This is a genomic window from Mesorhizobium sp. M0276, from assembly GCF_040321755.1.
In the GTDB taxonomy this organism is placed as follows: domain Bacteria; phylum Pseudomonadota; class Alphaproteobacteria; order Rhizobiales; family Rhizobiaceae; genus Mesorhizobium.
Map to the genome: position 1 here is coordinate 1 of NZ_JAMYSC010000046.1, position 46,476 is coordinate 46,476.

At 59.6% G+C, this 46,476-nt stretch carries 48 protein-coding genes and 12 pseudogenes; 31 read left to right on the forward strand and 29 right to left on the reverse strand.

Annotated features, from left to right (window positions below):
- Positions 1–174: 174 nt before the first annotated feature.
- From NKJ01_RS27720 to NKJ01_RS27730, 3 genes are all read left to right on the forward strand, one after another.
- Positions 175–411, forward strand: coding sequence for a DUF6894 family protein (locus NKJ01_RS27720; RefSeq protein ID WP_031260977.1), 237 nt, complete (start codon positions 175–177; stop codon positions 409–411).
- Between the two features lie 506 nt (positions 412–917).
- Positions 918–1,094 (forward strand): hypothetical protein, encoded by a 177-nt coding sequence (locus NKJ01_RS27725; protein WP_023761985.1) that lies wholly within the window; start codon positions 918–920, stop codon positions 1,092–1,094.
- A gap of 33 nt (positions 1,095–1,127) precedes the next feature.
- Positions 1,128–1,625 (forward strand): metallophosphoesterase family protein, encoded by a 498-nt coding sequence (locus NKJ01_RS27730; RefSeq protein ID WP_023761986.1) that lies wholly within the window; start codon positions 1,128–1,130, stop codon positions 1,623–1,625.
- Between the two features lie 1,146 nt (positions 1,626–2,771).
- Here the strand turns inward: NKJ01_RS27730 and NKJ01_RS27735 are convergent.
- The 4 genes and pseudogenes from NKJ01_RS27735 to NKJ01_RS27750 all read right to left on the reverse strand — a co-directional run.
- On the reverse strand, positions 2,772–4,940 hold the full coding sequence (locus NKJ01_RS27735; RefSeq protein ID WP_352732916.1) for an amylo-alpha-1,6-glucosidase: 2,169 nt from the start codon (positions 4,938–4,940) through the stop codon (positions 2,772–2,774).
- 235 nt (positions 4,941–5,175) lie between these two features.
- Positions 5,176–6,237, reverse strand: coding sequence for a glycosyltransferase family 4 protein (locus NKJ01_RS27740; RefSeq protein ID WP_352732919.1), 1,062 nt, complete (start codon positions 6,235–6,237; stop codon positions 5,176–5,178).
- A gap of 159 nt (positions 6,238–6,396) precedes the next feature.
- Positions 6,397–7,104: a hypothetical protein gene (locus NKJ01_RS36530; protein ID WP_502905921.1), complete on the reverse strand. Its 708-nt coding sequence runs from the start codon at positions 7,102–7,104 to the stop codon at positions 6,397–6,399.
- Between the two features lie 171 nt (positions 7,105–7,275).
- Positions 7,276–7,406 (reverse strand): annotated as a pseudogene (locus tag NKJ01_RS27750) (ABC transporter permease); the annotation flags it as partial.
- A 278-nt stretch (positions 7,407–7,684) separates the two neighbouring features.
- Here NKJ01_RS27750 and NKJ01_RS27755 point away from each other — a divergent pair.
- The gene (locus NKJ01_RS27755; protein WP_023761993.1) at positions 7,685–7,954 is read left to right on the forward strand and encodes a hypothetical protein; all 270 of its coding nucleotides are present in this window, start codon (positions 7,685–7,687) and stop codon (positions 7,952–7,954) included.
- A gap of 167 nt (positions 7,955–8,121) precedes the next feature.
- The gene (locus NKJ01_RS27760; RefSeq protein WP_352732924.1) at positions 8,122–8,664 is read left to right on the forward strand and encodes a DNA-3-methyladenine glycosylase; all 543 of its coding nucleotides are present in this window, start codon (positions 8,122–8,124) and stop codon (positions 8,662–8,664) included.
- Between the two features lie 19 nt (positions 8,665–8,683).
- Here NKJ01_RS27760 and NKJ01_RS27765 read toward each other — a convergent pair.
- Positions 8,684–9,130: pseudogene (locus NKJ01_RS27765) on the reverse strand (Csu type fimbrial protein); the annotation flags it as partial.
- Between the two features lie 1,681 nt (positions 9,131–10,811).
- Here NKJ01_RS27765 and NKJ01_RS27770 point away from each other — a divergent pair.
- Positions 10,812–11,321, forward strand: coding sequence for a ferritin-like domain-containing protein (locus tag NKJ01_RS27770; protein ID WP_352486297.1), 510 nt, complete (start codon positions 10,812–10,814; stop codon positions 11,319–11,321).
- 106 nt (positions 11,322–11,427) lie between these two features.
- Here NKJ01_RS27770 and NKJ01_RS27775 read toward each other — a convergent pair whose 3' ends face one another.
- The 4 genes from NKJ01_RS27775 to NKJ01_RS27790 are packed head-to-tail and all read right to left on the reverse strand — an operon-like array spanning position 11,428 to position 13,997.
- Positions 11,428–12,174 carry a hypothetical protein gene (locus NKJ01_RS27775; protein WP_023761996.1) on the reverse strand — a complete coding sequence of 249 codons (747 nt, stop codon included), beginning with the start codon at positions 12,172–12,174 and terminating at the stop codon, positions 11,428–11,430.
- Positions 12,174–13,070 carry a hypothetical protein gene (locus NKJ01_RS27780; RefSeq protein ID WP_023761997.1) on the reverse strand — a complete coding sequence of 299 codons (897 nt, stop codon included), beginning with the start codon at positions 13,068–13,070 and terminating at the stop codon, positions 12,174–12,176. The genes NKJ01_RS27775 and NKJ01_RS27780 overlap by 1 nt, the downstream gene beginning before the upstream one ends.
- Positions 13,067–13,462: a phage holin family protein gene (locus tag NKJ01_RS27785; protein WP_352486197.1), complete on the reverse strand. Its 396-nt coding sequence runs from the start codon at positions 13,460–13,462 to the stop codon at positions 13,067–13,069. The genes NKJ01_RS27780 and NKJ01_RS27785 overlap by 4 nt, the downstream gene beginning before the upstream one ends.
- Positions 13,452–13,997 carry a hypothetical protein gene (locus NKJ01_RS27790; RefSeq protein ID WP_352732929.1) on the reverse strand — a complete coding sequence of 182 codons (546 nt, stop codon included), beginning with the start codon at positions 13,995–13,997 and terminating at the stop codon, positions 13,452–13,454. Before NKJ01_RS27790 ends, NKJ01_RS27785 begins: the two co-directional genes overlap by 11 nt.
- Positions 13,998–14,782: 785 nt before the next feature.
- Between NKJ01_RS27790 and NKJ01_RS27795 the strand changes: the two genes are divergently transcribed.
- On the forward strand, positions 14,783–15,286 hold the full coding sequence (locus NKJ01_RS27795) for a hypothetical protein (protein WP_352732932.1): 504 nt from the start codon (positions 14,783–14,785) through the stop codon (positions 15,284–15,286).
- Here NKJ01_RS27795 and NKJ01_RS27800 read toward each other — a convergent pair.
- Complete coding sequence (locus NKJ01_RS27800; RefSeq protein ID WP_352732976.1) at positions 15,190–15,675, reverse strand: hypothetical protein; 486 nt, start codon at positions 15,673–15,675, stop codon at positions 15,190–15,192. The two genes, NKJ01_RS27795 and NKJ01_RS27800, sit on opposite strands and share 97 nt — an antisense overlap.
- A 21-nt stretch (positions 15,676–15,696) precedes the next feature.
- Here NKJ01_RS27800 and NKJ01_RS27805 point away from each other — a divergent pair, with 21 nt between their 5' ends.
- Positions 15,697–16,182: a site-specific integrase gene (locus tag NKJ01_RS27805; protein WP_352732968.1), complete on the forward strand. Its 486-nt coding sequence runs from the start codon at positions 15,697–15,699 to the stop codon at positions 16,180–16,182.
- Positions 16,183–16,596: 414 nt separating this feature from the next.
- Here NKJ01_RS27805 and NKJ01_RS27810 read toward each other — a convergent pair whose 3' ends face one another.
- Positions 16,597–17,037 carry an Lrp/AsnC family transcriptional regulator gene (locus NKJ01_RS27810; RefSeq protein ID WP_031261243.1) on the reverse strand — a complete coding sequence of 147 codons (441 nt, stop codon included), beginning with the start codon at positions 17,035–17,037 and terminating at the stop codon, positions 16,597–16,599.
- Positions 17,038–17,177: 140 nt separating this feature from the next.
- Between NKJ01_RS27810 and rocF the strand changes: the two genes are divergently transcribed.
- Both rocF and ocd read left to right on the forward strand, forming a co-directional pair.
- A complete protein-coding gene (rocF, locus tag NKJ01_RS27815) occupies positions 17,178–18,110 on the forward strand; it encodes an arginase (protein WP_031261242.1) in 933 nt (310 codons plus the stop codon).
- A gap of 2 nt (positions 18,111–18,112) precedes the next feature.
- On the forward strand, positions 18,113–19,168 hold the full coding sequence (ocd, locus tag NKJ01_RS27820; RefSeq protein WP_352732934.1) for an ornithine cyclodeaminase: 1,056 nt from the start codon (positions 18,113–18,115) through the stop codon (positions 19,166–19,168).
- 45 nt (positions 19,169–19,213) lie between these two features.
- On the opposite strand, the gene NKJ01_RS27825 is transcribed toward ocd, so the two are convergent.
- Positions 19,214–19,402: a hypothetical protein gene (locus tag NKJ01_RS27825; RefSeq protein WP_023762580.1), complete on the reverse strand. Its 189-nt coding sequence runs from the start codon at positions 19,400–19,402 to the stop codon at positions 19,214–19,216.
- Positions 19,403–20,627: 1,225 nt separating this feature from the next.
- Between NKJ01_RS27825 and NKJ01_RS27830 the strand changes: the two genes are divergently transcribed.
- Positions 20,628–21,104: a Ros/MucR family transcriptional regulator gene (locus NKJ01_RS27830; protein WP_023762579.1), complete on the forward strand. Its 477-nt coding sequence runs from the start codon at positions 20,628–20,630 to the stop codon at positions 21,102–21,104.
- Positions 21,105–21,215: 111 nt separating this feature from the next.
- Here the strand turns inward: NKJ01_RS27830 and NKJ01_RS27835 are convergent, their stop codons facing one another.
- The 6 genes and pseudogenes from NKJ01_RS27835 to NKJ01_RS27865 form a co-directional block, all read right to left on the reverse strand.
- A complete protein-coding gene (locus NKJ01_RS27835) occupies positions 21,216–21,878 on the reverse strand; it encodes a LysR family transcriptional regulator substrate-binding protein (RefSeq protein WP_352732938.1) in 663 nt (220 codons plus the stop codon).
- A gap of 66 nt (positions 21,879–21,944) precedes the next feature.
- Positions 21,945–22,767: pseudogene (locus tag NKJ01_RS27845) on the reverse strand (LysR family transcriptional regulator).
- A gap of 174 nt (positions 22,768–22,941) precedes the next feature.
- Positions 22,942–23,309: pseudogene (locus NKJ01_RS27850) on the reverse strand (DUF2958 domain-containing protein).
- Positions 23,306–24,277, reverse strand: coding sequence for an ArdC family protein (locus NKJ01_RS27855; protein WP_352732941.1), 972 nt, complete (start codon positions 24,275–24,277; stop codon positions 23,306–23,308). The pseudogene NKJ01_RS27850 and the gene NKJ01_RS27855 overlap by 4 nt, the downstream one beginning before the upstream one ends.
- A 183-nt stretch (positions 24,278–24,460) precedes the next feature.
- Positions 24,461–26,248 carry a DNA ligase D gene (gene ligD / locus NKJ01_RS27860; protein ID WP_352732944.1) on the reverse strand — a complete coding sequence of 596 codons (1,788 nt, stop codon included), beginning with the start codon at positions 26,246–26,248 and terminating at the stop codon, positions 24,461–24,463.
- Positions 26,249–26,813: 565 nt separating this feature from the next.
- On the reverse strand, positions 26,814–27,179 hold the full coding sequence (locus tag NKJ01_RS27865) for a hypothetical protein (protein ID WP_352732946.1): 366 nt from the start codon (positions 27,177–27,179) through the stop codon (positions 26,814–26,816).
- Positions 27,180–27,429: 250 nt separating this feature from the next.
- Between NKJ01_RS27865 and NKJ01_RS27870 the strand changes: the two genes are divergently transcribed.
- From NKJ01_RS27870 to NKJ01_RS27890, 5 genes and pseudogenes are all read left to right on the forward strand, one after another.
- Positions 27,430–28,014 (forward strand): hypothetical protein, encoded by a 585-nt coding sequence (locus NKJ01_RS27870; protein ID WP_352732949.1) that lies wholly within the window; start codon positions 27,430–27,432, stop codon positions 28,012–28,014.
- Positions 28,014–28,172, forward strand: coding sequence for a hypothetical protein (locus NKJ01_RS27875; RefSeq protein ID WP_352732952.1), 159 nt, complete (start codon positions 28,014–28,016; stop codon positions 28,170–28,172). The genes NKJ01_RS27870 and NKJ01_RS27875 overlap by 1 nt, the downstream gene beginning before the upstream one ends.
- 346 nt (positions 28,173–28,518) lie before the next feature.
- Positions 28,519–28,686: pseudogene (locus NKJ01_RS27880) on the forward strand (IS91 family transposase); the annotation flags it as partial.
- Positions 28,629–29,467, forward strand: a pseudogene (locus NKJ01_RS27885) (IS630 family transposase); the annotation flags it as partial. The pseudogenes NKJ01_RS27880 and NKJ01_RS27885, both read left to right, overlap by 58 nt.
- Before the next feature lie 856 nt (positions 29,468–30,323).
- Entirely contained in the window at positions 30,324–30,623 is a 300-nt protein-coding gene (locus tag NKJ01_RS27890; protein ID WP_031261239.1) for a DUF1236 domain-containing protein, read from the forward strand.
- Here the strand turns inward: NKJ01_RS27890 and NKJ01_RS27895 are convergent, their stop codons facing one another.
- The gene (locus tag NKJ01_RS27895) at positions 30,624–30,977 is read right to left on the reverse strand and encodes an ATP-dependent DNA ligase (protein WP_352607191.1); all 354 of its coding nucleotides are present in this window, start codon (positions 30,975–30,977) and stop codon (positions 30,624–30,626) included. It lies immediately after the preceding gene.
- Positions 30,978–31,004: 27 nt separating this feature from the next.
- Positions 31,005–31,187, reverse strand: a complete 183-nt coding sequence (locus NKJ01_RS27900) for a hypothetical protein (RefSeq protein WP_023762564.1) — start codon at positions 31,185–31,187, stop codon at positions 31,005–31,007.
- 87 nt (positions 31,188–31,274) lie between these two features.
- On the opposite strand from NKJ01_RS27900, the gene NKJ01_RS27905 reads away from it, so the two are divergent.
- Complete coding sequence (locus NKJ01_RS27905; protein ID WP_023762563.1) at positions 31,275–31,502, forward strand: hypothetical protein; 228 nt, start codon at positions 31,275–31,277, stop codon at positions 31,500–31,502.
- 159 nt (positions 31,503–31,661) lie between these two features.
- On the forward strand, positions 31,662–31,889 hold the full coding sequence (locus tag NKJ01_RS27910; RefSeq protein WP_023762562.1) for a hypothetical protein: 228 nt from the start codon (positions 31,662–31,664) through the stop codon (positions 31,887–31,889).
- Positions 31,890–31,939: 50 nt separating this feature from the next.
- Here NKJ01_RS27910 and NKJ01_RS27915 read toward each other — a convergent pair whose 3' ends face one another.
- The 4 genes from NKJ01_RS27915 to NKJ01_RS27930 all read right to left on the reverse strand — a co-directional run bounded on the left by NKJ01_RS27915 (position 31,940) and on the right by NKJ01_RS27930 (position 33,270).
- Positions 31,940–32,545, reverse strand: a complete 606-nt coding sequence (locus NKJ01_RS27915) for a hypothetical protein (RefSeq protein ID WP_352607178.1) — start codon at positions 32,543–32,545, stop codon at positions 31,940–31,942.
- 98 nt (positions 32,546–32,643) lie between these two features.
- Positions 32,644–32,883, reverse strand: a complete 240-nt coding sequence (locus NKJ01_RS27920; RefSeq protein ID WP_352607193.1) for a hypothetical protein — start codon at positions 32,881–32,883, stop codon at positions 32,644–32,646.
- Positions 32,829–33,026 (reverse strand): hypothetical protein, encoded by a 198-nt coding sequence (locus NKJ01_RS27925; protein WP_352607180.1) that lies wholly within the window; start codon positions 33,024–33,026, stop codon positions 32,829–32,831. Before NKJ01_RS27925 ends, NKJ01_RS27920 begins: the two co-directional genes overlap by 55 nt.
- A gap of 118 nt (positions 33,027–33,144) precedes the next feature.
- Positions 33,145–33,270, reverse strand: a complete 126-nt coding sequence (locus NKJ01_RS27930; protein WP_023762557.1) for a hypothetical protein — start codon at positions 33,268–33,270, stop codon at positions 33,145–33,147.
- Positions 33,271–33,533: 263 nt separating this feature from the next.
- On the opposite strand from NKJ01_RS27930, the gene NKJ01_RS27935 reads away from it, so the two are divergent.
- The 6 genes and pseudogenes from NKJ01_RS27935 to NKJ01_RS27955 all read left to right on the forward strand — a co-directional run bounded on the left by NKJ01_RS27935 (position 33,534) and on the right by NKJ01_RS27955 (position 38,191).
- Positions 33,534–33,848 carry a hypothetical protein gene (locus NKJ01_RS27935; RefSeq protein WP_031261238.1) on the forward strand — a complete coding sequence of 105 codons (315 nt, stop codon included), beginning with the start codon at positions 33,534–33,536 and terminating at the stop codon, positions 33,846–33,848.
- An 84-nt stretch (positions 33,849–33,932) separates the two neighbouring features.
- Positions 33,933–34,160: a hypothetical protein gene (locus tag NKJ01_RS27940; protein WP_352732957.1), complete on the forward strand. Its 228-nt coding sequence runs from the start codon at positions 33,933–33,935 to the stop codon at positions 34,158–34,160.
- Positions 34,161–34,667: 507 nt separating this feature from the next.
- A pseudogene (locus tag NKJ01_RS36535) lies at positions 34,668–34,922 on the forward strand (transposase); the annotation flags it as partial.
- 9 nt (positions 34,923–34,931) lie between these two features.
- On the forward strand, positions 34,932–35,093 hold the full coding sequence (locus NKJ01_RS36540) for a transposase (RefSeq protein WP_502904166.1): 162 nt from the start codon (positions 34,932–34,934) through the stop codon (positions 35,091–35,093).
- An 829-nt stretch (positions 35,094–35,922) separates the two neighbouring features.
- Positions 35,923–36,123 carry a DUF2905 domain-containing protein gene (locus NKJ01_RS27950; protein WP_023762553.1) on the forward strand — a complete coding sequence of 67 codons (201 nt, stop codon included), beginning with the start codon at positions 35,923–35,925 and terminating at the stop codon, positions 36,121–36,123.
- Between the two features lie 862 nt (positions 36,124–36,985).
- Positions 36,986–38,191: an NRAMP family divalent metal transporter gene (locus NKJ01_RS27955; RefSeq protein ID WP_502904167.1), complete on the forward strand. Its 1,206-nt coding sequence runs from the start codon at positions 36,986–36,988 to the stop codon at positions 38,189–38,191.
- Between the two features lie 41 nt (positions 38,192–38,232).
- Here the strand turns inward: NKJ01_RS27955 and NKJ01_RS27960 are convergent.
- Positions 38,233–38,571, reverse strand: a pseudogene (locus NKJ01_RS27960) (hypothetical protein); the annotation flags it as partial.
- 28 nt (positions 38,572–38,599) lie between these two features.
- Positions 38,600–38,986, reverse strand: a pseudogene (locus NKJ01_RS27965) (helicase HerA-like domain-containing protein); the annotation flags it as partial.
- Positions 38,987–39,112: 126 nt separating this feature from the next.
- Here NKJ01_RS27965 and NKJ01_RS27970 point away from each other — a divergent pair.
- A complete protein-coding gene (locus NKJ01_RS27970) occupies positions 39,113–39,625 on the forward strand; it encodes a YciE/YciF ferroxidase family protein (protein WP_023762550.1) in 513 nt (170 codons plus the stop codon).
- A gap of 86 nt (positions 39,626–39,711) precedes the next feature.
- Here NKJ01_RS27970 and NKJ01_RS27975 read toward each other — a convergent pair whose 3' ends face one another.
- Entirely contained in the window at positions 39,712–41,697 is a 1,986-nt protein-coding gene (locus NKJ01_RS27975) for an HWE histidine kinase domain-containing protein (protein WP_352607184.1), read from the reverse strand.
- A 325-nt stretch (positions 41,698–42,022) separates the two neighbouring features.
- Between NKJ01_RS27975 and NKJ01_RS27980 the strand changes: the two are divergent.
- The 4 genes and pseudogenes from NKJ01_RS27980 to NKJ01_RS27995 form a co-directional block, all read left to right on the forward strand.
- A pseudogene (locus NKJ01_RS27980) lies at positions 42,023–42,214 on the forward strand (transposase); the annotation flags it as partial.
- Positions 42,201–42,689: a plasmid partitioning protein RepB C-terminal domain-containing protein gene (locus NKJ01_RS27985; RefSeq protein WP_023762546.1), complete on the forward strand. Its 489-nt coding sequence runs from the start codon at positions 42,201–42,203 to the stop codon at positions 42,687–42,689. The pseudogene NKJ01_RS27980 and the gene NKJ01_RS27985, both read left to right, overlap by 14 nt.
- Positions 42,690–42,865: 176 nt before the next feature.
- Positions 42,866–43,182, forward strand: a pseudogene (locus NKJ01_RS27990) (NADH-quinone oxidoreductase subunit B family protein); the annotation flags it as partial.
- Between the two features lie 419 nt (positions 43,183–43,601).
- A pseudogene (locus NKJ01_RS27995) lies at positions 43,602–43,798 on the forward strand (helix-turn-helix domain-containing protein); the annotation flags it as partial.
- A 35-nt stretch (positions 43,799–43,833) separates the two neighbouring features.
- Here NKJ01_RS27995 and NKJ01_RS28000 read toward each other — a convergent pair.
- The gene (locus tag NKJ01_RS28000; protein WP_023762542.1) at positions 43,834–43,974 is read right to left on the reverse strand and encodes a YqaA family protein; all 141 of its coding nucleotides are present in this window, start codon (positions 43,972–43,974) and stop codon (positions 43,834–43,836) included.
- A gap of 390 nt (positions 43,975–44,364) precedes the next feature.
- Positions 44,365–45,171 carry a GGDEF domain-containing protein gene (locus NKJ01_RS28005; RefSeq protein ID WP_352732962.1) on the reverse strand — a complete coding sequence of 269 codons (807 nt, stop codon included), beginning with the start codon at positions 45,169–45,171 and terminating at the stop codon, positions 44,365–44,367.
- Between the two features lie 386 nt (positions 45,172–45,557).
- Here NKJ01_RS28005 and NKJ01_RS28010 point away from each other — a divergent pair, with 386 nt between their 5' ends.
- Entirely contained in the window at positions 45,558–45,824 is a 267-nt protein-coding gene (locus NKJ01_RS28010; RefSeq protein WP_352732965.1) for a hypothetical protein, read from the forward strand.
- Between the two features lie 123 nt (positions 45,825–45,947).
- Positions 45,948–46,148, forward strand: coding sequence for a hypothetical protein (locus NKJ01_RS28015; RefSeq protein ID WP_031261225.1), 201 nt, complete (start codon positions 45,948–45,950; stop codon positions 46,146–46,148).
- The last annotated feature ends 328 nt before the right edge of the window (positions 46,149–46,476 follow it).

The window sequence follows — 46,476 nt, forward strand, 5'->3', positions numbered from 1 at the left end:
CCACGGTCCACGTGAACAGAATGCTTCAGGAACTGCGACGGAAGGGCCTCATCGCCACCTCAGGCCCAACGGTACATGCTCTGGATTGGCCAAATCTTGTTCGCGCAGGAGACTTCGATCCGACCTATCTGCACCAAAGGAACCCCGAAGCTTTATAGTGACGGCAGCTCTCTTATGGCAAAATACTTCTTTGACAGTGGCGACAGCAACTCTGTCTTCGAGGACGAGATAGGCGTTGAATGCACGGGAATAGAAGGAGCGCGCCGCGCGGGCATTGAGGGCCTGAAAGACCTGGCGAAAGACGAATTGCGGGATATCGACGGACAGCAACTGTTCGTCGAGGTTCGGGACGAAAATGGTGAAAAGCTTCTGCGGCTCAGCATCTGTCTCCAGGTCAAATCGATGGAATGAGACTTTCCTGGTGTCCCGCTCGCATTGGGAGGACAACTGCGACAACCCCTTCTCCCGAAGAATGAGTAACGATGTAGGTATTCACAAGAACGGTCGGCTGCTGGCCAGCAGGACAACGCGTGTGGAGGCGTGATGAGCACGCGAACAGCATCACTTTGCGTTGGATGAATTCTCCCAAAAGCCATCCTTTCGGGTACCAATGTGTTGACGGGCGAACAAACATGCCCGGAACAAAATGCCCGGCCCATAGTTGGAGCAAGGCAGCGATCCTCCCAGCTGCAGATCGGAAATCCCGATCGCCCGCGCCGCACACTCCAACGGCGCGGGCTTGGATCGCTATCTGTACGGCAGGGTGCCAAGCTGTGGACTTGTTAGCTGGCTTTACGAGGATACTCAGCCCGCTGAATGCTATCCTTGCGCCACCGCGTTTTTCGGCGCGAGAGCGCGTGCGGAAACAACACGGGAACCCGATCCGTCCATCTTGTCGGCGGACGATAGAGAGATCGATGGGCAAGAAGATCAAGCAACGCACCGCGTCCCAGGCAGATCGTGAAAGGGCGATTGAAGCGAGCTTTTTCGCGCGCAGGTGCGGCCTCACCAAACACGAGGCACTCAAGATGCTCAGGGATGCTCGCATCAGGATGAACGGGGAAATCAAAGGGCGCTTCGGCGGTCGCAGATAGAGGTGCAATCGCTATTCGAAACGATCGTCGAGCATGATCTTCTTCACCTCCGACACACATTTTGGCGATCCGCGCATTCTGCGGCTCGACCGCCGTCCCTTCAGTTCGTTAGCAGCGCATGACCTGGCGTTGGCTGCTCTTTGGAACGAAACCGTTGGCCCGCATGATGAGGTCTGGCACCTCGGCGACTTTGCAAAGCATTCGCCCGCGACCGTGTCTTCCCTACTGTCTTCCCTCAACGGCCGCAAGCACCTGATCGTAGGCAACAACGATGGCGCAGCCACCATTGCTGCCGCAGCTTGGGCAAGTGTGAGCCACTATAAAGAGCTCACTGTTGACGGCTGCCTTTTTGTGCTTTGCCACTATCCCTTTCGCACCTGGAACCAGATCGGCAAGCGATCTATAAATCTGCACGGCCATTCGCACGGCCGCTTGAAGCCGATGACGCGCCAGTACGACGTCGGCGTCGACAGCTGGAATTTTCGTCCGGTCAATCTTGCTGCCATCAAAGCCAAGCGTCGTCGACCCTAGCGAAACTCACCGTTTGCGCCGGCAATATCTTCAGCAACCGGCTACCAATCGTCCGCGACTCCATCAAGGCAACCCCGATGGGGCCCTGAAAGGCGCTTCCGTACGCGAGATAAAAATTCGGCCGTCCTTTTCGGGGCACAGGGCTCATGGAGGGTCACCCGTTGGGCCAAGGTTTTCGGTCGAAACAGGGCGAGGCTTTGGTCATGCGTTACTCCTTCCGTGCTCCGACTGGCAGGCCGCGGTGGGGTTCTTCCTCCGAACCCGCATCAATCCTTGCGTGGTTGAGTGCTGGGTCGGAGATGGAGTGCTTTCCGATCCGCGCCGAACAATTAGCATCGCCTTAACTAATGTAAATGCACCCGATCCGCCGCCGGGTTATGGACCTCCATCCGACCCGGAGGATTTCCTTCATGCCACTCGAATCGTTGATTGACCAATACATCTGTACTCGCAAACGGCAGGGTCTTTTGTCGACGCAGCTTGCCCTTAGAGCCCTGAAGGAGGTTGTTCCGTCACCTTCGGTTTGTGATGGCCATCTCGTGAACATGATCGCCGAGCGCGCTGTTGCCGCCGGCCTAGTGATACACTTCGACCATTCAGGAGAGAACGTCGGCTAAGCGCTTTCTGCGGGCTTGGCGGTGGTCATCCGGTGGCCAGCCACGGACGCCTGTCGGCCGGCTCGCGCTCTCCATCAGGTCGAAGGTGAGGGCGGGAAAAGCCAAATGCAGTTCTCGTAGCGACATCTCCTTGAGCAACATAGAACGGCCGCCAGATATCGGGCCCGTGGCCGTCCAGCCCGCGGTAGGCCACGAGAAGCTGGGTCGCTAATGTTGCGTTCGCAAACAACAAAAGAGCGATGGCCGACGCGCCGTTACGCACCTGTGTGGTTCCAATTTTCCGGCCAATTGAAACCCCAGATCGCACAGCAGTTGGGAAGCGATAGGTGACTGAACCTTCAGCGGACCAAGCCTGGCGGACCGCGATCGCTAGACTGACCGAACACCCGCAGAGGTACAGCTTTCCGCCCTTGCGTGCGCATACCACGGGTGGAAGCAAGGTCACGAAGCCGATCAATGTCAGTCCGAACTCGAGCAGGCGGATATCGACCGCACGGTGCTGAAATTTGCTGGCGGCGTCGTTCAGCTGCTAGGAACGCACCAGCAATGGAACGAGCCCTTCATGGTTCTGGTCGAGATAGCAGACGATGCGGTCGCCGATGCGCTGGAACGTCAGGTCGACTCTCGCTTGGCCGACCGCCAGATGTCGGATCACGATATTGTCGATGCCTATTGGCAGGCGCGGAAATTCTACGCTGATTTCGCGCTTCCAGCCGTCAATACGAATGCCTAGACAGGCCTGTAGGATCATAAAGGCAGAGCCGGCCGACCACGCCTGCGGCAGGCAGGCAACCGGATAGGCCACCGGCGCATCGCTGGCGGCACGGGTGAAGCCGCAAAACAGCTCCGGCAGCCGCATATTGAAGCGGACAGCCGCCTCGAACATGCTGCTCATCAGCTTCACCACGCTGTCGCGCTCCTGATAACGGGCAAGGCCAGAGGCGCAAATCGCCGTGTCGTGGGGCCATATCGAGCCGTTGTGGTAAGACATCGGATTGAAGGGGATCTCGTCGGCGGCCAGCGTACGAACGCCCCAGCCGCTGTGAAAATGCCCCGACAGGAGCTGCGTCGCCATGGCCTGCGCCCTTTCCGCTGACGGCAACCCGACATAAAGCAGGTGACCGGCATTGGATGCGCGAACTGCGCATTGGCTGCCGTCGCCATCGATGGCCAAAGCATAAAAGTCGCGGTCCGGCATCCAGAAATGCGTCTCCACCGCCTTGCGAACCCTCTCTGCCATAGCCGTCCAGTGCGCCGCCTTGTCATCGTCGCCGCGTTTGGCCGCCAATGCCGCCATGCCCTTGTATGCTGCGAAGACGTAACCCTGCACTTCGACCAAAGCGACCGGTCCCTTGGGAATTGTGCCGTCGGCATGGAAGATTGCATCGGCGCTATCCTTCCATCCTTGGTTGAAGAGGCCGGTGTCTGCCGCCCTGCGGTACGTTACGAACCCCTCCCCGTTGCGGGCTCCGACGTCTTCCATCCATGCAGTGGCAGCTGCCAGTGAATCCCAGATCTTATCGACAAACTCCTCATCTCCGGTCCTATCGGCGTAGGCCGAAGCGAGATAGACATAGAGCGGAGTCGTGTCGACGCCACCATAGTATCGACCGAACGGCAGCTCGCGAAGCACGGCCATCTCGCCCTTGCGCGTTTCGTGCATGATCTTTCCTGGCTCCGCGTCTCCGAAGACGGAAGTCTCGGTCGATTGATAGCGGGCGAGAAACGCTAGCACGCCACGGGCAAGCGCGGGATTGAGCCAGAGCATCTGCAAAGCGGAGATGACTCCGTCGCGACCAAATGCCGTTGAAAACCACGGAATGCCAGCATAGGGATACGGTCCCGTCTCGAGGTCGGTCGTCAGCAGCGCGATGTCGGCACGCGTGCGGGTCAGCCAATCGTTGAAAACGCGGCCGGAACTGAAAACGGTCGCGCCTTGGCGGCGCTTCGACCGCATCGCAAATCGAGCTCGCGCAGCGGCTGCACGAAACCGATCACTGGACGGGACCTCTTCGCCGTGGCCGACCTCCAAATACAGTATCCTGTGGTCACGGCTCGGCACCAGAATGAGGAACTCGGCGTGATTTGGATGGAGCCGATCGGGTTTTATGGAAAACGCGATAACCGACTGACGCGCCACATTGTCGAGTCCTTCATACTTAAACGTGACACTTGACTCACCGATCAGCGCGTCATGGGCGCGACCGCGACGGCTCCGCGTGGTGCCGCGCACCTCGAACATATCCCGGAAGTCCGCGTCGAAGTCCAGCTGGACCGGCAACGAGATCTCGCGGGCGGAGTAGTTGGTAAACGTGATGCGCTCGAACATACGGTCCTGCCAGATGAAACGGGTCCGATCGATGTGGATGGCGCTCGCGGGAGCTTCACCGCCGTCTGGCCCGAGCGCGGCGAGATTGGTCAGATTGGCCGTGAACAGGATGTTGTCTTGGGACAAGGAAACGCCAAGCAACGAGGGTATACGGCCGCCGATCCACAGCCGGAAGCGCGACAGCACACGCGTGTCATCTCGGAAGAGGCCGTCGCCAGTGCCTCGTATGTCACCATAGCCGTCGGCAACGATGAAGCAGTCCTCATGCTTCAGTGCGAACTGCCGCTGCGGCTCGCGTGGTGCGGATTCGTCGAGTGGCGGGATCGCGAGCGCTGGATCAAGCTTGTGTTCTTCGACTTCCGTTTTCATATCACCCCTCCTGCTGGTGAGACCAGGTGGTTTAGGCGCGTATCTATTCCGGCTGGTGCCGCTGGCGAAGCAGCCGAGTCAACAATGCCTCATTATCCAACTCGCATGCTCGCGGTTTGGACCGCAGAGAAGCCTCAACGGAATTATTGGCAAATAGTTGGGGCATAACTTTGACCCGAGTACGGGAGGAGTTCAGGACCCCGGTTAGATAAAGATGGCCACATCGGTATGTGCTCTACGCCTCTGCCTGATGGGCCAAACGTTCTCGTTTGCCCTCCATCAGCGACCGATATATCTCGACGTATTCGCCACACATCCGCTCGACCGAGAACCGCTGTTCAAAAGTCTGCCGCACCCGTGCACGATCGAGTGCACCTATGCGTCGGGTTGCGTCCACAGCTTCGTCAAGACCGTTTACTATCGATCCAGAGACGCCATTGTCGATGACCTCTGGAACAGCGCCGCGGTTGAAAGCGATCACGGGAGTACCACAGGCCATTGCCTCGATGGTCACCAGTCCAAAGGGTTCCGGCCAGTCTATCGGAAACAGAAGCGCTGTCGCATTCCCTAGAAACTCCGCTTTTTGCGCTTCGTTGATCTCGCCGAGAAACTCTACGTTCGAATTTCCAAGCACCAAGGGTTCAACGCTCTCCTCCCAAAATGATTTATCCACCTTGTCGACCTTGGCAGCAATCTTCAGCGGCATCCCGGCGCGAACCGCGATCTCTATTGCAGTTTGTGGTCCCTTTTCCGGCGAGATGCGGCCGAGAAACGCGAGATAGCCGGAGCCTTTGGCGCGGAAAGGGAGAACATCGCGAGGAAGCCCGTGATGGACCATTCCGACCCAATTGACCGAAGGCATAGGCCGTCGCTGATCCAAGGAGATCGAGACCAAGGGAATTTGACTGAAGGCTGTATAGAGGTCGGCCAGATCGGCCAAGTCAAGCCGGCCATGGAGAGTCGTTACGGTCTGCCGGGCAAAATCTCGGATAATCGGAAAATGAAGGACATCGACGTGGAAATGCAGCACGTCGAATTCATTGGCTCGTTCACGTACGCGTTCGAGCATCAGGATATGGTGGGGGATATGGTTCTGCACATTGGGATTGAAACGCAATGCAACGTCGCAACATGGCACCAGTTCAGCCGCAGTGCGTGAATCACCGCTGGCAAACAAGGTCACGTGGTGACCTTGTTTGATAAGCTCTTCGGTCAGGTATGAAACTATCCGCTCGGTCCCACCGTATAGCCGGGGTGGAACGGATTCGGTGAGGGGCGCAATCTGGGCTATCTTCATCTTTACACGTTGCGATTTGACATCCTGGAACCTGAAGTCGTTCCTGCGAACGAAACCGGCCGCGTGTGGCCCTTTTGATATCAGGCTCCTCGATGCCAACTCCCGAAAGGCTCATCTGTTCCTTTAGGATCAGCACATCTTGGCGCTCCTAAAGAGTACCTAGCCAAGGCTCACCGGGCCGGCGTGCCTGTCCAAAATGCGGGTATTTTTCAGAAGTCCAGCTGTCAGCACCCCAGCACGACGGCGCAGGCTGACAAAGGCAAGGCCGGTCGTGACCAACTCCACCAGAGAAGCTTCGCCAACACGAAAAGAGGGCCCTCGCCCCAGTTCCTTTCGAGCTATCGGCAAGCGTTCGAAATTTTCTCGCCTAACGCATTTCGCGATTTGGCCTGACCTTCGCAACGAAAGCCCCTTGCCTACGTTCCCACTGATGCGAAGCTCCACCAGGAGGACCAGATGCCTAACGACAAAAGCAAGCGAGACTTGCATGATCGCGACCAGCTTTACGCGGAGGACGAGACCGAACTCCGGTATTTTGCCCAGCAGAATGGCGTAACGGCCGACCAGGTGCGCCAGCTGATCAAGAGCTTCGGCAATGATCGCGCTCACCTGATCCAAGCCGCAAGGGCGTTGCGAGGGCTCACACCCGCTGGAGCCGACGAGGTGACCAGAGAAGCCCGCCAGCAGATAACGCCTATGCATCTCAGCAACGATGACGAGCGATAGAAATTGGCGGGCGGTCCGGTTCAGCCGCCTTGGGTCCAATGCATTTCGAGGTGCGATTAGATTTTTGCTTGTGCGACCGCGCACCGCCTGCCGGATCTGCGTGTAGCGCTTCCTCGGGATCGTGCCCGTGAAAATGCACATCCGCGTCTGCCGGCGGATCACCGGTATTGCCGCATTTCTCTACGGCGGACACTGGGACAATCTGGACATCAGGGTCTTGTTTCAGAAGAAGCACTCAGGACAACACCTGCAATCTGGCGAGCTCGCTTTCGCGTTGAGCTCGCCATGATGTGAACTTTCCTGCCGTGAAAGTGGCCGCAGGCCGAGCCCGAGGAAGCTCAGCGCCGTCTCGCCGAGATCATGCCGGGTATGGAAATCGTCGCAGTCGCGATCAGGTGCGACATGAAGCCGGGAATGAGGTGGCGACGGATAATGCGGCTGCTGTGCCGCGGGCCACTAGTGGCCGCCATGTGCGATCTGTGCAGGCGTGACCACTCTCGACCTGCCTTGACGCTGTTGCTACCGCCCATGTCGGCGCACGACCCACCAAGTCCATCGTTCGCTCTCCCAGATCTCAGCTGCGAATTATCGCCGGCAGCCCAACCCGCTCGATCGCCGGTTGTTCCTGGAAGGAGGCTTGGCCGGTTTCCGCACGCCGGAACTTTGAAACGGCAATCAGGTTAGATGGGTTGACAGCAATGCTTTGAAAGGACTTCCGACAATGACCGACGCAGCACCTCTTCAGCGAAGCCCGGCACAGGCAAGGGGAGATATCGACGCCGGGCGCGAAGGCGACAAGACCCCCGGCTTCGACCCGGCTACCGCCCCCGTGGAGACTGACGCTGAATCCGCCGGCAACGCTCCGGTGAGAGCCCCGGCTCCGCCGCGTGACACGCCGAAGTTTACCAACGAGGCGGGCTATGCCAACGCGATGCGCCCGCTGAACGGCCAGCCCCACATCCAGCCACGCAGATATGGCCGGTCCTGGTGATTGCCGCGATCGTGGCGCTGGCCGTTATAGTCTTCATCGGTGCAGCAATGCTGCGTTGAACCCATCGATCGAGCTTCGCGACTCAGCAGTGGCTGGACATTTTTGTTCCTGGTCCAGAAACCTGACGTCGCCCGGGTTCAGGCGCGGACATGCGATGCCCATTGACCATGCATCACCAATTCTTTGCCCGAGACGCCGTCATCGTCGCACGCGATATGATCGGCGCCACGCTGTATTTGCACGGCGTTGGCGGCATCGTCGTCGAGACCGAGGCCTATCGCGCCGATGATCCGGCTTCGCACGCCTTCCGTGGCAGGACCGTGCGCAATGGCGCGATGTTCGGCGCGCCAGGCAGCGCGTACGTCTATCGCTCCTACGGCCTGCATTGGTGCCTGAATGCCGTGTGCCTGCCCGGCAGTGCCGTGCTTGTCCGCGCCATCGAACCGCGATCTGGGCTGGATGCGATGCGCGCCAATCGCGGCGTTGACGATCCCCGGCTGCTTTGTTCGGGGCCGGGGCGCCTTTGCCAGGCGCTGGCAATCGACAAATCGCATGATGGGCTGCCATTGGACGAGCCGCCATTCGAGTTCATGGCGCCGCTCGAACCCAGCGCCATCTTGACTGGCCGCAGGATCGGCATTTCCAAGGCTGTCGACGCGCAGTGGCGGTTCGGACTGCGCGGCTCGGGTTATTTGAGTCGCGAATTTTGATGCTGCGCACTACAACGGTATCGGTGTATGTCCCAGGCGCGGGTGTTATCTGCGCGGGCGCGCGGGCATAGACCGTATATGCCTGGTCCATCCCGGTGCCGGTGCCGCTGCCAGTCGGTACCGATTGTGTTCCCCAAACCGTCGTCATGCCAACGTCGCTGTATAGCGAATAGCTCACAGGCTTGGTGCCGCTCGTCATCTTTCGGTTGGCGACCGTGGCGCCGGAACCGGCTCCCGCGCTCAGCCCGACTGTGTAGGGGGTCGAGTTGGTGCAGCGAACCGTGACCGAGCCCGTCGAATCGACATTACGCCAGCACTCCAGCGGAGTCACGCTGGTGGCCGAGACGTTGCAGTTCGCGTCGATTGTCGCGGTCCAGGTTGAACCGCTGCAGATAGCTTGGTGGGTGCCTGTCGCGCACGCTGCCCCGGTCTTGTAGTCGTAGGCGGCCGCCGGGGCCGTGGTCATGGTCCAGACATACGATCCGGGCCAATTGATCGAGAAGGACGCCGTCGCGTCGTCGACGGCTCCGCTCAGTACGTCCACCAAACCGTACGATTGGCGGCCGTGACCGAGCAGCTCTGAGGCCAAGCCCCTTGCAGACCGCAAGCGAAGAATGGCGAGGATTGGCCGCAGCCGGGCTGTCCGGTGAAGCGAACGCCATAGCCGACCATAGATTCTGAAAACTTGCTACAGTGCTCACCATGGGGTCTGCATATCATGGGGCCGAGATACAAAGCAGGCTCAACCGTCGATACGACCGCGGCATGGGTGCGGCGGTAAGGCGTTAACCCCCTGGGGTGCCACCGTCGAAACGACGACTGCTCGAGGCGCAACCGCGACCTCCAACGGGTCGGCTGAAATGTTCGTGTAGCCGCTGTTCTCAGGTCATCGCCTTGAGCGGCATGGGTCTGTAGGCGCAAGGCAGCAGATCGTCGGCTTGTGGATGGCAGGCGATGAGGTAGCACAGTTTTGGCTCTGGCTCCGCGGTATGCCGCAACTGAACCAACGTCCGGTTTTGTGCAATGGCGGAATCATCACGAGCGGCCGCAATGAGGCCGGTACCGGAACGACGGCTTTCGGGAGCGACTGGGATAAAGCCGCCAGTATAGAGGCCCCTCCGAGGCTATGGTGTGCCGCGCCTTGAGTTGTCGGAAGTAAGCATGGAGCGGGTGCCAAAGTAAATTTTGACAACTTTATATTCTCGAATCTTAGTCACGTGGGTGAGAAATCTGACCCTACGCCAGATCCGTGCCTCGGCGGGTTCAGGAGCACAGAAAATCGTCAACGTCGGCAAGGCGTTGCGGCTTATGGCGGTGACGCTCGTGCAAAGCAGGTCGACGAGGAGGCGGTGCCGCGGTGTTCAACCGAAGAGCGAGCATGCGGCCGACCGCCGCAGGGCCAGCCTTGATATACGCTGCCCAAACAAGCGCGGAGAGGCTGCAGGTGCTTGCCAACGAGATCCACGCGTTACGGCAGCGCGCAAGGGCGGGCCTCGTTCTGCCTCAAGCCGGCCGGTGGGTGCCAAGAATGCCACGCCGCTGCTATGGCAATATGGGCAATTGATTAGCATATGCCGTACGACGAAGATTAGCGATTGAACCACGAGGCATCCAACAGGCGGCATTCGGGGATCACAACCGGGCTGTGATCGCCCGGTGGTGTCTCAGTTGACCGGCCTGTCATTCATGAGTCCGCTGAAGCGATTGACCCGGCGGCGAAAACCGTTGCGCTGAACAACGGTTCGAAGCTCAGCTACGACCGTCTCGTTGTTGCGCCAGGTATCGCATTCAGGGATCGGGCGCTTAGGGGCTATGACGAGGCTGCGATGGAGATCATGCGGCACGGCTGGAATGCAGGGCCGCAAATCAGGCTGTTGTGGAAAGCATGGAGGACGGCGGCCTATAGCAGCCGGCGCCGAGGGCGTTACACCAAGTTCGTCCTCGGTTCCATCGGCCGAGGAGTTTCGCCGAAATGGCCGCAAGCGTTCCTAGACTTATTTTCCATCCCAGCGCTCATCCGACATTTAGCGAAACCGGAGCACATCAACCCGAGTGGTCACTCTTGAGCCTGTTCGTGCGATCCATCCTGCGGCCGGAACAATCCTCGTCGCTCGTGGTTTGGATGCCACCAAACAAGGAGACCTCTGATGTCTGAATCGCGCGAATGGATGATCCAGTGGCTGAGAGATGCCCACGCCATGGAAGAGCAGGCGGAGACGATGCTGTCTGGACAGTTGAGCCGCATCGAGACCTATCCGGAGCTGAGGGAGCGCATCCGCCTTCATCTCGAAGAAACAAGGCAACAGGCTTCCCGGCTGAAGACCTGCCTCGACCGTATCGATGAAGGATCGTCCACCGTGAAGGACGCGGGCGGCAAGCTCATGGCGCTCGCCCAATCCATCAGCGGCGTGTTCGCCGGCGATGAGGTGATGAAGGGCTCCCTCGCCAGCTACACTTTCGAGCACATGGAAATCGCCTCCTATACAATCCTAATCGCGGCGGCCAACGCCGAGGGCGAGACCGAAATCGTGCAGGCCTGCGAGCAGAACCTCCGCGAAGAGGAGGCAATGGCGGAGTGGCTGAAAAGCCGTCTTGGCCAAACAACCCAGACGTTCCTGACGCGGGCGGCCGCCGACAGCGACAGCGCCAAGCGGTGATGGCCGGGTTGGTTAGCACGAGAAAGGCGACCCGCTCCCGACAGCCGGGACACTGTCGTCCAGGCTGCTCTTCCGTAGTTCTGGAGTTCCGGCGCCGAATTCTCGCCTAGTCGACCGCCGCGTGCTCCTCAAGCCGTCGCTGATACGCAATACCTACCGCAGCCGCGATGGCTAAACCCGCGGCACCAAGAAGCAGCTTGTCTCGCGTCTCCTGATCGCTCAGTGCGCCCTGGACAGCAGATGACGCTTGACCGGCCGCAGCGGCTGCCCCCTCGGCGGCCTCGCTGCCGGCCTGCCGCAATTCGTCGACCAGATTCGGCGTCTTGGCGCCCAAATTCCGCACCTTCTCTTTTACGGCGCCAGCCGCTTCCTCCGCATGTTCCTTCACTGTTTCGGCCGTCTTGGCGCTCATTTCGCCGACCTTCTCTGCCAGCTCGACGGATTGCTCCTTCAAGCGCTCTCTGGCGAAAGCGAGAGGATCGACCTGCCCGTCCAAGCCCGGCTGAATTGAAGGCGTACGCAACAGGCTGAATAGTCCTGCTCCGATCAACGCGGTCGCGATTGGCGGACGGTGAAGGAACCGCCACGCGAGACCAGCCCCAATTACCAATGCGGCGCCAGGATTCGTGGCAGCCTTTGCCTTGAGATCGTCGATGATCTCCAGCGCCGTCGACTGCGCGGTCGATCTTGCTTTCGCGACCAGCGCATCCTTGGCCTCGAGCGCCTCTTGCTTCAGTTCGTCGGTAAACTCGGACACCGTATTTGGCGAGCGCAGCGTCGACAAATCTTCCGCGAGCCTTGCGCGGGCTGCCTCAACGTCGTGTTCGAGTTGGCGGAGATTTGCCTCGCCCATCACGAGCCTCGCTTTCCGCTGGACTGGCCGGATTTGCCGGACCGGGAAGCACCCGGCCGTTGTGACTGATCCGAATTGGCCGATTTATCTGTCGACCGGCCCATGCTACCCGGGGCCGATTGGCCGCGCGATATGCCCGAGGTCGCGGACGGCGACTCAGCCGACCCGGCTTGCTGTTCGCCCGACAAGGTGCTGCCGAACTCGCCAGCCACTTCGCTCACGACATCCTTGAGGCCATCAGCATTAAGGCCGCGCTCCTCGGCAGCGGTCCTGAGCCTTTCGCGCGCCTTCACCGTCGACTCCTTCAACCGTTCGCCGACTTTCTCGGCGCTGTCCGTCAACTGCTCTCCAGCTGGGCCGAGTGTCCGCTTTTCAAAATCCGTGGGGCGGATGGCTGCAGCGACAGCTGCCCCTGTGGCGAGGCCGAGCAGCGCCAGCGTCAGTGGCTGCTCTTCGACTACGCGGTTCACCGTCTCTTGGAAAGTTGATTGGGCCCGTCGCGCGACCCGCTCCGATGTCTCAGTGACGTTGCGTCGCGCCTCGTCGACGTATTCCGACGCGAACGAAGTGTAAGCGCTGGCCGTGGCCGCGACCTTGCCGCCGAGGTCCGAGGCATGCTCCCGTGCATTGTCTGCCGTCTCCGAAGCGTCCTCCGTGCTTTTCGACCGGCGCCCCTGGCCGGCGGTGTTCGAGGACGTTGGGTGAACGCTTCGCTGGCCCTTACTTCCGCGGGTTTCATCAGCGTGATCAAAGCCGCCGCTGGCCCATGCCCCCCTGCGGCGCATCAACAGCGCGCAGCCGGCTGCAACGAGAAGAAGGCCTTCCGGATTGTTTTTGGCGGCTCCGATGAGCCATTCCGCCGTTCCGATGTTGGGCATATGCGCTTCGCGGCTCATGTTAGATGCTCCTTGGTTATCGATATATCCTGTTTGATCTGATGGATTGAGCGCGTGGGCGTCATCTCCTTTTGCGCATCCATGCGGCCCTTGTAGTAGGCGAGTGCTCCAGCTGCGGCCACGACGCCGGCAACGATCAGGCAGGACCAGTGCATTACGATCCCAAAGCTAGCTATCCAGAAGACGACGGCTTGCACTGTCAGCAATGCAGCGATCAGCCCAAGCACCCCGGCAGCGGACATCCAAATGCCGGCCCGAAGCTTGGCAAAAACGTTTTCAGACAGCTCCGCCCGGGCCAGCCGCAGCTCCTTTTGCACGAGGTCGGCCAGATCCGCCGCGGCGTCGGATAGTGCTCGTGGGAGCGTGGAATTCTTGAGCTGATCATGTGCCATTAAATTCGCTCGCTGCTTGCCGGTTGCGCCCGCGCACGGACTCATTGGAGCGTGACGACGCCGGCGGCGCGCTCTTCAGCGTCCGAAATGTCAAAAACCCCGCAAGGGCAGCAAGCCCAAAAACCAATCCGGGCTGGCGCTTGGTCAAATCGGAGGCGGCGCGGACCAGCTGATCGACCGACTGGTCCCGCAGATCGTCTGCGTAACCATCGATCCTGTTCGCAAACGTACGAACCACACCGGCGACTAAGGGCGCGCTTTCGTCGAGGTCCTCGGCTGCGCGTTTCGTCGAACTCGCGAGCTGGCCCATCACCTCGGCACTGCTGCCGACCTGACGGTCGAGCATTTCCTTCACCTGGTTGGTAACTGTTGACGCACTATCCGAGGCCGCCTCCTTGGCCGTATCAACTGCTTGTTGAGCCATGTCGGAGGCTTTCGAGAACGCGTCGCTCACGGTTGCCCCAATGTCCTTGTTTGCAATGTCCTCATCAGGTGTTTTGGTCGCGGATTCTCGTTCCTTGTTTTGTCTGTTCATGGTTTCCTCCATTGACAGGCAAAACTGCGGCAAAACCTTTTAGTTCCGTGGAGCTGCTCAAAGAAGCTACCCTTGCGCGCGGATACGTCTCAGCACAGTCCAAAGTGCTTCCACGAAAGTGGCTTCCCGGCTGTTTCATAGGAGCCAACCATCACCGGTCTCGCCTCGCGAAGCTATCGGCAGCGATCCTTGCGGCAGCCCGGACCAAGGAGCGGTATTTCGCCGTCCAGTCATGCCCCCGGCGGTAGGGTCTCAGTTTGGGTTTCGGCTGTGGTTGGAAGCGGACTGCTGAGACCGGACCTAGCGGCTTGCCCCGCCACCCGGGCTATCACGGGGTGGCGGGCCTCCGACTCCCCCCGTGGTGTGGACGCGCCGTGACGACTATCCCTAGGTAGTTGCCCGCAATGCGTGTATCGACTGCACATTCGCCGCGGAGGTGCGTAGTCTGCGCCGTTGAACGGACACCGATAGGCCCGACAAGTACGCTGGATATTCGTGGAGCCGGCTTTCCGTGCCACCACGCGACGGCAGGGTGGATAAAAGTCGGCGTTCCTTTCAATTTGCCACTCAGAGGCAGACCTGCCGCAGTGGGTCTCGCGGTGAAGCGGTCTCCCGACTCGAACCCCCGATGGCGAGCGAACGTTTCCGATGATCACGTTTGTCCCACAGCGTGACCGGGCGTCCCAATCTCTTTCATAAGCACGCGCAATTCGGCAGTAAGACAGAAAGTTCGAAGAGCTTCCAAGAACCAAGAACCCTAGGCAAACCGAACGCGGCGGCGGACAATGAAGGTCACGGATATCTCGGCGGACATCCGCGTTGGCGCGGTCAATATCGTCGGCAGAAGAGCGTCCGAAAAGGGCTATCGGCGGCTCCGTCGGGGGAACGAAAAAAGAAGGGAAGCAGAACGTGTGCGATTTTTGCACGCAACATCTCGTAACTATCCGATTTTATTACTATTCCGCCCCATCCAGCATGGGTGCAATAGCCAGGCTATGGTCTTGATTTTTCAGCATTTTTTCTTTAACATCAATTTGGTAGACGCAAGCGCGGCCACGCCGCTTTACGCCAGAATACGACCCTTTTCGCCACGTTTCGATCTTTCAGTGCACACGGAGCGCACACGAAAAAATGGCCACTACACAAAACTCTCGTCCGGCTCCTGGCGTGTGCAAGTCCGTCGCAAAGGTCGCTACGCCAGCGAGACCTTTCTGAGGACGCACGACGCTGGGCAACCGAAACCGAGCGCCAAGTCGATCGCGGTGAGACGCCGACAAAGTCCCGTATAGCGCGCCTGAAAACCTTCGGCGAACTCATCGACCTTCATATCGACGACATGTGCGATGTAGGCAAGTCCCCTCGCCGCTCCAAGGCCGCAGCCCTCGATATGCTCCGAAGACATCTGGGGAAGTGCAAAATAGTAGCCCTGGATCGCGAACGGCTCATTCGTTTTGGTCGGGACCGGGCCGACCAAGGCGCCGGACCGATAACTCTCGGTATCGACATCGGCTCTATAAAACTCATTCTGGCTCATGCCGCTGCAGTTCACGGCCTGCCCGTCAAGGTCGAACCAGTCGATCTCGCGCGTATCGCCCTCAAGAGACTTGGCCTCATTGGGAAAGGCCACCAGCGCGACAGACGGCCGACGCAGGATGAACTCGACAGGCTCATCGGTCACTTCGATGCAAACCCTCGTCAAATTGCTCCGCTTAGCCAGATCATACGTTTCGCCGTCGCAACCGCGATGCGCCAGGAGGAGATCTGCAAGGTGCGTTGGTCCGACCTGGAATCTCGCACGCGGATGCTTCTTATCCGTGATCGGAAAGACCCTCGGAACAAGAACGGCAACAATCAGCGCATACCGCTATTCGCGGCAACTGGATACGATGCATGGGCCATTGTCGAGGAGCAGCGGGCAAAGCGTAGCAACGACGATGATCGAATTTTCCCATTCAATCATAGGTCAGTCGGCACCGCCTTCCGTCGGGGATGCACTGACCTGAGCATCCACGACCTACATTTTCATGATTTGCGGCACGAAGGAACGAGTCGGCTTTTCGAGGCCGGATTCACGATCGAACAAGTTGCGCTGGTAACTGGGCACAAGGACTGGAAAATGTTGAAGCGCTACACCCATCTGAAGCCGGAGGCTCTCCACGCGCTGTTGGCAGCGCGCGCCGCATAGATGTGAGTGTCAAAAGGTTCTTCACGATAGAACAAGTCGCTTTGGTCACGGGGCACAAGGATTGGAAGATGTTGCGTCGATATTCGCATATCAAGCGGAAACCCTGCACACGATCCGAGTTGCGAGGGCAGCCTAGTGAGAGGCGAGATCGAATACGGCCGCCGGATCGCTGGGCATTGTAAGATCCAGCAATGGTCTTAGGAATGCCAGCGTCACCAACCCGCATCAGCGTGGCGGAGTTGTCGGCGATGAACTTGCGTTGATCTGTGAGGTTGGCTAGCTGTGAGCGGCTATCATCCTACCCTATTTCGGTCGGGCTCACGGCGAACAGAAACTGGCCGGCCGAGAAGCTCTGCATCGTTAGAAGCGCTGGTTTGCATCTCACTCGCCCGCACAGTCGGCCTTGATCGGATTTTAAGTTAGTCGTGCCCGGGTCGTGCGCGGCGTCGCCAGGAGCAGACTAGTTTCGCTGCCCGTTATGCCGGCTATGAGCCGGATGCGCCGCAGCACCGCATCGAAATCGGTCAGTGATGCGGTCCCGAGCTCGACCACCAGGTCCCAGCGGCCATTGGTGGTGTGGATGGTCGAGACTTCAGGGAAGCCGCCCAGCGCCCGGACCACGCGGTCAGCGGCGTGGCCCTCAATCTCAATCAGCATGATACCTCGGATGCGCTGATCAACGGCGTCGGCGCGCAGCACCACCGTGTAGCCGATGATGTCGCCGGATCGCTCCAGCCGCTCCATCCGTGCCCTGACTGTGGCGCGCGAGACGCCGAGGTCGACGGCGAGGTCAGACACGCTGCGCCGCGCATCATGCCGAAGCAAGGTCACGAGCCGTTCGTCCAGCGCATCCATCGGGATTACCATTTTGGCCAATTTCGCTGCTATTACGATAAACAATGCTTTTCGAATTGCCAATTCTGCCTGTTCATATCGCCGGCTCGCCATGATCTCCTCGCGGGTCATTCGAACTTGGTCAGCGGGAAAACAAGAGAATGCGTTGCAGAATCGTCGGGGCGCCAGTGCAGGATGGCGCTGGCAGGATGGGATGTGAGATGGGGCCAAGTGCGCTCAGGACGGCCGGACTTGCTGAAGTGCTGTCCGGCCTCGGCCACGCTGTCGAGGATATGGGGGCCGTCCAGGCAATTCCGGCGAGGCGCGTCGTGCATGGCAATTTGGCGCTGAAGGCCTTGCCCGAGATATCAGCCTGGACATCCGCGATTGCTCACGCCGCCTACGCCGCGAGCGAGAATGCCATGCCGATCTTTCTCGGCGGCGACCATTCGATATCCGCCGGGACCGTGTCTGGCATCGCCCGCCGCGCTGCCGAAGCCGGACGCCCGCTGTTCGTGCTGTGGCTCGACGCGCATCCGGACTTCCACACGCTCGACACCACCGCCAGCGGCAATCTGCACGGCGTTCCGCTCGCTTACGCCAGCGGCCAGCCAGGTTTTAGCGGCTATTTTCCGGATCTGCCGGCTGCGGTCGATCCCAAGCGCATCTGCACCATGGGCCTGCGCAGTGTCGACCCGGCCGAGCGTCACGCGCTCAACCAGGCGGGCGTGACCGTGCACGACATGCGCGCCATCGACGAGCATGGCATCGCGCCGCTGCTGCGCGCCTTTCTGGCGCGGGTATCTGCAGAGGACGGGCTGCTGCATGTCAGCCTCGACGTTGACTTCCTCGACCCGTCCATTGCGCCGGCTGTCGGCACCACGGTTCCCGGCGGCGCGACTTTCCGCGAGGCGCATCTGGTGATGGAGATGCTGTCCGACAGCGGCCTCGTCTCCAGCCTCGACCTGGTCGAGTTGAATCCCTTTCTGGACGAGCGTGGCCGAACTGCGACGCTGATGGTCGACCTGACGGCGAGCCTGATGGGCCGCCGCATCATGGACCGCCCCACCCGCAGCCATTCCGGGAGCTTTTGATCATGGCCACGGCAAAGTTGAACATCGTCCCCTTCGTCAGCGTCGACCGGATGATGAAGCTGGTGAACGCCATCGGCGTCGAGCGCTTCCTGACCGAGCTCGCCGGCTACATCGAGCAAGACTTCCGTCGCTGGGAACTTTTCGACAAAACGCCTCGCATCGCATCGCACAGCCATGACGGGGTCATCGAACTGATGCCTACAAGCGATGGGCGGCTCTATGGCTTCAAATATGTCAACGGCCATCCCAAGAACATGCGCCAGGGTTTGCAGACGGTGACTGCCTTCGGCGTGCTCGCCGATGTCGGTAGCGGCTACCCGATGCTGCTCACCGAGATGACCATACTGACGGCGCTGCGTACCGCCGCCACATCCGCTGTCGCGGCCAAGTATCTGGCGCCGGGCGGCGCGCGCACCATGGCCATCATCGGCAATGGGGCCCAATCGGAATTCCAGGCGATCGCCTTCAAGGCGCTGACCGGCATCGACAGGCTCAGGCTCTACGACATCGATCGATCCGCCTCGCGGAAATGCGCGAAGAACCTGGCTGGCATGGGATTTGACATCACCATCTGCGCATCCGGGCAGGAAGCGGTTGAAGGGGCCCGGATCATCACGACCGTCACCGCCGACAAACAGTGCGCCACCATCCTCACCGACAACATGGTCGGCTCCGGCGTCCACATCAACGCCGTCGGCGGCGATTGCCCCGGCAAGACCGAACTCCACAAGGACATCCTGCTGCGCTCCGACATTTTCGTCGAGTTCCCGCCGCAGACACGCATCGAGGGCGAGATCCAGCAGCTGGATCTCGACCATCCGGTGACCGAACTCTGGCAAGTAATCGCCGGCAAGGTGCAAGGCCGGAGAGACGCCAAGCAGATCACGCTGTTCGATTCCGTCGGCTTCGCCATCGAGGATTTTTCGGCCCTGCGCTATGTGCGCGACCAGTTGCAAGCGACCGGCCTCTACGAGGAGCTCGATCTGCTGGCCGATCCCGACGAGCCACGCGACCTTTTCGGCATGCTGCTGAGGGCAGCCCTGAAGCTGGCCGCATAAAAGGCTCGCTTAAAACTGCAGAGACGGTATGGTTCCCATCAGAGGTCACCACGGGCGACCCACCCTACGTTTCCGGTCGACAGCGTTCAGGAAGACCACGAGATCATCGGCATACTCCATGTCGAGGTCGACGGCTTGGTGGCCTTCGTACACAGCCGGCAGCCCGGTGAACACGTCGAACACCATCCAGGACTCATCCGCTTCCTTCCTCAAGTCGTACCGTAGGGACACCATCAGGGAAGCCTAATGTGGGTCGGGAATATTTGGTAGAAATTTCTGAGCGGGTGATCGGATGATAGGCACGCGCGCCGACCCCCCGTGCCCATCAGGTTCCACGACAAGAGGCACGGCCGGTTCCGTGCGTTGGCAGCTCGCGGCAATCCCTATCTGCGTGGTCGTCCCATGCAAAAAGCCCGTCGCTTCGGGGGAAAGCGACGGGCTTTTGTAGGGCGGTATTGTAACATAGCCGCTCCGTAATGATGACTGGCACCGGTGAACATTCGATTAAAAAGCCCGCCAACCTTTCGGCTGACGGGCATAGCTAGGACTGGCTAGGATCTACCCAGCACCGGCTTGGTATCTTGGCAGAGCAGTTGATTGCAAGATCAGGCTGGCACAATTTTGGATTGGACGGCTGAATCAAACGCCCGGCGACGGAAGCCCGAGAGTAGGCCCGCGCCCAAGCTCGGGGCAAAGGCGGGCCCGGCCAAGGGTCGCGCACCTTGACCAGCAGCGAGGGGTGCTGCCGCCAGAGAAACCAGTCGCTAAATATTAGGTTCCGCTAATGTGATCAAAAAGGCCCACACCCGACATAAGCATGGGTGGGCGGGTCTTGGAGTGGCTAGGAATCAACCCAGCATAGGTCAACGAGCGGCGGAGGGCTGGTTGCGCTCATCGTTCACCGGCATTTTACCTTACGCGACGTTTCCCGGGCGTTGACGGCATGGTAAGCCGACCACAAGGACGCGGTGCGGTTCGATCGGGAGATGGGGGCATCACTCGGTCGGGCCAGGCTCAGGCAGGGCTCCGCGTCCGCACCATTTCAAAATTCGGGCATAGGTGAACGAGCGGCGGAGGGGTTGGTTGCGATCACCTATTGCCGCTCTCTGCCCTTAAGCTCATCCAGAGAAACAGAGCGCCCGAAATTTTCGTGGACCGCGTAGCCTTGACGCACCGCCTCCGTTGGCAGTTTCTCCATAACCTTCCGCTTGGCAATCTCCCGGCGAATTGCCAGCGCACGACGGATTATGGCGGGTCCGCCCTCCTGCCCAATTGCGCTTGCACCTTCATTGCTGTGCGGTGCCGCGCCCGAACTGGTTCATGCAGAGTTTCCTGACCCATGCGCCAGCCGCGTTCCATCGTAACTTCTTGTCTTGTGCACCTGGTGCGCTTTGCTGTAGCGAGGCTGCTGACGCAGATCGGGCTACGGCACCTGAAGAGCAGATGAAAGGTCGGCCAAATGCCTGAAGATCTTATCGAGTCCGACGTGGAATTGCTGGAGATGACCGCTGACATCGTTTCCGCCTATGTCAGCAATAACCCGGTTCCAGTTGCGGAACTCGCCCGCGTAATTGCCGATACCTATGAGGCGATCAGCAAGCTGCAGGGCGCGCGCCCACCCAAAGCGGAAGAGAAGCCTACACCCGCTATCCCGATCAAGAAATCGGTGACGCCCGATTTCATCATCTGTCTGGAAGACGGCAAGAAGTTTAAATCGCTCAAGCGGCACTTAGGCACCCACTACGATCTGACGCCAGATGCGTACCGCGCGAAATGGGGCCTGCCCTCCGATTACCCAATGGTTGCGCCGAACTATGCCGCGGTGCGATCCGCGATGGCGAAGGCGATCGGCCTGGGACGGAAGGCCGTAGAGCCTGAACCCGTAACGTTGCCGGCGCCGGCCAAGCGCCGCAAGATCGGCATCAAGACAACCTGACATCCGGGCTATTTTGCACAAAAGCCCGCATTCTGTTCAAGGGCGCGGAGCGATCGCCTTCCGTCAGAAAGAACCCTGCCTCTTGTTCCATGGCAGCCGCTGCCGAGTACATTAGCCCTCAAGGGATGATCCCCCTCTAGCCGACGGCATCTGGGAAAACGCGGCGATGATTGCCTCGAGCGACACATTCAGTGCATTCGAAAAGGTCCGGCCCTTCTGCCAAATCGCAACGTAGTGATAGAGCGCGGACGGCTCCACTGGCCTTATTCCCAAGTGAAACGCAGCGTACTCACGGGCGATGATCTCGTTGGTTATCGAAATGCCTAGGCCTGCCGAAACGTATCCGGCTTCGTGACCGTTGCAATCGAATTCCACCAGTATGTCTGGCTCGACGCCGGCGAAGCGCAAGGCATTGAAGTTCATTTGGTGGGCGGCGAACTGGGGATCGATATCGACGATCGTTTCGCCTGCCAGGTCTTGAGCCTCGATACAGGCCTGTTTTGAGAAACGGTGATCGGGATGAAAAATGCATACGTTGCGCGCTGACCCAAGCGGCGTCCATTCAAACAGGCCTGGATCCAGTGGCAGTCTCGAAATTCCAAGATCGGCGCGGCCTGCCAGGATGTGTTCGCCGATCTGGTCATAGCTTCCCGAAATCGACCGGACATTCAGAGCGGTCTTCGAGCGAATAATCGCCACCGCCTTGGGCAAGGTCACGAAACCGAAAACAGAAGGCGCGGCAATCGCAATCCGTTGCTTTTCCTCGTTCTTCATTGCGAAGATCGACGCTTCCAGCCGATCCAGGGACGTCAGGGCAAGTTCTACGTTTCGCAGGAGCTCCTAGGCTTCCTGCAAGGGGACGATGCGGTTGGCTGATCTCTTGAAGAGTGTGATGCCGAGCGTGATCTCGAGTTGCTTCACGTGTTGACTGACAGCCGGCTGGCTTATCCCGAGCGCTGCCGCCGCTCGCCTTGTCGATCCGGCCCGCAAGACTTCCCGGAACACCTTGAGTTGACTCAGCAGGCGCCGGATCTGCTGCGGCTCCTTCGACCAGGAGTTTTCGAGCGCCTCCCAGACCTGCTCCTGACGCGTGTGATCGTCGGTCACGGTAAAGGCCATGAGTTGCTCGAGCTGCATGCCATCCTGCTCGTAAACCTCCTGCAGCTTGGCCGAAACCCTGGCCAGCCTCAGGCGCTGCTGCACGAATGTTGCGGAGACGAAGAAGCGTGCCGCAATCTCCTCATGGCTTGCGCCCTGGTCGTGAAGGGTCTGGAAGGCGCGAAACATGTCGAGCGGATGTAAATCTTCGCGCTGAAAATTCTCGGCCAGCGAATCCTCCTCGATCGGGACCGCGCTGTGAGCGTCGCTGACAACGCAGGGAACTGGCTCGGTCTTGATCATGCGCTTCTGCTTGACCAGCAGTTCCAGCGCGCGATAGCGGCGCCCGCCAGCCGGCACCTCAAACATGCCGGTCTCGTTACCCTCGCCATCCAGCACGGCCGGAGAGGTTCTGGAGCAGGCCGCGCCGTGCGATCGACGCGGCGAGGTCCTCTATCGTTTCCCCGCGCTTGATGCGCCGGACATTGGACTGGCTCAGCACCAGCTTGTTGAAGGGGATGTCACGTGAAGCGTTGAGGGTGATCGTCTGCTTGGGCGTAGCCATGGGATTATCTCCGCGACGGGGCGACCGAGACTCTCTCGACCTCCAACCCCGTCAAAAAAGACGGGCGCAGCCCTCTCACTCTAGGACTGCGCCGCACACCGAAGATCCAGAGGGGGACAGGGCCGCAGACACGACTTTGCGCATCTGCGGCTTTGCGGATTTCAAGGTGAGATCTCACTTGCCGTCCCGGCCATGCTGGGCGGCGTGGTAGAGATGCGTTCGGCTCGCGAAGGTTTCCGACCCGGCGGGCGGCCTCTGCCCAGACCGAAATCGGCAGGTCGGTGCCAAAGAGGATGTCGCGCTCGATGCCCATGCCGAAGGGCAGCCGGATCGAAGTCATCTCAAGGACACGAGAAACTGCCCTGCTCCGGATAGCCGAGATCGGCGAGACCGAACATGGTGTCGCCATCGGCATCCAGCGCGGTTGCGAGTCAGGCTCCTTCGCCGAGTGGATTGAAGAACTTCACGACCGGTACGTGTTCGGCGTCGCGCCCGCGGCCGTAGCGAGCAGGCACGCGCAGTTCCTCGGTGAGAACGATCATGCCGCCCTCCTCTCGATCTCGGCCTCATCGACGTCGGCCCGGTCTGCCCTGGCTGCACCGTCAGGTTGCGGCAGGAAGGCGAGCAACCAGTCGGCCGCCTTGCTGGCCTGGGAGGCGGCACGCACGATGGCGCGGTTGTCTTCGCGCAGGACCTCGAGCCAGGAGGCCAGGTAATCGGCGTGGCGCACGGTCGGCACAATACCTAGCGAGGCGCAGCAGAAGGCCGCGTTCATTTCGGCGACCAGTTCCTCGAAAGCATATCGCTTTGTGCCGAAGGCGCCGCCGAGGTCACGGCCGACGCGGGAGGGATGGCCGGTCGCATGCCCAAGCTCGTGCAGGGCGGTGCGGTGCCAGTCGATGGTCTGGAAATACGCCTGCGGAGGTGGCACCTGCACGTAGTCGTGCGCCGGCACATAATAGGCGCTATTGCCGCCGATGCGGAAATCGATCCCTGTCGCCTTGATCAGTGCGTCGACAGCCGGTTCGATCAGTCCGGGCTCTGGTGCGGGCGGAAACACCGCCAGATCGTCGGGCAGATTTTCGCATTGCGCAACGTTGAACACGGTGAAGCGCTTCAGGAACGGTATCGCCTGGGCTGCCTCGCCGGTCTCCCGCGCGCGATTCTTCTCGTCGTCAGGGATGAAGCGGTCAGCATAGACGACGGTGGTTCCGTGTTCGCCCTTGCGGACATGGCCGCCCAGCGATAGAGCCTGGCGGAAAGTCAGCCAGCCCTGGACGGGAAAGCCATGCTCGACGACCGCACCCCACAGGATTAGCACGTTGATCCCCGAATAGGCGCGGCCAGAGGCGGCATTGGCCGGCATGGCGAGGGATGCTTGCGTCGCCGCCGTGCCCCAGGGCTGCACCCAGGGAAAGTGCCCAGCTTCCAGCTCGGCGATGATCTTGTTCGTAATATCGTCATAGAGGCTTGTCCGGTCGGCGCCGGCGCGAGCGTAATGTCTGGACATCGCGTTTCTCCGCGACGGGCCCCGGAGGCCTCTCCTCCAGCTCTCAACCCGTCACGGCAAACCGGTCCGTACTCTCACTCTAGAGGGCGTGGCCGGGGCCTCGAAGGGGGACGCTCCCGAACTTGGGGCAAAGGCGGTCCGCGCCAAATCAGCAAATGTCGCTGACCATCTAGTATCGTTGTACTACCGGACTGCGTGGCGGATGCGGTCGGTAAGCGTTTGTTCGACGTCGAAATATCCTTCCCAGGCTTCGGGCAACTGAGCCCGCGCGGCGGCGGCGAAAACATCGAAACCGTTGGCGCTTTCGCAGGTGGGCAACTCATCCCAGCTGACGGGCACCGCGCACGACGCCCCCGCGCGTGCCCGAGTCGACCAGGGGCAGATTGCAGTGGAGCCCTGGCCGTTGCGCAGGTAATCGAGAAACATTCGGCCCTTGCGCTTCATCTTGCTCATGTTGGCGACGAAGCGCGACGGATCTGTGCGGGCCAGCAGTTCCGCGAAGTCTTGGCAGAAGCTCTTGACCTCGTCCCAGTCTGCCTTCGGCAGGAGCGGGACGACCACATGAACGCCCTTGCCGCCGGACAGCAACGGCCACGACTGCAGTCCAAGCGCTTCCAGAATGCCTCGAATGTCGAGGGCTGCCTGCTTGACGGCAGCAAAGCCCAAGGCCTCGTCGGGGTCGATGTCGAAGATCATGCGGTGCGGCAGATCCGGCTGCTGGCGACGGCTTCCCCAGATGTGGAATTCGAGCACGTTCATCTGGACACCTGCGATCAACCCAGCCAGGTCATCGACCCACAAGATGCGGCTTTCCTTACCGGACATCTTCTCCAGCTGGCCGTCATGGATAGCCTTGGGCATGCCTGGCAGTCTGTGCTTCTGAAAGAAGGTCTGCTGCAGGTCGCCGTCGGTATCGCGCACCAGCGACAGCGGCCGATCCTGGATGTGCGGCAGCATCTTCTCGGCGACCACGGCGTAGTAGGCGGCGAGCGTTGCCTTGGTCACCTTGGTGCCTGGATACATGACCTTGTCTGGATGCGTCAGCTTGACGCCGACAGCAGCGGCGATCTCCTTGCCGATTCCCGGATCGAGATTGGCGGAGCCAAGAGTTGCCGGCGTCTTCGGCATTTCCATCACCACCTGGTCGGCCCGCTTGTCTTCGCGCATGCCCTCAAAGCTTGGATGCCGCAAGCTGCCGTCCGGTGTCACTTCGGCATAGGTAACCTCTGCAACAAGCTCGGGCTTCACCCATTTGGCACGTCGGGCAATGTCTCTCGGAACGGAGGCGAAAGCCGGTTTCTCAACACGGCGTTTCTCGAGCTTCGCGAGGATGTCCTTGCGCATCGCCTCGGTGAACCCCGTGCCGACGCGGCCGCGATAAATGAGCTGGCCATTGTCGTAAGTGCCGAGGATCAACGATGCCATGCCACGCCCCGTGTCACTTGGGCGATAGCCGCCGACAACGAATTCCTGTCGCTTCGTGCACTTGATCTTGAGCCAACCCCAGGTGCGTTCGCCGACGTAGGGGCTGTCGGCGCGCTTGGCGATGACGCCTTCGTGACCGCCCTGGCACATGGCGTCAAACACCCTTCTGCCTTGGTCGACGATGTGGCTGGAGAATTGCAGGCTGTCGTCAGGGCGGCGCGCGCCCAGCAGGGACTCAAGTCGCGCCTTGCGTTCGAGGAGCGGCTGGTTCGACAGATCTTCGCCATCCAATTCAAGCAGATCGAAGGCGTAGAACTTGAGGAGCATACCCGCGGCAATGCCGGTTTTCAGCATGGAGAAGTTCGTACGGCCCTGGCTGTCGATGGCAACGATCTCACCATCGATCAGAACCGCGCCTTTGGTCAGATTCTGAAGCGGCGGCAAGATGACCTTGAACTGTCGGGTCCAGTCGTGGCCATTGCGGGTATAGACGACGACATTCGAGCCGGAGATGGCGACTTGGGCACGATAGCCGTCGAACTTCATCTCGAAGAGCCAATCCCCGCCCACCGGTATGTGGTCTGTCAGCGTGCATAGCTGGAAGGGACGAAACTTCGGGAGCCGATATGTAGGACAGATTCTGAGTCTCTGCGCCGTGCGCGGCTTTTACTGAGGGTGCCGTCTACAGCCGACATGCGGAACTCGGATACATAGTCCGATTCAATACCCTGCCTGGGATTCGGTTCCATGCCGATGCATCCCGCGCCGGTGACCGTCGGCGCTCAAAGGAATAAAGGCGTATAAGCCGCAGTCCTGCGCGCGGCCGCAACAGCGGACCATTGTCGCGCGCAGGACGGAGGAAATTCGCCCCCGCCGCGGGCGGTGAACGGGACAGCCGTAGGAGCGTCAGCATAGCGCCGGCCGCAGGACGGGACGCGGGACCGACTGTCCCCGTCCGCGGTGGTCCGCATATTTTAGTCGACGCCGACCGCGGAGATGGCGCGGGATTTCCGGCCCTCGACAGTCCGGCCGCTGACCGAGATCGGATTGTCCCAAACCAGAGCCGAGTTGGCCTGGACGAAATCGATGAGGTCGTGGATCCCTTCACCCCTCAATTGCGTGGCAGCTTGTGAATTTCCAACCTGACAGGCCCGCCTCTGTCACAACTCGTGCAAAAAAGTGCTCGCTCGACCGAACTGAACAGAGCGCCCTTTCCATAGCGCTTGATGAGCCCGGCAGGCTTTACCGTTGCATGGTGCGAACACGATCTGCACCAAGCCCGCAATACATGCCATTCGCGAAGATCGCCGAGCGCCACATCCAGGCCCGCGTGAACGCTGCCATCGACCATGGCCTGCGGTGGGATCTTGACCTCGCCTGGTGTCAGGATTTTCTCCATCACATGTCGGCTGTTGTAGTGGATCAGCAGCATGCCCGGGCGGCGCCGGATGGCGGCCTGCCAGGCTGCCTGGCTCACCGTTGAATCGGGGGAGCGAAATGGTTTCTGCCAAAGCCTGCTCCTCGCGCTCCCAGACCTCGATCCGAAAATTGTCTTCCGCGGTTGTTTCCATAGCGTCGCCGGCCAGCGCGATTGACGCCGGGCCCGTCCCTTTGCTGCTCCAGATCACGCTGAAATAAGGAACATATTCCTCCCTCGTCAAGGGGACGCTTGATTCTTTGTTCTCATTTTGTTCGCATCGGCAGGATTAGGTTATAGGAGGCGAACCATGGAACTTCGCTTGAACATTGACGACGCAACACCCCAAGAGCTCGCACGTGGAATCGCGGCAGCCGAAGCAGTATTTGAACGCGCCGGCATTATGGCTTTGCAAGGCGCGGAAGGACTGTTCGCGTTGGAAGGCTGGGATTTCAAAGGCTTTCCTGAAGACGACAAGCCTACCGAGGACGAAGATCGGACCGCCACAGTCTGGATGGAGGCCGACAAGGCCGCGGTGACCGCATGTTGTGCTGGATGGCCGGAAGTTCCACACCATCAGGTCATGGAACTGATCAACGTTCCTCGGACGAAGCTGCAAGCCGAAGCGGTTCCAGATAGCTGGCCAGAACGGAAGCAGCTCTATCCTGACGTCGTCAAGCGGCTGGAGATCACGAGCGGCCCGGACCGCCAGATCGATTTCGATATTGCGTTCGTTCTCGGTTGGGTTCCCGAGCGGCCGACCCTGGACCGGGTTGAGCCGCTTTCGGAGCTGGAGACCGTATCCCCCTCTTCACCAGCGACCTTGCCCAGGTCGAAGAGATGCTCGCAAAGCGCTCAAGGACTGGACAATCGAGATCGACCGGGACCCCTGTGATGCCCCCCGACCCGGCGGCCAGCGATGACGATGATGAATTGCGCATGGCGGCATGGCGTGATTTCGACGGCGCCTTGCATATGGAGAAGCCGCCGGCAAATCCCGCAATCGCGCTGACGCTGGCAATGATGCGCGGCCAATCAATGCATTTCGAATAGTGGTCAAACGCAGTCGGGGCTCACCGACGCCATCGGTGATCGACCGCGACTCGCCGCACCAGATTGCGCTGCCGGATGATCTCTGCACCGACCGGAACTTCACCATGATCGCGAAGTTCTGCCAGGAACGAGGGCTTAAGCACCAGACGCGCTATGTACAGGCGATATGGCCGAACCGCAAATATGAAACCTATCGGCTCCATTGCTTCAGCGATGCCGCATCGGCAGAGGCGTTCCTTGATCACTTCGAGGGGCTGATGTTCGATCCGAGGCGGGATCGGGAGAATGGAAAAGTGCGAGGCGTCTGGCGCCGCACGGGCGAATACACGCCGGTGCTCGATCTCGGTGGCTTGCCGAGCGCGAGGCCGACCTGCTGCCGGTCGGATACTTCCACGTCGTATTCACGCTCCCCGCCGAGGTCGCCGACATCGCATTCCAGAACAAGGCGGCGGTCTACGACGTGCTGTTCAAGGCGGCATCGGAGACGATGCTGACGATCGCCGCCGATCCGAAGCCCCGTCAGCCTACCGCGTCGTGGATGGCATCAAACAACATGCGTGCCGAAAATGGTTGGAGTTGCTGGCCGACGCCTTCGTCAAATTGACCGACCAGGAACAGCTGTCGCGCGAGACGGTGCGTCGGCGTTGGCCGAGAACGATCTCAAGCCCTGGCGCAAGGACATGTGGTGCATTCCCAAGGTCGACGCCGAGTATGTCGCGCGCATGGAGGATGTGCTCGACCTCTACGCCGAGGCGCCGGATCCACAGCGGCCGGTCCTGTGCTTCGACGAAAGCCCGACCCAGCTCATCGGCGAAGTGCGGCAGCCGATCCCGGCCGCGCCGGGAAGGCTGGAGCGGCATGACTTCGAATACAAACGCAATGGCACTGCCAACCTGTTCGTCTTCCTCGATGCCCACCGATCCTGGCGCAAGGTGAAAGTCACCGAGCGGCGCGCCGCTCACGACTTTGCCCACTGCATGCGCGACCTTGCCGATATCTATTATCCGCAAGCCGAGTGCATCCGCGTCGTCCTCGACAATCTGTCGACCCACACGCCCGCCGCACTCTACCAGCTGGAATTCCATTACACGCCAAAGCACGCCAGCTGGCTCAACATGGTCGAGATCGAGATCGGCGTCCGGCGCAGTCAGTGCCTCGACCGCCGCATCGAAAGTCGTGACAGCCCCATTGCCGAGGTCGCCGCGTGGGAAAACCAGCGAAATAACAGCGGCGCCCGCATCAATTGGATGTTCTCAACCGAACAGGCCCGCCCCAAAATGGCTAAAGCCTATCCGGCAAAGAGTCATAATCCTGCAGAGCCACTAGAACCGAAACACGATCCCGGCCCGCCTGCGGTAGCACCTGACGCGCCGGCGGCCATGTCGCCAGTAACTACGGCAGACCCTTCTCCAGCCCCGCCGGCGGTGGTGGCGGCGATAGTGGCCGTAATCTGGGTCGTAATAAGGGTCGTCGTAGCGCCGATGGTAGACCGGCTCCACTTCCGCCTGAGTACCTTCGTCATCGAAGGTCGGTGAGTCTGGCGCGTCGAGTTCATCGAGAATGCCGCTTTTGGCCCCTGGAACACCTGCCACTGCGTCGATAGGCCGAACCGCGCTTGCAAAGGCCGCTGCCCCTGCAATGCCAAACATTGCTGTCAAGAAGGATCGCCGATCCATAGAAAGCCTCCAGTGTTACACAACTCTAATGGTACCAACTCTTAAGGCGCGCGGCCGGAAAAGGCAGGCCTTGCACCCGTTACAAATTGAGGATTCGCCAACCGCAGTGCGGCCCGTGAACCCTGTCAGCACAGGAAGGGACGTAGCTGCGCCGATCTGCAAATATGTCAGCCAAGCGCGAATCCTATCACCAGAAAGGTGACGGCGGTCGCGAACAGCGGTGCGAGCAACCAGCGAGCCTGGCTAACACTTCTATCCATCTGTTTTCTCCGAACTTTCCGGAGAAACAATAACGTTGGAAGCAAGCTGTTCCACGCTACATCATGGGTAAGACCATTGCGTTTTGGGCTCAGACTTAAGTCCTACCCCCCGCCCGACCGAAGCCTCAACCCGGAACGTTTGACGTTGCCCCAAGTTCGGTTTGGAGGTCGGCTTGGACGATGTCGTGGTGCGCCGGCCGCAAGAGGAGAAAATCATGAGAATGCATCTTGCGGGCGCCGCTGCGGCGTTGTTGCTCTTCGCTGGTGTCGGCGCGGTCGCTGCTCAGGACGTGATCATTACGCCCGAACAGGATACAGTCATCCATGAGTATGTGAAAAAGCAGCCGTTGGCATCGTTGAAGGTTCCCGGCGTGGAACTCAATATCGGCACAGCGCTGCCCGACACAGTCGAGTTGCATGAAGTGCCCAACGTCAAATACCGCTATGTCGTGATCGACAATCGGACGGTTCTCGTGGATCCAGGCACTCGCAAGATCATCAAGGTTTACGACTGACTAACCTTTCGCTGAACCCCCGCCGCCCATGTGGCTCGACGGCCCGCTCCGGTATTTGCTGTCGCGCCGCTTCGACCATGCCCTCGAGGCCGGCCTCGAGGGCAGGTGATAGATTGCCTTTGCATCACCCGGCAGAGGTTCGCTGAACTGGATGCTCCCGCCCGGCTCGATCATGCTGACCAAGATCTCGCGCCGCTCCTCCAGCGCCATGTCGCGCAGATCGTGTCCATTGAGGTGCACCAGGTCGAACGCGACGAAAGAGAGGTCATGCTGCCGGCGGGTGATCCCCTTGCGCAACTCGCCGAAATCGGACAGGCCGGCTTCGTTAAACACGATGATCTCGCCGTCGACGATGGCGCTTTCCGCGCCGAGGCTCTTTGTTTACCGGTCGCGATACTTCGCCGCCCAGTCGTGGCCGTTGCGCGTGTAAATCCTGGTGCCGTCTTTATCGATGATAAGCTGTGACCGGTACCCGTCGAACTTGACCTCGTGAATCCAGCTATCGCCCTCCGGAGGCTTCTCCACCAAGGTCGGCATCAAAAGCGCGACGAACTTCAAACGCATGGACAGGAATCACAAAACCGCGATTTAAGCCACAAGATCGGCAATCGGTTCCGGAACATTTTAGCTTCAATGCATGTTTCATTGGTTATGAAGATCCAGACCGACGAATGCCGGGCAGCGTTGACGCTCATCCGGCGTACAATCGAGGAGCACTGCCCGCCCGGCGTGCTGCCGAGCGAAGAGGTGGTCAACGGGCTCTATGGGCCGGAGCTGATCCATGAGGCGGAAGCGATTGCTGCGGCCATAGTCGCAACTATCGATCAGATGCAATTGCGCGTGATGATGAAATCGCCTTCCCCCAGTATCAAACCGTAAGCCGCCACAGGGAAGCCTGCCGATGCGCGTTTCCGCTGACCGCCGAAGCGTCCCGCGCGTCCTGGCGCCCGCTTATGGCCAGCGTGAACGCAGGTTCCTTCTAGGGAACAGAGCCCAAAGCCGCACGTTCTGTTATTTGATCCAAAGGGGAGTACAAAAATGGTACGCCAAATCGCAACAACTATAGCGCTGCTCATTCAATTTCCAGCTTCCGCATTTGCAGACACTACCCAATATTGGGCCGCAAAGGATGCCGTTTCGAAGCAGTGCGAGGTGGTGACAAAGAAGCCAGACGGAACCCTGGTCATAGAGCTTACGAAGGCCACATATAAGACCGAGGCGGAAGCGAACGATGCCTTGAAGAAGCTTCCAGATTGCAAGAAGTGACTGCCTGTGTCGTTTGCTCGAAGCGCGTCAACAATCGCCCTGCCTTGCCCTCAGTGCCATACACTGATGCGCCATACGGCGGGAAAGACCTTCCTGCTTGTCCAGCCAAGGCCCGAAATGACCGCGCGGCAATGATGCCTTGGCCTCCAGCAGCTGGTGCCCGATCGCCAGCTTGCGATCTTCGGAGCGCCGAGCACCAGTTGATCGACCCTTTGCGGCCTCGCTCGCTCGGATGCGATTGTCGACGTGTGGGGCGCCCCCTGTCGCTGCCGCGCCATCATGTAAATCATGCCCGCGAGCGCATGGCCCTGGTGAACGATCCCGCGGAGCTCGTGGGCAAGCGCCATCATTGGCCCGAGCGGGATCAAATCGAACATCTCGAGCAGCGCCGTGGTGTGTTGCTCGACCAGGTCGGGACAGGCGCGCAGCAGGTCAGAGATCGCCGTCAGGGAGGTTTCGTCTATCAGGGCGTTGTTGCCCTGCCCTTCAGCAAGGATGCACATGACGAGGCGAGCATGTTCGACGCCGTGGCGATCGATGATCCGCCGGATCGTGGCGACGGCTCGGGTCTCTCCCGGAGGCGGGTAGGCCGATTTGCTGACGATCCTGACGTCAAATTCCTGGCAAAGCGCTTTCACGCGAGGATCGACGACCATGCCGGAGAGGATATCGCGAGGAAGAGGGTCTGTCCGTGCCAGCATGCCGCGCCGCGCTTGGAACACGATATTGCATAAGTGGAGACTTATGCGCAAGGCTAACCGGTGATCAAACCAACTTTGGATTTGGCGCACTCTTTCAGTAGACCAAGACCGAGATCCTTCACCACACTGAGGGGCAACCCGGCCAATTCGGCGGCAGAAAACGACTGCTTTATCTGGTTCCAGACGCCTTTGTTTTGCAAAGCCGCAAGGAAGTCGCGACCTTCCCAAGATAAGTCTTTCATGAAAACAAGCGCATAGGGCGCGTTGATCCGTCTGGACGGCGGCCCTTCGATGAAGCCCGCGCGGAAAGCATCTCGATATGACGGCCAACCACCACTTCGTCATGGCCTTCCAGTGGCAGCGGTTTTGGTGTCAAGTCGGTTCGATACTGCACTGCGAGCAAGATTTCCCGGATCAATTCCATGTCGCGTTTCACGCCAGCCCTCCCCAATGGGTCAAGCGCGACAATAATCTGAAAACCGGATGAAATCATAGCGGCTACCACGGCAGCGCCAGCACGATGCTAGAGGACAGGAGGGAGGCGAGCCTGGCGATCATGCTGAAAGCCCCGGCAGCGAGGAGCTGGCCACGGGCGCCGTCAGCGTGATCTTGCGGTAGTACAAGGCGTTCTTCGACGTGGCAGCGAAGCCGCCGAGGATCGCCCGCTGCATGGTGAGCATCACATTGGCCGTGGTGTCGATGAGCCGGCACCATCAATCGACCTGGCAATGAAACTGTCCGTATAGGTAACGGCGACTTATGCAGTCTAGGTTCGTATTCCAGATCGGTGTCGTCGACGCCTCGGCAGTCGAGTGTGGGGCCACCGTCATACAGCGCCCCCGACAGGCTGCTGGCCGTCCCAGCCACCTTCCGAGGCAGGAACCAAAGCGTACGAGCAATGCTTACCCAGCGAAGGGCATCTTAATTTTTCGGAGAATTGATAATGAGAGCCACCCTGATTATGAGCGCCTTGGCGCTTTGCTTGGCCGCGCCTGCGGTCGCTTCGGCGGATGATTCCATCGTCATCCAAAGCCACCGGCACCACCGTCATCATTATTGGAACAATGACAACGCAGTGATGATCAATCAGTACGGCCAGCGTCTGCATCGGCGTCATCATGGTCAGGTGACCTTCTACGACCAGGGGCGCCGGCATCACCGCTCGGGCGTGATGATCACCGGATCGGTCGATCGTCCCCTCCATCGCCACCGTCACGTAATCATCCAGCAGGACGACAACAGCGATAGCGACTATTGATCGGAGGCCGATGGCCCGGCTTTTTGATCTCAATGAAAGCCGGGCCACGCATCGCGCAGTAGCTACGGAACGAACCGGTTCGCCATGAGTTACCAAATCATGATGGATACCATGGAACCCCAAGGCCACGGCATGGCGGCTGATACTTTGACCTCGGAAGTCGCGAGTGCGAAGCAGCGCATCAACCGGACTGAGATCGCGATTAAACGAACAGAAGAAATGCTGGCCGCGAATATAGCGCTCCGCAGCAGGATGCGGTTTCCGGTCGAGGCCACAGACCGCTTGATGGATCCCCCCAGCAGCAATGAATGACTTCGCGTAGGTTGAAGCTGGCCGGCGTCTCATTCCTCCGGTCCGCCTGGAAATCGCCGCGGTGCCCACCGGCGACGCTGCATGGATTGTGGACCTCGCCCCCCGGTCATCTGCCGCCATGTCAAACTTTAACGCTGGCGGGCTCGCGACTGTGCTATGGATAATCCGCGGGCGGGCGTTTCTCGGGAGGAGACGCCTATGGAAGTTAGAGATCTTGTGGCCAAGATGTCTGCGGCTTTGCTGAAGCGGCGGGCTGCCACGCCAACCATTCCAATCAAGCCAATCGCCAACTCTTTGGCAAGTCGCTCCGTCGCACCCAACTGGCCGATGCGCCAGACGACACCGCACAAGCCGAGACCGCCGGTGCCGCCCTGCAGCAATATGTAGGACGACCCTCCAGGCGGCGGCGCTAGCCCGGATATCTCACACAGTTGAAGTGCATCGGGGCTCCGAATCAAGGAAAATGCTTCTGCGACAAAGACTTACCTTGAGCAGAGGTATTCCCCGATGCAAACAGAGTGTATACCGGAACGGTTTGATGTTGCACCTGTTGAAAGGCGTGCCGTCGTGGCCGGTTTTGACGGTGGAACGATCACCTCCGACGCCGGCGCGCTTCTGCTGGGGCTGACGGACCGGGCGATCGGGCTGGTCGGCCGCTTTGCCCGCTGGTTCGTGGATGCCCGCCGTCCGGCATTGATCGAGCATGAGGTGAAGACGCTTGTCGGCCAGCGCATCTTCGCGCTCGCGCTTGGCTATGAAGATTTTTGCGCGTTGCGCCGCATCGGCCTGGTGGACACACGGCTTGCCAGGGCAAGCTGCGCCACCATCCGTCTCAAGCTGTTCAAGATCGGCGCCCTGGTCAGCGTCTCGGTACGCCGCATCAAGCTGGCCATGAACTCCGCCTGTCCCTTCCAGCGCGAACCCAATTCTTAGCCGTGACTGACGTTTGGTAAACAAGTCGTTAATACACCTTTGCAGCGAAAGAGTCGCGCGTCAATCCGAGGCCGGGGGCGGTGCGCCTAAGTCGCGAAGCCCATCCAAAGAGGCGGCGCCGGTTTCTAAGGTGAAGGCGTACAGTTGGATCGATCGAAGTCCATGAGGATCCAAGATGAAGCCGCTAAAAAGACAGCCGGACCGCCCGCCTGAACTCGACGTTCCCGTTCCGTCCAAATAGGACGGCTCGGGTCTTGCGGTTGGCAGTTGCGGTGCGTGCCTGAAGTGGCCCACGGCACTCCGGTCGGCTCCGCTCGCAATAGCTGACGGTCGTCGAACCGAACCGGTCGACGATGCATGTTGAGGCATCCAATGGAAGAAAGAAATTTCTCACGGACGAAGAAGTCTCAGGGCGCTATCGCGGGGATTTCCGTCGGAACACTCCGCAATTGGCGCGCGACGATAATCGGGCCTTGAGGAGCTCGAGGCATGGGATCGAAAGAATATCGTGATCTGCCGTGCGCCAGACCGACACGCCGTGCGCGCATCCAATGAGGTGTGATCTGCCCGTTGAAGGCCGTCTAACCGCCCCCAAGTGAAAAGGGAAGCAGTCTGTCTCGCTATCTTAGTCGATTGTCCGGACCGCCGGTAACCGTTAGTTTCCAGCCACTCGTATAACACGATCTGAAAAGGTCTGACTGTGGAACTTCTCTGCCTCGCGCGACCATGCGGGCGAGCGGGTACCAGCGGAGCGCACTACCTCTCATCGCAGAAATCCTTAACCTACCGGTGAGATCCGGTGCCACTATATCTCTGGCAGGACGATGCTATGTCACGAGCCCTGATTGTTGTTGGCCTCATCATAGTGGCCGTAGGCTTACTGTGGCCGTGGTTGTCGCGGATCGGCCTTGGCAGGCTGCCTGGTGACATCGTCATCGAGCGTGAAAACTTCGCGTTTTATGCTCCGATCGCCACCGGGATAGTTATCAGCGTCGTGCTCTCGATTATTCTGTGGCTGATCAACCGGTAGCGGGATACTTGGGTCTACAGCCGCCCTCCACCTGGACCCTTCCTCGCAATGCTCGCATTCTGTCCCCGAGGAGCTGGGGGCGGTGGACAAATCTTGCTACGACAATCGGCCCGACCAGTGGCGAAAGCGCACTGGCGCAAAGTCGCGGCGTGCGCGCCAACTGGCCCGCGTGCCCAGCGGCTCGTGTTGGTGACCGTTGCCGCCACGTTACCCAATACGTCATGCAGCGCGCCGGTATGGCCCTTCCGAGCTGGACCGGCGCGAGGGCTGCGATTGGCGGCGTCGCTGCGGTCACCAACGGCGACACGCCGCAATGCCCATGCGTAGTGTCGCTTGCGCAGATTCCAGCCACGCTGTCCCCAGCGGCGATCGGAACCGTTGCGTTGGTAGGAAGGTTATTTACCTTGCCCCAGCGAAATCTCGGCAAGGCCTCTGTTGGAAGCAATGCGAACTTTACCGGATCCCGCAAGTCGATATGTTTTGACGCGCTTCCTGCTTAAGCTCGCCTTTCGTATGTCTCGCGTCGGCGCATTGGCTGTGGGAATTTGGCCGAACGCTGGTCAACTTGCTGTTTCTCGCCGCCTTATTGGACGTTGGTATTGCGGTAGTTCGGAAGACGCCATTTCACGCACCGACACTCACCTATTGGGATGAAGCGATCGCTACTCTTTTCCCGTCTCTTCTCGTCTTATGGAAGCTGGCATGATCACGAAAGAATTCCCGTCGACTTCACTTTTCTGATCGGGATGGAGAGTTGGCCGGTGACTACTGAAGCAAAGCCGTCTTCCAGCTCAAAATTGCGTCGACCCGTCTGCATCGGTTACGCCGGGCCACCCTGATAGAGCGGCTGGGGCCAGGGCTCATCACCGGAGCCGCCGACGACGATCCCAGCGGCATCGCCACCTATTCGCAAGCTGGCGCACAGTTCGGCATGAACATGCTTTGGAGCATGGTCTTCACCTATCCGCTGATGTGCGCCATTCAGATGATCAGCGCCCGGATCGGCCGCGTCACCGGACATGGGCTTGCCGCCAATATGGGCCGCGTCTTTCCGGCTTGGATCGTCATGATCCTGGTGACGCTTCTATTCATCGCCAACACGATCAATATCGGGGCCGATCTGGCGGCGATGGGTGCGGCTGCAAAACTGGTGCTTGGCTGGGGCCAGCACACTTTCACCGTTGGATTTGCCGTCGTCTCGCTGGTCGCACAGCTGTTCATTCCGTATCACCGGTATGTCCGCTACCTGAAATGGCTGACGCTAGTGTTGTTCGCCTATGTCGGTGTTATTTTTACCATTCATATTGATTGGGGCGATGTTGCCCTACGTACGTTTGTGCCCCAGCTCAGCTTGACCGGGGATATGATCACGATGGTGGTGGCGATCATCGGCACCACCATCAGCCCTTATCTCTTCTTCTGGCAGGCATCGGAGGAGGTGGAGGATGAAGAGGCGGACGCTGCTAAGCCACTCCTAAGAAAGCCCTCTCAAGCAACCTACGAGCTGGGTCGAATCCAGTGGGACACCTATGCCGGCATGGGTTTCTCCAACCTGATCGCCTTCTTCATCATCCTGACGACCGCCGTCACACTGCACGCCAGTGGCATGACCGACATCCAGACTGCCGCCGATGCCGCCGACGCGTTGCGGCCGGTAGCTGGCGAATTCGCATTCATGCTCTTCAGTCTTGGCATCATCGGCACCGGTCTTCTTGCCATCCCGGTTTTGGCGGGCTCGGCCGCTTACGCCGTCGGCGAATCCCGAGGCTGGAAGACCGGTCTCGAGAACAAGCCGTGGCAAGCAGTGGGTTTCTACACGGTGATCGGGTTGGCGACGGTACTCGGCATCGCTGTCGACTATTCGCCGATCGATCCGATCAAGGCCCTGTTCTGGACCGCTGTCATCAATGGCGTGATTTCCGTGCCCATCATGGCGGCGATGATGATCGTAGCTTCGCGCAGGCACGAGATGGGTCGGTTCGTGGCCACGATTGGCCAGCGTATTCTCGGATGGACCGTCACCGCGATCATGGCCGGCGCAACCGCCGCTATGTTCATTTTCAGATAGGAAGGAGTGGGGATGACCTTATTGTCGCGCGTGGTCCATCGAACGCCTCGGTTTAGGCGAAGCTTCGACAATTTTGCGAAGAAGCCCTCGACCGTGTTGAGCCACTAGCACGAGATCGGTGTGAAGTGGAAGATGAAGCGTCCTCGCCGGCCGGCACTTCGGCGTCGATCGCATTGAGCAGGCGCATCAACATTGAGCCGACGACGTCACGCAGTTGGTCCACAAACCGCGGATCGCTTGAGACGCTTGAACTGGCGCCAGCGGTTGGGCTGCAGCCCGTTCGCCTTCCACATGCAACGCACCGAACTCGGCTTGATGCCGGCCGTGGCCGCCATCATGTCGGCGGTCCAGTGCGTCGGGCAGCCGCTTCGGCGCGCCCTTGGACAGCAGGTGCGCCTCGTCGAGAAGAACTAGCTTGGGCTTCGCGAGATCGCCGGCGTCCGGCAACTTGCGGAAGGGTGCGGTCAGCAGCCAAAGCAGCAAGAGCTTTAGCGCTTCGAGTAGCTTGTCCGCATGCAAGAGCTTGTGGTTCCCTGCCCTGCGCGTCGAGCGCCGTGAAATCGGCGATATCGAACGGCGGCTCGCCGAATAGGCGATCGCCGGCCCTGCATTGCGGTTCGCACGGCATGTCGGTTTGGCGCACGGCAGATCACGATGTTCGTTCGAATGGCAGAGGCGGCTGTCAGGTAGGAGGCGAGCGCTCCGTACGCCGGCCTTAAGAGTTAACTTATGAAATCCATGCCCTATTGGTGCTATCTGAGCGGACGAGTTTGACACGCCGGGAATCTCGACCATTCAGACATCGAGCGCCCTTGGCCTAGATTAGAATGAATGCAGGCCACTCACAAAGAACGGGAACAACTTGCCGCACATTGAGTTGCATTCCTGCCTCGTTCCGAGGCGAGAACGGGAGAAAACACCATGGCAACTACGAATAAGGCCTCGACCAAAGGTTTGACCGAACTTTTCCACGGTACGCTGAAGGACATTTATTTTGCCGAAAAGAAGATTCTTGCGACTTTGCCGAAAATGGCCAAAGCGGTGCAAAGCCCAGATTTGAAGGCGGCGTTCGAAAAGCACCGCGGCGAAACGAAGGAACACGTTGCCCGCCTCGAAGAGGTGTTCGAAGTGATCGGCAAGAAGCCGCAGGGCAAGACCTGCGCGGCCATCGTCGGGATGACCGAGGAGGGCGCAGAAATCATGGAAGAGTACAAGGGCGCAGCTGCCTTGGATGCCGGGCTGCTGGCCGCAGCGCAGGCTGTCGAGCACTACGAAATCTCCCGCTACGGGACTTTGTTAACCTGGGCTTCCGAACTCGGGCTCGATGAAGCGGTATCGCTCCTCAAACTCACGCTGGGAGAAGAGAAGGCGACCGACGAGGCGCTGACCCAACTCGCTGAATCGACGGTCAACATGGCTGCCGAAGCCGCATAACGCGATTGTGAAGCGCCTCAGCCGCAACCATGAACCCCGAGCGCCTCCTTGGGGTGCGCCGTTCGGCCAGCCGCGACACCGCCATTTCAGTGAGGCAAGGTCAGCCGGAACTCGCAGATCAGCCCCGACTTCTCAAAATTGAGTACGACGCGATCTGACTTATTGAAATCAAACACGCGCTCCAGAAGCTGCGTGCCGAAGCCTTTGCGCCCACCAGGACCAACAGGCGGACCTCCAACTTCGCGCCATTCGAGCTCGAGCCGGCGATGCTGGCCCTTGCCGACAAGCTTCCAATGGATCGAAACGCTTCCCGTCGCATTCGACAGCGACCCGTATTTGATCGCGTTGGTCGTCAGCTCATGGAACGCCAAAGCTGCTGAAAGGGCAATGTTGGATGGGAGCCACACCGTCTCGCCGCCGATCTGAAAGCGTTCGACCGGCGCGTGCGGCGTGACCGATGCCAAAACAAGATCATTGAGATCTGCGCCGCTCCAGTTCCGCTGCGTTAGCAAGTCATGTGCCTTTGCCAGCGAGACGAGCCGGCTGGACAGCATCTTTCCTGCCTCCGATAGACTGGTGGCGTTGCGGATTGTCTGGCCCGCGATTGATTGGACGACAGCAAGCGTGTTCTTGACGCGGTGGTTGAGCTCATTGGCCAGCAATTTGCGTTGCTCTTCGCCGCGTTTGCGGTCGGTGATGTCGAGGCTGATTTGCACAGCTCCAACGATCGCGCCATCTGGATTGCGAATAGGCCGCGCGCTGGATAGCAGAAAACGCTCGACGCCAGACGGAAGCGTGTAGGCGAACTCTTCGTGGTCGACCAGTTCTCCACGCATTGCCCGGCTTAGCGGCCGGTCCTCTCGGCTGATGATATGGCCATCCTTGACCGCGATCGTGTCGATCACGTGCTGCGGTCTGCCAAAGGATTTTGCGCCGTCAGTCGGCAAACCCATGAGTTCCGCCGCGAAGCGGTTACGGATCACCTGGAGCGCTTTCGGGTCATAGGTGAACCAGACCCCCGCCGGTACCGTATCCAACACAGTTTCCAGCTCCGTTCGGCGTTCGGTGATGGCCCGCTCCGCCTCAACCAGCGCCTCGGCGATGGCGGCAAACTCCTTAACCGAGGTGTAAAGCGGCTCGACCTTGCGCTGCTGCCCGAGCGCCTCAGCGCGTGCGGCTAGATCGGCGGTGGCACCCGTGAATTGTCTGCCGACTGTGTATCCGAGCGCAATCGATACAAGGAGGGACAAGAGGCCTATGCCGCTAATCGCGGCGAGCGAGCGCCAGAGCGGGGCCTGCGCTACCGAAAGCGGCAGGTTGGCGGTATAAAACCAATCCGAGTAAGAGGACCTGTAAAAGCCGGCTAGCAGCTTGGTTCCTTCGAGATTGCGGGATGTAAAGCTGCCGGAGCGGCCAACGACTTTCTCCACATATTCCGGCAGTCCGGGTTTACCGCTCATCTCTTCGTGCAACTTGGAGCGTGCCACAAAATGTCCGTCACGATCTCCAACCGCGACCGTCCAGCCCTCGGGCACGGCTGGCATCATCACATTGCGGATGCGGGTCGTTGGGACAGAGATCGAAAGAATCAGGTCCTCGCCTTTGGGCGCTGGCACTCGGATGGCAATTTGAACGCGGTAGCTACTCGAACCCAGGGCGGCGAAGACATCACTGACGAAAAATCCGGAGGTCCTGATTCTTTCGCGATCGTGATCAGCTATGGGGTCGACCGGCGGCAGATTGCTGCCGTAGCCAATCCCGGTGTTCATCAGCTGAGTGTGACCGAGATCTCTCAGGACGACGACTCGGTCCGTTGCCCGGACCAGATTGAGCGCCTCTCGGTGAAAGGTTTGCAGATCACCGTTGGCAAGGGCGGCCGATTTCGACAAGCCATTGAGGATTGTCTGAAGATTGACGAGTTCACCTTCGACAACGAGCGAAACCTGCCTGGCCGTTTGCACGGCATCCTGTTCGAAACGGTATCTCTCATGCAGAGCGTATTGCACCAGCAAATAGGCCGCGAACAGCCAGACCGGGACGATCGCGGCTGCGATCGATCCGAGCAGGTGCAATCGAACGGACCGTCGTTGCAAGCCTCTACCTCATGCCCCTCAGGATCCGCCAACCATAATCGGCGAGCTCCGAACGGCAAGCTTTAGTTCAAGCGAATATGGCGCGGCAATTTGGGGCGGAGCGACGCCGACGAATCGCGCCGGCATCCGTGTTTTATCCGGTCTGGGCCATATCGGCTCAGCAATACGTTTGTCTGATGCATTCCTCAATGAGCGGCCGCCGCGACCCCCTTGTCCTCCGGGTTCCGGCTGTGTGGCACAGCGAATGGAGAAGCTTGTCTCCGATTCCATCAGCTGGATAAGATTTAATTGTCGTAGAGATCGCGGAACCTTGGGCGCCACGGCCCTTCTTGCGGTCGTCGGCAACGGACGTCAGTTTCAGAAGGCCCGCGATCTGGCTGCATGGCTGGGCCTTGTCCCGCGGGAACACTCGACCGAAGGCAAGCAGAAACTCCTCGGCATCAGCAAGCGTGGGAACCGTCACGTCCGCAAGATCTTTGTTCATGGCGCGCGATCCTGCTTCCGACATAGGTGAAAACCGGGAACCTGTTAGCGGAGTTTGCCCGGACGTCTTCGACGTGCTTCGGGACAGCCCAGTGAAAACAAAGATTTTCGGGTTGCTCCAGAAGGTGCTTTCAGCCAGGCGATTGGAGATTGCCCGCCTGATGGTGGCAATGGACCGGGTCAGGCTCACTTACGCAAGGATGCTCATCGCTCTTACACCACAAGCCCTGCTGTCCAAGGATTTCCATCCCACCACGATCGCCAACCTGACTGAAGGCATGCGAGGCGCGATGGCGCTCGAGCTGGGCAGGCTGAGCCCTTGCGGCTCTAAGCGCCGTGGAACAGCGTGGCCAAGTGGGGAGCTTGTCGCAGCCAGCCGCTATTTTGAACGGCTGATGGATAATTCCAAGGTGGTGCGGTATCTGGCGCGCAATTTTCCTGGCCATTTTGAAGAGTTTCACAATCTGTCGGTGCTCTTCCTCAAATAGGTGGGGGAGCGGGCCGGCTCCACAGCCGCTCGGCGCACTACCGGATTTCCTTTTGACGCGCCAACACTACATGGCTTACTAATCTTTCCAGATCACGCGCTTTGATTTCGACCAGCCGCCGGAACCGGATGGTTTCCAATTCCTGCCCGACAGGATGGAACACCCGCGGCGGTCATGGAATCCGGTTCGTCGCATCGCCGCGCCATGCCGATGTACTGCTCGTCACCGGGCCCGTGACCAAGAATATGCGAGAGGCACTGAAGCGAACCTACGACGCAACTCCCAATCCCCAATGGGTGGTCGCCTCGCACTCGGACATTGTGCCAGCAACGGCGGCTGTTTCGCTGGCAGCTATGCCGTGATGCGCGGCGTGTCGGAGGCTCTGCCTGTCGACCTGCACATTCCGGGGTGCCCGCCAGCGCCAATCGAAATTCTGACAGGCCTGCTCGCCTTGCTTGAGGGCGTGAATTCAAAGCGTGGTCCATTAGGCTGAATATCGATGTGGAGGCTTATCCAGGCCGGCCTTGTCGCTGCATGTGTCATGTGTCCAAAGCATACCCTTGCGGAAGCGCCGGGCCGCTTGGTGGCATTGATCGAGGTGAAGGCGACATCCAAGATCGACAGCAGCGACTTTCGGCATATCAATTGGTTTGACGCGGCTCGGACTATTTTTGCTGGGTGGCTACAGCAACCATCCGATTTCTATCCGAAGCTATCCGAGGCTACGATCATCGTATTCAGCCTCTTCCCTTCATCGAAAAACGCGCCTCACTGTGTCCGTACAAGAGCGTGTTCGACAGTTGCGGTGCGTGCCTGAAGTAACGCCACGGCACTCCGGTCGGCTCCGCTCGCAACAACTGACGGTCGTCGAACCGAACCGGTCGACGATGCATGTTGAGGCATCTAATGTAAGAAAGAAAATTTCTCACGGACGAAGAAGTCTCAGGGCGCTATCGCGGGGTGTTTCCGTCGGAACACTCCGCAATTGGCGCGCGATGAAAATCGGGCCGACCTACATCAAGATCGGCAAGGCAGTGCTATATCCCCTTGAGGAGCTCGATGCATGGGATCGAAAGAATATCGTGATCTGCCGTGCCTCGCGCGTATAGAAAGCGCTGCTTGCGGTACCGATGAGGACGGCTACTCACGTGATCGCCCACAGTCCTCCCGCAACGACCGCCGCATAGCGTGCGGCCTTGCCCATTGCGACAAGAGCAACGAACACCCAGAGATCCACGCGTGCCGCGCCTGCCGCAATGGTGAAGGCATCTCCAACAACCGGCATCCAGGCAAACAGCAGCGTCCATTCGCCAAAGCGTCGGAACGTCCCGCTTGCCTACTCATAGCGCTCAGGAGTTATAGGTAACCAGCGCCTGGTCCCACCGGCCACATTCGACGTATATTGAATCGATGACTAAGCGCTACGACATGCAGCGAGCACATAGTGCACATAGTGGTCTCTAGTCGATCACTGACGTCTTCACCCGACAGCCGGCTACTCTTGACGGTGTGCTAGTCGTGAGGCTGAAGCCAACAGAGGCCGATGACTTGAGAGACCGGAAGGCGAAGGGAATCGCCTGAGCCGCCTGGTGACATGCACCAGCTATGCACCAGCCATGCCAACTCGACTGCCATCATTTTTTGGCGTCTGCTAGCGCGGCTCATCGGCAGGGGTTCATTCGAATCTGCGGCGTGTCTTTCGCTCTTCTGCGTCTTGCAACCTGGTTGGCTCATATTCGAACGACACGCGGTTCCGCCCACGTTGTTTCGCTTCAAAAAGGCACCGTCCGGCAATGCGGAGGACGTTCTGAGTATCTGCATTGCGAGAGATTTCTGCACCCCCGATGCTGACGGTCACCTTTACGACGTCCTGTTGCCCCCGGACCCAGGGAATCCCCTCGATATTCCGACGGATGTTCTCCGCAATCGTGATTCCCTGCTCTTTGCGCGCCTCTCGCAGCAAGATCCCGAACTCTTCCCCGCCAAGACGGCCAATTGAGTCACCTGGGCGTGTCGCATAGACGAGGGCCTTTGCAATCTGCACCAAAGTCTCGTCACCCTTGAAGTGTCCATGTTTGTCGTTGATTGAGGAGAAATGATCCGGATCGATCAAGAGAACCGTGTCGCATTCTCCTTCATCGCGCCTCCTGTCCATCCTTGCCATGAATTCACCGCGGCTAAGGAGCCCCGTCATCGGGTCGTGGCTGGTTACGAAGGTGAGCCTCTCGTGCGCCTCTCTGAGGGCTGTGTGTGACTTCTCCAGCTTGTCGCAGGTATCCTGGATCGTTTCCGACTGGGCGAAAATGTAGGCACTGACCGGCATTCCGATCAGGATGGGAATGAAGGTACATTCCACCCAACTCAGCCAGTCGATCGGCATCTGCAACGCAAGCCTGGCCGTGAACGACAGACCGAAGGTCGCCACGACTGCAATTATCGTCACGATTACTGATTTGCCCAGAATACGATTGGTGCGCGGCATCATATCGTTTTTTAAACACCGGCACTGAAAATGACGTTACCAATTCGACTAAGATTATTCGGGCCCAAGCGCTGGTGCAAAAAGCGGCCCTCGACCTTGCCAGAGGGACGTCCATAAGTTGTGTGCGTCAAGTTCTGCAAAAATGGCGTGGCGGTAGCTGTGACGTCGGCGTGTTAGGCCGTTTGGCTGCTGTGGAAGCTTGGCGATTTTCACATATCGCGCGGTTTAGCGCACATGGCCGCGATACCTCCTGCAGTCCACATCCTCAAGGACGCAGGGCTATTCGAATTTGATATCTTGGGGTTATCCGCGCAAGCGTATTTGCACCTACATTAGCCACCACTTGACGAACCCAATGCCCGCACCAGACTTATGGAATGGCTGGAATGACTCGGGAAATTATCGACGCCGATGATGAAATGACGATCACCGTCGCCGTTCTGAAGATGCACGATGACTGGGATCGCAATTCGGCTATTGCGTCCATGTCATTTCTGATCAGCCCGGTGCTGGGCGGAGTCAGCCGAAAGTTCCACGGCCTTTCCCTTTCGGCGCCAAAGCAGACGAAGTCCGCAAACAAGGTGGAGCCCACAGGCGAGATGGCCGGGTACGCGATGAGGCCGCAATGTCACGGTAAATGCCGGCGCAGCTAGCAACATCACCATTAGCGCAGAGCCAAGGCCGAGCCAGAGCATAGCCACTTAAAAGTACGATTGTAGGAAAGCCGCCACCCTTCGAATGCTTATATCGCTGTCTGCCAGCCAAGGAGAGGAATGATGAAGAATCCCTATTGGGCCGATGAAACCCAAGACTTCATTCTTCGCGACGTTCTTGATTTGGCCGGTTACAGCGATCATGGCGTCGTAATCACAATGATTGATGCGGAAGGAACGCGACTTCGTCTCCACCTGGAGATCAGCACGGGCGAGCTGCTGTGCGAGCGAATCGCAAGCGCGCTTGAGGGCCGTTACGGGTAGTTCAAAGCCCAAGCGCGGTTCAGGGCTTGATCTGTTTCATTCGCACGCCTGATTGGCTGGAACCAGCGGTGTGTGCCAAAGGCGGTTTCAGTCCTGTTCTTAGGGGGTGCAACCGTTCGTCACCGCTATCCACCCATAGTAAGGCGTGCAGGAATCAAGGTCCCTATTGAACCTCCCGATGCGCGAGAATGGCTCTTGCCGCCGGGTGGGGATCCAAGGCAATGAAAAGACGGCCTAAGAGTCCGTTTTGAAATTCACGGATGGGCGTTTCGTCGGATGAGATTGCCGCCCATTGCGACAAGGATCATGGCTTGCGAGACGTCGATGC

Bases quoted from the DNA above. Each gene is read 5' to 3' on its own strand.
- NKJ01_RS27720 (WP_031260977.1), top strand. From the start codon at position 175: ATGGCAAAATACTTCTTTGACAGTGGCGACAGCAACTCTGTCTTCGAG.
- NKJ01_RS27725 (WP_023761985.1), top strand. From the start codon at position 918: ATGGGCAAGAAGATCAAGCAACGCACCGCGTCCCAGGCAGATCGTGAA.
- NKJ01_RS27730 (WP_023761986.1), top strand. From the start codon at position 1,128: ATGATCTTCTTCACCTCCGACACACATTTTGGCGATCCGCGCATTCTG.
- NKJ01_RS27735 (WP_352732916.1), bottom strand. From the start codon at position 4,940: ATGAAAACGGAAGTCGAAGAACACAAGCTTGATCCAGCGCTCGCGATC.
- NKJ01_RS27740 (WP_352732919.1), bottom strand. From the start codon at position 6,237: ATGAAGATAGCCCAGATTGCGCCCCTCACCGAATCCGTTCCACCCCGG.
- NKJ01_RS36530 (WP_502905921.1), bottom strand. From the start codon at position 7,104: ATGTGCATTTTCACGGGCACGATCCCGAGGAAGCGCTACACGCAGATC.
- NKJ01_RS27755 (WP_023761993.1), top strand. From the start codon at position 7,685: ATGACCGACGCAGCACCTCTTCAGCGAAGCCCGGCACAGGCAAGGGGA.
- NKJ01_RS27760 (WP_352732924.1), top strand. From the start codon at position 8,122: ATGCATCACCAATTCTTTGCCCGAGACGCCGTCATCGTCGCACGCGAT.
- NKJ01_RS27770 (WP_352486297.1), top strand. From the start codon at position 10,812: ATGTCTGAATCGCGCGAATGGATGATCCAGTGGCTGAGAGATGCCCAC.
- NKJ01_RS27775 (WP_023761996.1), bottom strand. From the start codon at position 12,174: ATGGGCGAGGCAAATCTCCGCCAACTCGAACACGACGTTGAGGCAGCC.
- NKJ01_RS27780 (WP_023761997.1), bottom strand. From the start codon at position 13,070: ATGAGCCGCGAAGCGCATATGCCCAACATCGGAACGGCGGAATGGCTC.
- NKJ01_RS27785 (WP_352486197.1), bottom strand. From the start codon at position 13,462: ATGGCACATGATCAGCTCAAGAATTCCACGCTCCCACGAGCACTATCC.
- NKJ01_RS27790 (WP_352732929.1), bottom strand. From the start codon at position 13,997: ATGAACAGACAAAACAAGGAACGAGAATCCGCGACCAAAACACCTGAT.
- NKJ01_RS27795 (WP_352732932.1), top strand. From the start codon at position 14,783: ATGAAGGTCACGGATATCTCGGCGGACATCCGCGTTGGCGCGGTCAAT.
- NKJ01_RS27810 (WP_031261243.1), bottom strand. From the start codon at position 17,037: ATGGATGCGCTGGACGAACGGCTCGTGACCTTGCTTCGGCATGATGCG.
- rocF (WP_031261242.1), top strand. From the start codon at position 17,178: ATGCGTTGCAGAATCGTCGGGGCGCCAGTGCAGGATGGCGCTGGCAGG.
- ocd (WP_352732934.1), top strand. From the start codon at position 18,113: ATGGCCACGGCAAAGTTGAACATCGTCCCCTTCGTCAGCGTCGACCGG.
- NKJ01_RS27825 (WP_023762580.1), bottom strand. From the start codon at position 19,402: ATGGTGTCCCTACGGTACGACTTGAGGAAGGAAGCGGATGAGTCCTGG.
- NKJ01_RS27830 (WP_023762579.1), top strand. From the start codon at position 20,628: ATGCCTGAAGATCTTATCGAGTCCGACGTGGAATTGCTGGAGATGACC.
- NKJ01_RS27835 (WP_352732938.1), bottom strand. From the start codon at position 21,878: ATGAAGAACGAGGAAAAGCAACGGATTGCGATTGCCGCGCCTTCTGTT.
- NKJ01_RS27855 (WP_352732941.1), bottom strand. From the start codon at position 24,277: ATGTCCAGACATTACGCTCGCGCCGGCGCCGACCGGACAAGCCTCTAT.
- ligD (WP_352732944.1), bottom strand. From the start codon at position 26,248: ATGAAGTTCGACGGCTATCGTGCCCAAGTCGCCATCTCCGGCTCGAAT.
- NKJ01_RS27870 (WP_352732949.1), top strand. From the start codon at position 27,430: ATGGAACTTCGCTTGAACATTGACGACGCAACACCCCAAGAGCTCGCA.
- NKJ01_RS27875 (WP_352732952.1), top strand. From the start codon at position 28,014: ATGCCCCCCGACCCGGCGGCCAGCGATGACGATGATGAATTGCGCATG.
- NKJ01_RS27890 (WP_031261239.1), top strand. From the start codon at position 30,324: ATGAGAATGCATCTTGCGGGCGCCGCTGCGGCGTTGTTGCTCTTCGCT.
- NKJ01_RS27900 (WP_023762564.1), bottom strand. From the start codon at position 31,187: ATGCGTTTGAAGTTCGTCGCGCTTTTGATGCCGACCTTGGTGGAGAAG.
- NKJ01_RS27905 (WP_023762563.1), top strand. From the start codon at position 31,275: ATGAAGATCCAGACCGACGAATGCCGGGCAGCGTTGACGCTCATCCGG.
- NKJ01_RS27910 (WP_023762562.1), top strand. From the start codon at position 31,662: ATGGTACGCCAAATCGCAACAACTATAGCGCTGCTCATTCAATTTCCA.
- NKJ01_RS27915 (WP_352607178.1), bottom strand. From the start codon at position 32,545: ATGGTCGTCGATCCTCGCGTGAAAGCGCTTTGCCAGGAATTTGACGTC.
- NKJ01_RS27930 (WP_023762557.1), bottom strand. From the start codon at position 33,270: ATGCTCACCATGCAGCGGGCGATCCTCGGCGGCTTCGCTGCCACGTCG.
- NKJ01_RS27935 (WP_031261238.1), top strand. From the start codon at position 33,534: ATGAGAGCCACCCTGATTATGAGCGCCTTGGCGCTTTGCTTGGCCGCG.
- NKJ01_RS27940 (WP_352732957.1), top strand. From the start codon at position 33,933: ATGAGTTACCAAATCATGATGGATACCATGGAACCCCAAGGCCACGGC.
- NKJ01_RS27950 (WP_023762553.1), top strand. From the start codon at position 35,923: ATGTCACGAGCCCTGATTGTTGTTGGCCTCATCATAGTGGCCGTAGGC.
- NKJ01_RS27970 (WP_023762550.1), top strand. From the start codon at position 39,113: ATGGCAACTACGAATAAGGCCTCGACCAAAGGTTTGACCGAACTTTTC.
- NKJ01_RS27985 (WP_023762546.1), top strand. From the start codon at position 42,201: ATGGCGCGCGATCCTGCTTCCGACATAGGTGAAAACCGGGAACCTGTT.
- NKJ01_RS28000 (WP_023762542.1), bottom strand. From the start codon at position 43,974: ATGCCGGTTGTTGGAGATGCCTTCACCATTGCGGCAGGCGCGGCACGC.
- NKJ01_RS28005 (WP_352732962.1), bottom strand. From the start codon at position 45,171: ATGCCGCGCACCAATCGTATTCTGGGCAAATCAGTAATCGTGACGATA.
- NKJ01_RS28010 (WP_352732965.1), top strand. From the start codon at position 45,558: ATGACTCGGGAAATTATCGACGCCGATGATGAAATGACGATCACCGTC.
- NKJ01_RS28015 (WP_031261225.1), top strand. From the start codon at position 45,948: ATGAAGAATCCCTATTGGGCCGATGAAACCCAAGACTTCATTCTTCGC.